Raw genomic sequence first — 57,671 nt, 5'->3', positions numbered from 1 at the left:
GGGCCGTCTCCCCCGCGACCGGGATGCTCGCCGCCCGCTCCCAGCTCAGGCCCGCCGGCTTGGGGACGAAGACCTCGGCCAGGGCGTACTCGGCGTAGGCGCCGGTCGTCGTCCAGCCGAACACCTCGTCACCGGCCTCGACCCCCGTCACACCCTCCCCCAGCGCGTCCACCGTGCCGGCGAACTCCAGGCCGGGCACGGCCGGGAAGGTGGTCGGGTAGAACGCCTCGACCCAGCCGTGACGCCGCTTGTGGTCAAGGGGGTTGACGCCGACCGCGGCCACCTTCACCCGCACCTGGCCGGCGCCGGGCTCGGGCACGGTCACCCCCGCCTCGTGGCGCAGAACCTCCGGGCCGCCGAACTCCTCGTACGTGATCGCTTCCATCTCGGCCTCCGTGGACCCTCGTCGAGCACTCGCTGCTTCCGATGGACCAAGCCTGCGCTCGACGACCCCGCCGCCCCGCCCTCCCAACGGCCAGTCCCGCCTGGCCGAAAGGACAGCCGTCCGGCCCGGCCCCCTCATTACCCTGAGTCCCATGGACGCGACCACGCTGACCACCGCGTACGAGATCATCCGGCAGCCGCTCGGGGAGATCCTGCCCCGTCTCTCGGCCGCCCTCGCGCCCCTGATCCCGCACCGGGGGGCCGCCGAACTCTCCACGCACTGCGCCCACTCGCCGTTCAAGACCGTCGGCGAGACGGAGCTGCTCGTCGCGGCCGAACTCACCACGATGCTGACCACCGGCGTCCCCGGAAACCCCTGGCAGGGACGGGCCACGATCGGCGGCACCGAGCGCGAGGTCGTCGCCGTCACCAGCGACGCGACCGCGCGCCGTTCCGTCCTCGTCCTCGTACGGGACGAGGGCTCCGCGCCCGTCGACGAGGACGGGCTCGCCGCGGCGCAGGCCCTCTGGGACCTGGTGACCAGCCACTTCGACCGGTTCGCGGTGGAGGCCATGCCCGGCGCGCTGGCCCGGTCGCGCGCGGCGGCCGACACCCGGGCCCGGGTGATCGCGGAGCTGTCGACCGCCCACGCGGCCGCCGTCTCCGGGGTGCTCGGGGTGCTGCGCAGCCGGGCCCTGGACGATGCCACGGCCCGGGCGACGGCCATCGACCTCGCGGCCTCCGTGCTGATCGAGATGCGAGCCGCGACCAGGCGGGACCGGGCCATCGCCGAGGAACCGGCCCCGCAGGCATTCGCCCGGCTCGCCGACGATCTGCGGCCGATGCTCCGGCACACCCCGGTACGGCTCGAACTCGGCCCGCCGGACTCCGCCCGCTCGCTCGCGGCGGACGTGGCGCACAGCGCGCGGGCCATCGTGCGGGCGCTGCTCCTGGTGATCCTGGAACAGGACTCGGTACGCCGGGTCCACGTCGGCTGGCAGCTGACCGAGCACGAGCTGCGGGCGACGGTGCGGGACGACGGCTCGGGCACGCTCGAACGCTGCGATCTCGGGGCGGGCAGCATCACCGACCGTCTGGAGGTGCTCGGCGGCCGCCTGGACATGGAAGCGGTCCAGGGCTGGGGGACGACCCTCACGGCCGTGATCCCCCTGGCCACTCCGGACGCCCCCGACGGTGCGGCGAACCCGCTCGCCGACCTCGGCGGCCGTGAGCTGGAGGTCCTCACCCATCTGGCGCTCGGCCACCGCAACCGGCAGATCGCGCAGGAGCTGCACATCAGCGAGTCCACGGTGAAGTTCCACGTCGCCAACATCCTGACGAAGCTGGGGGTCGGTTCGCGAGGAGAGGCCGCCGCGCTCTTCCACAAGGCGGCCTGACCGCAGGCGGCGCGGCTTCGCGCGGCGCGTGAGCGGGGCCGCTGTCAGTGGCGGGTGCCAGACTCGCACCCGTGAACGAGAGGTGGGCGGTGGACGCCGAGGCGGAGGGGGACGGGGCACGGCTCGTCCCCCTCGGCCCCGACGCGCTGCCCGCGGGACCCGTCCTCCACGAACCGGATCTCGTCGAGGCCGTCCGCTCCCGGCCCGGTGTCGCCCGGTGGGTGTGGCGGTCCACCACCGCCGTCCATCCCCGGCTCCTCGCCGCCGGGGTGCGCATCGAGCGCTGTTACGACATCGAGGTCGCCGAGGGCCTCCTCCTCGGCCACGAGGGGCGGCTCGGGGAGCCCCGGTCCGCGGCCGCCGCCCTCGCGCGGCTGCGGAACGCTCCCGTACCGCCCGATCCGCCCCAGCGCGCCGCCGAACCCGGCTCGCAGGACTCCCTCTTCGAGGCCAGGCCCAGCGCCACCGCCGTCCCCTTCGAGGACCTCCTCGCCGTCTACGCGGAGCAGCAGCGCCGCCACGGAGTGGCCGAGCACCCGGGCCGGATGCGGCTGCTCACCGCCGCCGAGTCCGCGGGCATGCTCGTGGCCGTCGAGATGAACCGGGCCGGGCTGCCCTGGCGCGCCGACGTGCACCGCGAGCTGCTGCACGAGCTGCTCGGCGAGCGGTACGCGGGCGGCGGGGAGCCCCGGCGCCTCGCCGAGCTCGCCGACGAGGTGTCCGCCGCCTTCGGCCGCCGCGTCCGCCCCGATCTGCCCGCCGACGTCGTCAAGGCCTTCGCCCAGGCCGGGATCCGGGTGCGGTCCACCCGTCGCTGGGAGCTGGAGGAGATCGACCACCCGGCGGTGGCCCCGCTCGTCGCGTACAAGAAGCTGTACCGGATCTGGACCGCCCACGGCTGGTCCTGGCTCCAGGACTGGGTGCGCGACGGCCGCTTCCGCCCCGAGTACCTCCCCGGGGGCACGGTCAGCGGCCGCTGGACGACCAACGGCGGCGGCGCCCTGCAGATCCCCAAGGTCATCCGGCGGGCCGTCGTGGCCGACGAGGGCTGGCGGCTCGTCGTGGCCGACGCCGACCAGATGGAGCCCCGGGTCCTGGCGGCCATCTCCCGCGATCCCGGTCTGATGGAGGTCGCCGGGCACCCCGACGACCTGTACACCCGGCTCTCGGACCGCGCGTTCTCCGGCGACCGCGACCACGCGAAGATCGCGCTGCTCGGCGCGATCTACGGGCAGACCAGTGGCGACGGCCTGAAGAACCTGGCCGCGCTCCGCCGCCGCTTCCCCCGCGCCGTGGCCTACGTGGACGACGCGGCCAAGGCCGGCGAGGACGGCCGGCTCGTGCGGACCTGGCTCGGCAGGACCAGCCCGCGGGCGGTCGGCGCCGGCGAGGCCGAGGAGGCGGGCATCCCCCAGGAGGGCGCGGACGAACCGGCTTCGGGGGAAGGCGAGTTCACGCCCGGATACGCCTCCGGAAACGCGCGGGCCCGCGGCCGGTTCACCCGTAACTTCGTCGTTCAGGGCAGCGCCGCCGACTGGGCGCTGCTGATGCTCGCCGCCCTGCGCCGTGCGCTCTCGGGGATGCGGGCCGAGCTGGTCTTCTTCCAGCACGACGAGGTGATCGTGCACTGCCCGGCGGAGGAGGCGGAGGCGGTCACGGCGGCGATCCGCGCGGCGGGGGACGAGGCAGGGCGGATCGCCTTCGGCGCGACGCCGGTGCGTTTTCCGTTCACGACGGCCACGGTGGAGCGGTACGCGGACGCCAAGTGACGGCCGCGGACGTGGTGCGTACGGGCACACGGGCCGGGCCCCCGCCGGGGCCCGGCCCCGCCCGCTCCCGAGGGCCCCGCGGCGCGCGCACGACGCGCCGCGGGGCGTCACCTCACGAGAACTTCAGCCACCGGTCGTCGAGGACGATCGCCTTGAGGCGGTCCGTCGTCAACGCGGGCTCGGCGCGCGTGGCGGCCTGGTGCTGTGCGCCGGTGTTGAACGCGGAGACCACGACCCGGAAGCCCGACGGCAGGATCATGTCGGCCGTCCACATGACGACACCCGCGCCGCCCTTCTCACCGGCCTCCTTCGTCACCTTCACCAGCCGTCCGTCGGGCAGCTTCGTGGCGCCGGCGAAGAGCTGGTCGGCGACGTCGCCCATGCCGTTCTGCACGTTGACCTGGACGAGGCTCTTGCCCTTGCCGTCGTCCACGACCACGTAGGCGAACTCGCCCTCGCCGCCCTGGGAGGTCACCTTGAGCCCCTTGGGGAGCAGCGCGCGCAGGGTCCCCCGCACGGCCTGGCCGTCCGGCTCCGGCGGCATCGCGTCCCCACCCGGCGTGGTGTCCGCGCCCGGCACGGTGTTCCCGCCCCGCGTGGCGTCCCGGCCGGGCGTGGTGGGCTTGGTGGTCACGGCCAGTTGCTTGAACAGCGGCCGCCATCCCTCGGCGGTGACCAGGGTCTTCAGCTGGGCGGGGCCGAAGGGCGGGTTCGCGCGGGTGACGGCGGAGCCCTTCTCCGTCGGGGCGTTGTACTCGCTCGCGTCGACGAGGAATCCGTCCCTGGTGAGCAGGACCGCCCGCCAGTTCTTGGTCTCCTCGCGCCGGTCCGGGTACTCGTACCCCTGGATGACCATCAGCCGGTCGCCGTTCGGCAGCTTCTCGCTGGTGCACCCGTCGTGCGGGACAAAGGTCTCGTCCGGGCACTCCACCTGCCCCGCGCCGCCCTCCTCGGTCCCGCCGGCCCGGTAGAGGCCGACGGAGACGGCCGACTCTCCCTTGCCGTCCTGGTAGACGCCGGAGACGTGTTCGCCCTTGGAGTCCTCGTCGGCGATGGTCCACGTTCCGGCGGGGGTGTTCGCCTTGAGGACGGCCGCCAGGTCCCTGACCCGGAGCGTGGGCGCGGGCCCCGGCCGCTCGGGGGTCGGCAGGGCCGTCCTGCTCGCCGTGGCGACCGAGGAGTCCTTGGCTCCCACGGCCCCCTGGGTCCGCGCTCCCGCGCCGAGCAGGTCTCCGCCGTAGATCCCGCCGACGCCCACCACGGCGAACGCCAGCACGCCGCCGGTCACCGCGGCCGCACGGCGGCGCATCAGCCGGCGCCGGCCGCGGGCCAGACCGCCGGCGACCAGCTCGCGGCCGTCCTCCGTGACGAATCCGTCGCCCGTGCGGCGAAGGGCCTGTCCGAGCTCCTCCGCGAAACCGTCGTGTCCCTCGTTCAGAGGCATGCCGAATCACCGTCTCCGGTCCATGAGTGAAAGAAAGAGTGGGAAGCGTGCGAGGTGCCGGGTCAGCGGGAGGCGAACTCGACGATGCTGCCGCCGAGCCGTTCCCGGAGCTTGGCGAGCGCCCTCGTCGAGCGGGTGCGGACCGCCGCGGAGCTCACATGGAGCACGTCGGCGGTCTCCTCGACGCTGCGGTCCTCCCAGTACCGCAGCACCACCACGGCCCGGTCCTTGGGCGCGAGGGCCGCGAGCGCGTCGAGCAGGGCGATCCGGAGGGCCGGGTCGTCGCCGTTCTCCGGAGCCCGGTCCGGCAGCTCCCCGAGCGGGCGCTCGGTCGCGGAGCGCCGGCGCCGGTGGCTGAGGAACGTGCGGACCAGGACGGTCTGCGCGTACCCCGCCGGGTTGCCGATCCGCTGGACACGCCCCCACAGGCTGTACATCCGGCCCAGGGTCTCCTGCACGAGGTCCTCGGCGAGATGGGTGTCGCCGCTGGTCAGCAGGCATGCCGAGCGGAAGAGATGGCCGGTCCTGGCGGTGGCGAACTCCAGGAACCCGTCCGCGTGGGCCTGTCTCATGCCCCTCCCCTCCGTCGCGGCGTCCTTACACCCCTTTGACGCGACGGGCCCGGGGAAATGTTTCACACGAGGTTCGACGAGTTCGCATGGAGCCAGATGTCCCAGATCGTCCAGAATTGGGTAACTGTGGAGTATGAACGGTTTTCTCGTGGATTCCGCAGGGGTCACGACGGCGGCCGGTGTCTGGCAGTCCGGGATGGCCCAGGTTCTCGGCGGCCTGGTCGTGGTCGCCGTACTGATCGGCGCCTTCTGGCTGGGGATGAGGGTCCGGGACAAGGAGTCCCCCACACCCAGGCCGGATGAGCAGCCGCACCGGCCGGAGGGCGGGCTTCCCGGCGAGACGTCCGAGTACCGCAAGCCGTCGGAGATGCCCCAGACCGACGGTGAGCACCGGCTCATGCCGTACGAGCTGAAGAGCGGCTCGGAGGAGTCACCCGACCCGCCGAGCGAGGAGAAGCGGAAGTGGGGCGGGATCTCCAGCGGCGGCTTCGGCAGCGGCGGCACGGGGCACGGCGACTGAGCGGTGTCCGAGCGAGCGGTGAGTGCCGTGGGCCACGAGCGGGCGGTGGCGTACCGGCTGCTGGGCTCGTCCGACGAGGCGGACGACGCCGTACGGGAGGCGCGGGGCGCGCAGGAGGCGCGGCGGCTCGGGGACACGACCGCCGAGGCCGCCACCGGCGCGCCCGGCACCGGCCCCGCCCTCGCCACCGCGCCCGACCCCGTCACGGCGGTCGCGCGTGTCTGCCTGGCGAGACTGCGGTCGCGCGCGGCACGGCAGGAGGCCCCCTGGGATCCGTGGTCGGCCGCCGAGTCCGGCCGGACCCCGGACCGGTCCGAAGAGGCGGCCCTGGAGACGCTGACGCCCGCCGAACGGGTGGCGTTCGTCCTGCACGACGTGTTCGCGGTGCCCGTCGACGAGATCGCCCCGGTCCTGGAGCGCACGCCCGCGGCCACGCGGCAGCTGGTGAGCCGGGCACGCACGCGCGTACGGGGTACGGAGGAGATGCCGGAGCCGGACCTGGCGCGCCAGCGGGAGGTGGTGGACGCGGTGCTCGCCGCCGCACGCGACGGCGACCTGCTCGCGCTGCGTGAGCTGCTCGATCCGGACGTGCTGCTGCGTGCGGACACCGCGGCGGTACGGTCCGGCGCGGCGACCGCCCACGGCCCCACGGCCGTCGCGGCCCGCCTCGCCGAGCGCGCCGGGTCGGCCCGCACGGCCCTGGTGGACGGCGCGGCGGGACTGGTGGCGGCCCAGGAGGACGGCCCGGGCGCGGTGATCGCCTTCACGGTCATCGAGGGCCGCGTCACGGCGGCCGACATCCTGATGGACGCGAACCACCTCGACCGCCTGTCCGTGGAGAGCCTCCCGGAGTGACGCACGGGGCCGGCCGGCCCCGCCCGGAGGGGCGAGGGGTCACCCCTCCCGTACACGTGGAAGCGGCGCCGGGCGGGCGCTCCCCGGCTCCTGCGCCTCCGCCGGAAGTGCCCGTCGGGTTCGGACGGGCGAGAGGAAGACCGGGAGGAAGGCGCAGGCGAGCAGGGAACCGCCCACCCACAGGGTGGCGTGGAGACCGACGAGTTCGCCCAGGAGGCCCGAGATCGCGGCGCCGATCGCGATGGCGCCGGTGAGCAGGAAGCGGAAGGTCGCGTTCATGCGGCCGAGCAGCGCGTCCGGGGTCATCCGCTGGCGCAGGCTCACCCCGAGGACGTTGTCCATTCCGGTCTTGAACATGGCGCACAGCCACCCCGCGCCCGCGATCCAGAGCCAGGGACCGTGCCCGACGAGCGGGACGAGGAGGCCGGCGGGGGCGAGGACGAGCCCGGCGAGACCGAGCGTACGGCCGAACCCGAGGCGGGCCGCCACGGCGCGTGCGCAGCGGGCGCCGAGCAGCAGGCCGACGCCGCCGGCCGCCCAGTAGAGGCCGAGGACACCGGCGGAGAGGCCGAGTTCACGGACGAAGAGGACCGGCATCATCGTGTTGAGGATCTGCGAGCCGAGGTTGGTGAGCGAGGCGGACAGGGCGAGCGCCCGCAGCTCCCTGTTCCCGAGGACGTGCCGTACGCCCGTGGCGATCTGGACCCGCAGCGGCTCCCGCGTCCGGCGGGGAGAGGCCGTGGGCGGGACCGTGGGCGGGGCCGCGGGAGCGGCCGTCTCCTTGAGCCACAGGAGCCGTACGGCGGAGGCCAGATGGCTGACCGCGGTGACCGCCACCGCGAGCGGCGCGGTGAGCAGCTGGACCAGGCCGCCGCCCGCGCCGCGTCCGGCCACGTTGGTGGCCGCCATCAGACTGACCATGGCGGCGTTGGCGGGGACCAGGCCGTCGCGGCCGACGAAGCGGGGCAGGATGCTCTGGCCCGTGACGTCGTAGAAGACGGTGGCGCAGCCGCTGAGCAGCACGACGGCGTACAACTGCGCGAGGGTCAGGGCGTCGCACCACCAGGCGACGGGCACGGAGGCCAGGAGCAGCCCGCGGACCGCGTCCGCCACGATGAGCATCCGGCGCTGCGGCAGCCGGTCCACCCACGCCCCCGCGGGCAGGCCGATGAGCAGGAAGGCGAGGGTGGAGAGGGTCGCGAGCACCCCGACCTCGCCGGGGCTCGCGTCCAGGGCCTCGACGGCGATCAGCGGAACGGCCACGTATCCGACGTTGGTGCCGAGTTGGCTGAGGACGGCCGCGGAGAAGAGCGTACGGAAGTCGGGGACGCGCCAGGGTGAGTCGGATCGCATGCCCTCGAACCTGCCGCACCCCGACGCATCAGCACAATCAAATTGTTCTACGGGAACGCTTAAGCGTTCCTACCCGGTGGCGGGTACGACCGCCGGACGGCCCGCGCGGGCCGCGATGTGCGCGGGCGGTTCGGCACCGGCCGGCAGGACCGGGTCGGCGACCGGCGCGCCGAAGGCGGTGACGACGGGCAGGACCCCGGCCCAGAGCCCCAGTTCGGCGTCGGGACCGTCACCGTCGTCCGGCGGACCGGAAGCGATCTTGACCGACGCCTCGGTGAGGTCGAGGGCGAGCAGCGAGGTCGCCGCCAGCTCCTTACGGCTGGGCTGCCGGGCGTACTCCCACTGCCCCGGCGCGCACTGCTCGGTGAGCGCCCGCAGCCCGAGCAGCTTCTCCGCGGGATCGGTCACCTCCCGCGGAACGCCGTAGACCATGGCGGACCGGTAGTTGACGCCGTGCTCGAAGACGGAGCGGGCGAGCACGAGTCCGTCGACGTGCGTCACGGTGACGCAGACGGTGGCACCGGGCGCCTGCACGAGACTCCGGCTCGCGACGGAACCGTGCACGTAGAGCCGGTCGCCCTCGGTGCCGTAGGCGGTGGGCACGACCATGGGCGTGCCGTCGACGACGACCCCGAGATGACAGAGGAACCCGGCGGCGAGCACGGCGTCCAGATCCTCCCGCCGATGACTCCCCTTGTGCCGCATCCGCCGCAATCGTGTGCGCTCACTGGGAACGAACTCGTCCGGAGCGGGTATCTGTTCGACGACGGTGTTCATGAATGTCCTCTTCGTTGGGCGCGTACAGGCGGATGCCTCGAAGGTGTTCTACGTCCCCGAACTCCGCACCGCCACCGACGCCCGCCTGCCGGAACGGCGACCTCGCGGTTGTCACGGCGCACGGTGCCGCGACCGTGGTAAAACCAACGAACGGTGTTCACTCGGATATGTCGGGGGAAACGTGGGCAGCGCTCCTGAACTGACGGAAGCTCAACGCATCGCTGTCGACAAGGCGATGGAGGACTGGTTACCCGAGGCGAAGCGCGTCTACAGGGGTATGCCCCAGGGCCGCGACGAGGCCCGTCTCCTCGAGGTCGACATCAGCGGTACGACGGGCCCCGACTTCGAGCCCGGCTCCTACGTCGTACGGGTCGGACCGGCCGACGACGGTCTCGTCCAGCGCAACGAGCTCGCCGCCCACAACAAACTTCGGGACGCCGCACCCGAGTTCGCCGAGAACCACATTCCCCGCCTGCTGAGGATCAGGACCGTCGAGGCCGACGACGGCTCCAGACCTCTGGTGGTCTCCCTGCAGCAGTTGGCGGGAGGCGGTACCCACCGCTACGTCTCACCCCGCGGCCCTTCCACAGCCCTGCAACTGACGGCGGAGCGGCTGTCCCACGAGCTGTTGACCGCCTGGGCGCTCCCGCACGAGATGCGCGAACAGACGCCCCACGAGCTGCTCGTCGACCTGGCCGGGGGTGCACCCCGCGCCACCGAATGCCTCGACGGCGCCGAGGCGTTCTTCCCCGACGGCAGACATGAGGTGACCGGGGGACAGACCTTCGTCGACCCCCGCAAGGTCCTCGGTCCGGGCCGGGGCGAGCAGGTGCCGCTCATGTACGGCTTCTGCCACGGGGACCTCCACACGGGCAACCTGCTGGTGCCCTCCAGCGAGCTGGCCGGTGTCGACTCCGGGTACTGGATCGTCGACCTCGACCGGACACGCCACGGCGCGGTCGGCTTCGACCTCGCCTATCTCGAGGTCAGCGTCCTGGTCAATCTCCTCCCCGACCTCGACCCCGTCGTCCTGAGCCGGTGCCTGACCAGCGCCGAGGGAATCTCCCCCCGCCAGATCCCGGACGGCACCGACTGGCTGATGGCCTTCCTGGAGTCCTCGCGCCGGGGCATCCGGCAGTGGACCTCCGCCCAGCAGGGGCGGATGGACCACTTGGAGCGCCAGTTCATGCTGGTCCGGATGGTCACGGGACTGCTCTGGGCCAGACGGTTCGAGCCGGGGAGTCCCAAGGCACGGCTCTGTCTCGCGTACGCCGGGTGCTACGCCTTCCACTACGACAGTGTCTACGGCATCGACGGCTCGGACCCGGCGGTGGAAGCGTCGGCCGGGCAGCGGAGCGAACCGGCCGGTCCGGACGAGCAGAGGCGGACGGAGGCGGAGGAGACGCTCTGGCAGTCGCTGTGGGACGCGACATCGGGATTCGCGTCCCACGCGGGCCGGTACGTGCTGATCGCCGAACGGATGCCGGCCGTCGACACCGTGGCCGCTCTCGGCCGGATCCCCTGGTCCGTGGTCCTGGATCTGGACCCCAGGTCGGACGACGACGGACTGCAGCATCGCGCGAAACCGGTCCTCGACGCCCAGCGCGCCGTGCATCTGTTCACCCAGAACCAGCCGCAGGTCGACTACGGCCGCGGCACCGCCTGGATGCTGGCGGTCGGCTCGGTCCTGCTCAACGAGCCCCCCGAGGATCTGCGCAACTGGGGCTACCGGCGCCTGAGCGCCATCAGGCGGCTGGCCGCGTCCTTCCGGGAGTCGGTGGGCGACACCCCGGTCTTCGTCGTCGTTCTCGAAGGGAACGGCGACGGCTCCGAAGGCGGACTCGAGCGGGACCGGCTGCTGCGGACGCTCGAAGCCGTGGACGAGATGCTGCAGGGCCGGGGCACGTTCCTGCACATCGGGCAGTCCCCCCTCGCCACTCGTGTCGAGGCGACGCGTGTACCGCTGCCGTTGCCCGCCTTCCTCGACCGGCTGAGCGACACGCTGGGTCAGGAGCCCGAGCAGACCGACTTCACCCTGCCGTCGCTCGAGCAGAAGACGGCCGCGATCTCGCCCGACACCATGCAGCGGCTCCGCGAACACCTCGTGGTGCTGCACGACGGGATCGAGCTGACCGAGCCGGCCACACCGGTCCCTTACAACGACGAGTTCTGGCGTGGTGGCCTCATCCGCTGGTCCGACCTCGACGCCGACCGCGACGTCCCCCGTACCGTCGCGAACGACCTGATGGCGGCGCTGCGCGACAGCCTGGAGAACCACCACATCCGTACGGTTCTCCTCCGCCACCTGCCGGGAGCCGGAGGCACCACGGTCGCGCTGCGCGCCGCGTGGGACCTGCACCACGAGTACCCCGTGGCCGTTCTGCCCCACGGCATCGCCGTCGACCGCTCCCGCGTCGCGCTCATCGCCGCCCGGATCGACCTGTTGTACAGCCGGACGCAGATGCCCGTTCTTCTCGTGGCCGAATCCGGCGATCTCAGCGAGTCCGACCGCGAGATGCTCTACCAGGAGCTGAGCAAGCGGGGCGCCAGGGTCACCATGCTCTACGTCCGGCGTGTGGTGGCGGACGGAGAGAGCGACGCCCTGCAGGTCACCGAGTTGCTGGACGCCACGGAGACCCGGGAGTTCGAGCGGCGCTACAAGCAGCTCGTCGTCGATCCCTCCCGGCTCTCCGAGCTGCGCAAGCTGTCACAGCAGCAGTACGAGCAGTACCGCACCCCGTTCTTCTACGGCCTGGTCACCTTCGAGCGGAACTTCACCAAGCTCTCCGACTACGTGAAGACGCACCTGGAGAACGTCCGGGGGCAGGCCGCGAAGGTGATGACGTACCTCGCGATCGTCACGATCTTCTCGAACTCGGGCCTCCAGCGGGACACCGTCCAGAAACTGATGCGCCTGGCGCCGGGCACGACCCTGCTGGAGCTCTCCGACGTGCTGGGCCCTGAAGCCGCGCGCCTGGTCACCGTGCGCGCCGGCCGGGTGCGGCTCCAGCACCAGCTGATCGCCGAACAGGCGCTCGTCGAGATCCTCATGGACGAGAACTGGGACGCCCATCTCAAGGATCAGTCGATCGACTTCATCGAGGCGCTCGCCTTCAACACCGACACCTCCTCGAAGCCGATCCGGCTGCTCCTGAAGCAGCTGTTCGTGGACCGCCAGGGCGGCACCGTGGACGGAGTGGAGGACCGGGGCCAGTTCGCGCCGCTCATCGACCGTCTGGACGACTACTCGGCACACGCGGTGCTGCGTTCGCTCACCGAGCGCGTCCCCGACGATCCGCACTACTGGACCCACTTGGGACGCCACCAGATCTACCGGCTGAACGAGGGGTACGCCAAGGCGGAGGAGTACGTCTCCCGCGCGGTGGCCCTGGACGAGAACGACTTCATCCACCACCACGCGCTCGGCCTGACCCGCAAGAAGATCCTCAAGGAGGAGCTGAACGAGGCACGGTCGCACGGCCTGGCCGCCGTGATGAGCGTGGTCGAGGCCCACTACGAGCGCACCGTCGAGTGCTTCGTCACCTCGCGCCGGATCAACAAGGAGAACCGCTACGCCTACATCACCCACGTCCAGTCGATCATCGACGTCGCCCGGGCCATGAAGGCGGCGGCGCGGGTGAAGTCGATCACGGACCTGCCGGCGTCGGCCGGCGAGTGGGTGAAACTGAAGGTCGCCGAGGCGAGGGACCTGCTGCGCGACGCGACCCGTGCCTACGCGACCCTGGACGGGCACAGCACGTACATCGCGAGCTGCCACGCGGCCATCAGGAGTCTGCACGGCGACCTGAACGCCGCTGTCGAGACCTGGGAACTGGCCGTCGCGGGGCGGCAGTCGAACACGGCGGTCCGACGGGCTCTCGCCCACGCGTACCACCTGAGGAGCGAGGCCGACGGGACTCCCCTGAGCCATGCCGAACTGAGGCGCGTGGTGCAGCTGGCCCGGCAGAACCTGTCCCGCCACGACTGCCGGGAGGAGGACTACCGGCTGTGGTTCGAGGCGTACAGGAAGCTGCCCGAGTTCGACATCACGGAGAGCCTTTCCGAGCTCCAGCTGTGGCTGGACCGCTTCCCCTCCTGGCGCGCCCACTACTACCGGTACTGCCTCCTGTTCCACCAGTGGTTCAGCGGGAACAGCAATCAGACCGAGCAGTTCCGGTACGCGCAGCAGCAGAGCAGCCAACTGGTGCTCGGCCGGTCCACCTGGTCGCCCTTATGGCTGGCGAAGGGCCCGGAGTGGTACCCGGTGATCTCGGACACCGACCTCGGCGAGTGGGACCGCAAGCGGACGTTCTGGAAGAACCCCGAACCGCTGCAGCGGGTCAACGGCGTGCTGGACGGTGTGTACTCGCAGTTGAAGGGCACCATCATGCTCGCCGGACGCGTCTCCGCGGACTTCCGCCCCCAGCGGGGTGGCTTCCTCGACGGCGAGGAGAACACGGAGGTCAACTTCTATCTGGGGATGAGTTCGAGCGGGCTGCGGGCCTACGAGGTGGAGCGGGGTCACCATCCGGAGGGCGTGACCGCGCGCCAGCTGCTGTGGACGGCTCTGGCGGCGGCGCCGGCCGAGGGCGGGACGGCCGGCCCGGAGGCGGACACGGCACGAGTCGGAGCAGGGGCGGGCGGGGCCGCGGATCGGCCCGTGCTCTCCACCGAGGAGATCCTGGCGCATGCCGCCGAAATCAGCGACGAGCAGAAGCTGAACTTCTGCCTGTCACTGCTCCGGGCCTGGGACGAAGTGGAGCGGACGGCGAGTCTGTCCGATCTGGTCGACCGCGTCCGAGCCAGGTACCGCTACGACGGCGCCGATGTCGAAGCCCTCCTGGAACAGTCCGGCCAGGTGCAGTACTTCGGCGACGAGGACGACCCCGAGATCCGGCTCCTCGGCTCTCCCCTCCCGAAACCGGCCGGGCAGGCCCCCCGGTCCGCGCAGTCGCGGCGGTCCGTGAAGGAACCGGCCGAGTGGCTCCCGAGCCCGCGCCCGAGCCACAAGGTGCTGGGCCAAGTCCTCACCGTCAACGAGGAGAGCCGCACCGCCGTGGTCGTCCACGCGGACAACCAGTACGCCACGCTGCGTCTCGACGACGTTCTGAGCCCGCCCCAGGAGGTCCCCCGTACCCGCCAGCTCCTCTGGATGAAGGCGGAGCCTAGCGGCAAGGGCGGTGGCAGCACCGCGCGGGAGGTGGAGCTGCTCCCGCCGAGCGCCACGGTCGTGGACGACGAACTCATCCCCGCCGACCGTCTGTGGGACCGGGTCGAGAGTGATCTGCGGGACGAGATGGACGCCCAGGTGGCGCGAGGCTCCTCCCCCGTCCCCGAAGCCACCCTGGCCGAGTGGCTGGAAGCCCGGTTCAACGGGTGCCAGTCCCTGGCCGAACGCCTGGGCCTCGCCGATCTGTCCCTGCTGTGGGGCGGGCTGGACTGGCTGCACCGCGAGGGCACGGGCCGGAGGGCGACGCTGGCCCCCACGGCCGAGCCCGTGTTCGGCCGGGTGAACCTCCCTCGCCAGGAGGGCGAGGTGTCCGGGAAGAAGCCCGAGGTGCCCGCGCCCGCGCCCGCGGCCCCGCCGACGCCGCGGCCCCCGTCCACGCCCCTGCCCACGTTCGGCGAGGCCCTGTCCGCCGTGGTGGACCAACTGCGGCTGCGGAACGGGTCGGAGGATCCGACGTGGTCCGAGGTCCGGTCGGCGCTCAACGCTTCTCTCGGCGCGAACTTCGCCACCGTGGTCGGTCCCGAGGGCGGCCGGTCGCTGCGCAAGAAGCTTCTCCAGGAGCCCGGGTGGGAACTGGTGGGCAAGCCTCCCCATCCCTCCCGCGTACGGAGAACGGCAGCTGTGCCCGCGGCACGCACCGCCCCGGACATCGCGGCGGACATCGCCGACGTGCTGCGCGAGCTGGCCGCCCAGGACCGGAAGCCCATGCTCACCGAGCTCGGCAGCCGTCTCAGGTCCCGCTGGGGCCTGGAGGCCTACAAGGGGATCACCGCCAGGCAACCCCTGACGGGCCTGGTCAGGCAACACGGCTGGGAGCTCGCGGAGATCAAGCCCGGCGTCCACTGCATCCGCCGGCCCGACGAGCCCGCCGATCCCGGCGGAAGCCAGGACGGAAGCCAAACCGGAACCCGAACCGGAAGCCAAACCGGAAGCCAGGACGGAAGCCAGGACGGAGGCGATGAGCGATGACCGAAGCGGAGCGTGCGAGAACGGCGGACCTCCTGGACTGTCTGGCCGCGCAATGGGGATCCGCCCCCGTCACGGCGCGGGAGCTGGGCCGCCGGGCCGGGCTCGAACCCCCGGAGGCCGACACCTCGGTCGCCGCCGTGCTCGCCCTGGTCGGCGTGTTCGGCGTCGTGCGCGCGGAGGCCGCACCGGACGGCACCCCGGCCACCGCGGTCGTCAGTCCTCAGGCCGCGTACTTCCTGCGCTCACTCGCCGCCTACGTGCGCAGCGGTCGCGAGATGCTCGACAACTGGGAGCGGGCAGGCACGGTGGCCGGCCCGTACACCGACCATCAGGTGCTCGCCGGACCGCAGTTCCTCTATCTGGCGGAGAACCGTCGCCTGTCCCTCGATCCCGCGGCCGTGCCGCTGCGGGAGGTGGACGTCGTCCAGGTCGTCGTCAAGGCGCGACGTCGCGGCAAGGGTGAACAGGCCCACTACCTCCTGCAGTACGACGAGCGGGCCCGCCAGTACCAACTGCCGGGCGGTCACGTCCGGGCCACCGACGCCGACCACCGGGCGGCCGCGATCAGAGAACTCGAAGAGGAGCTGGCGGGCTACCAGTACGCCCCGGACCGGGACACCCTCGTCGACCTCGGCACGGTCGAGGCGGTCCAGCCGTCCCGCACGTTCGGGGCCGTGAGTGCGTACCGTGTCACGTTCTTCCAGCTGAAGACGGAAGCGGAACGCCTCCTCCTGGGCCCGGGATCCCGCTGGTCGAAGAAGGACGACATCCTCGACCCGGACTTCCGCATCGGCCACGCGAGTCTCAACGTGACCGCCCTCGTGCGGCTCGACACCACCCTCCCGGGAGGCCTGCAGGGTCTCCCCCCGAGCTTTCCCGGCCCCCTTCACCGCACTCTGACCGAGGTGGTCCGGGACCGCCCGTGGGAGGTGGCGGGCCTGGCCGTGGGCGTGATCGGCCTCGCCCTGTCCCTCATCCCGCTGCTCCAGTGAGCCCGTCCGGCAGCGTGCTCGGCGAACCACAAAACCCCAGGTCGGATGAGATCCGACCTGGGGTTTCCGTGGAGCCGCCTTCGGGATTCGAACCCGAGACCTACGCATTACGAGTGCGTTGCTCTGGCCAACTGAGCTAAGGCGGCATGCTGTGCGTTCCCATGGTGGGTGCAGCAGCGACGCCAAGTCTACACAGTTTCCCGGGGTGCTCCTGACCACCCTTCGCGTGGTCCAGGACACCCCTCACGTGCAGCGCTTGCCGTCCTTCGGGACCGTGCCCTCCAGGAGGTAGGTGTTGATCGCCGAGTCGATGCAGTCGCTGCCGCGGCCGTACGCCGTGTGGCCGTCGCCCTCGTACGTCAGGAGCGAGCCGGAGGCGAGCTGGGCCGCGAGGGACCGGGCCCACTTGTAGGGGGTCGCCGGGTCCCGGGTGGTGCCGACGACGACGATCGGGGCGGCGCCGTCGGCCGTGATGCGGTGCGGGCGGCCGGTCGGGGGGACGGGCCAGTAGGCGCAGTTCAGGGCGGCCCAGGCGAGGCCCTTGCCGAAGACGGGGGACGCCTTCTCGAAGGACGGGACCGCCTTCTCGACGTCCGCCGGGCCGGTGAAGGCCGGCGGGAGGTCGAGGCAGTTCACGGCCGCGTTGGCGTACATCAGGTTCGCGTACGTGCCGTCCGGCTCGCGTTCGTAGTAGCTGTCGGCCAGGGCGAGCAGGCTCGCGCCCTCGCCGCCCATCGCGCTCGTCAGCGCCTCGCGCAGCTGCGGCCAGGCCCCCTCGTCGTACATCGCCGCGATCACCCCGGTCGTCGCCAGGGATTCGCCGAGCTTCCGGCTCTCGCCGGTCGGCACGGGGTTGGTGTCCAGGGAGCGGAAGAAGCCCTTCAGCGCGTCCGAGGCCGCGTCGACGGAGCCCGTGCCGAGCGGGCAGTCCGGCTTCTCGACGCAGTCGGCGGCGAAGGCCCGGAAGGCGGTCTCGAAGCCGGCGGTCTGGTCGCGGTTGAGGTCGACCGCGGGCAGCGAGGGGTCCATCGCGCCGTCGAGGACCAGGCGGCCCACCCTGCCGGGGAACAGTTCGGCGTAGGTCGCGCCGAGGAAGGTGCCGTACGAGGCGCCGACGTAGCTCAGCTTCGCGTCGCCGAGAACGGCCCGCAGGATGTCCATGTCCCGCGCCGTCTCGACCGTGGAGACATGGGGCAGGACCGGGCCCGAGAGCTTCTGGCAGCCCGTCGCGAAGCCCCGGAACGACGTGGTCAGGGCCGTGGTCTCGGCCGCCTCGTCCGGCGTCTGGTCGATCTGGGTGTACGTGTCCATCTGGGGCCCCGTCAGGCACTCGACGGGCTCGCTGCGGGCCACTCCGCGGGGGTCGACCGCGACCATGTCGTACCGCGCCCGGACCGGGGCGGGGTAGCCGATGCCGGCGTACGCCTGGAGGTAGCCGACGGCGGAGCCGCCGGGGCCGCCGGGGTTGACCAGGAGGGAGCCGAGCCGCTTGCCCGGGCCGCTAGCCGCGACCCGCGAGACGGCCAGCTTCACCTCGCCGGCCGTCGGCTTCGCATAGTCGAGCGGGGCGCGGAGCGTCGCGCACTGGAACTTCGGCACACCGCAGTCGCGCCAGGCGAGCTTCTGTCCGTAGAAGCTCGCCAGGGCCGGGTCCGGTGTGGTGGGCGCGGCGGGCGGCGCTGCCGCCGAAGGGCCCGAAGGCGCGGCGGCGTCGCTGCCGCCCGTGCAGCCGGAGAGGATCAGCCCGGCGGCCGCGAGGGCCGTGGCGGACGTACGGAGCAAACGCCTGGAGTCCATGTCCGGAGGGTATCCGTACGGGTACGGACCGTGTCCAATCAGTCGCGCAGGGCCATGGTCATCGCCTCCACCGCCAGCAGCGGGGCGACGTTCCGGTCCAGCGCCTCGCGGCAGGCGAGCACCGCCTCGATCCGGCGCAGGGTCCGCTCGGGTGCGGTGTCCTGGGCGATCCGCTCCACCGCGTCCCGCACGTCCTCGTTGGCGATCGGGGTCCGCGTGCGCAGCTGCAGGGTGAGCACGTCACGGTAGAAGCCGGTGAGGTCGGTGAGCGCCAGGTCCAGGCTGTCGCGCTGCGTACGGGTCTTGCGCCGCTTCTGCCGCTCCTCCAGCTCCTTCATCGCACCGGCCGTGCCGCGCGGCATCCGCGAGCCCTGGCCGCCGCCGAGCGCGGCCTTCAGCTCCTCGGTCTCCTTGACGTCCATCTCCTCGGCGACCTGCTTGGCGTCCTCGCCCGCCGCGTCGACGAGCTCCTGGGCCGCCTTGAGGCAGCCGCCGATGTCCCCGACGCGCTGGGGCAGCTTGAGGACGACGGCCCGGCGGGCGCGGGCGCGCTCGTCGGTGGCCAGCCGGCGGGCGCGGTCGATGTGGCCCTGGGTGGCGCGGGCGGCGGCCGCCGCGATCCGGGGGTCGATGCCGTCGCGGCGTACGAGCACGTCGGCGACCGCGTCGACGGCGGGCGTACGCAGGGTCAGGTGGCGGCAGCGGGAGCGGATGGTCGGCAGCACGTCCTCCAGGGAGGGCGCGCAGAGCAGCCAGACCGTGCGCGGCGCGGGCTCCTCGACGGCCTTCAGGAGCACGTTGCCCGCGCCCTCGGTGAGCCGGTCGGCGTCTTCGAGGACGATCACCTGCCAGCGGCCGTTGGCCGGTGAGAGCTGGGCGCGCCGGACGAGGTCGCGGGTCTCCTTCACACCGATGGAGAGCAGGTCCGTGCGGACGACCTCCACGTCGGCGTGCGTCCCGACGAGTGCAGTGTGGCAGCCGTCGCAGAACCCGCATCCCGGTGCCCCGCCCAGCGCCCGGTCCGGGCTCACGCACTGCAGCGCGGCGGCGAAGGCCCGCGCCGCGGTCGCCCGCCCCGAGCCCGGGGGGCCGGTGAAGAGCCAGGCGTGGGTCATCTTGGACGCCTCGGGCTCGGGCTCCCCGGCGGCGTGGGCGGTCACGAGGGCGTCGGCGTCCCGCGCGGCGGCGGCGAGCTGCTCCTCGACGCGCGCCTGTCCGACCAGGTCGTCCCATACGGCCATGTGCCCTCCTCAGGTACGCCCTCCATTGTGGGGCACCCCTCTGACACCACCGGCCGCACGAAGCGAGGAACACGACGGGGCCGGGGCGGTCAGCCCCGGCCCCTCGCCCCCCGCCCCGCGTCAGCGGCGTCGGCGGCGGTCGTCGTCCTCGTCGTCGTGCGGGCCGAGCAGCTCGTCCGCCAGGGTCGGGAGGTCGTCGAGCGGGGTCTCCTCCGCCCAGTCGGAGCGGCGGCGCGGCCGGCCCTGGTCGTCGACCTGGGGCAGCTCGCGCGTCTGCTCGTTGGATCCGGCGGCCTGCTCGTCGCGGAAGATGCCGGGCGGAACGCGGTCGACCGGGTCCTTGGCCCGTACGGGAGGCAGCACGGCCGTCTCGTCGGCGCCCCGCACCGGCGGCAGCACCGCCGTCTCGTCGGCCTCGCGGACCTGCGGCAGGACCGAGGTCTCCGCCTCGGGCCGGACCTTCTCCGTCCCGGGCCGGACCTTCTCCGCCTCGGGCCGGACGGTCTCCGGGTCCACGATCGGGGTCGGGACGGTGACCTCGTTCGGCGAGACGCGGGGCACCGCCTGCGTCACGTCGTTCGGCTGCACCACGGGGGTCTCGACGGTCACCTCATTGGCCGACGCCTCCGCCGCGCGGGCGGCCTTCGCGGCCTTGGCGGCAGCGGCCTCGGCCGCCTTCCGTGCCTCGGCGGCCTCGGCGGCGCGCTTCGCCTCCGCCGCCCGCTGTGCCTCGGCGGCCTTCCGCGTCTCCTCGGCACGGGCCGCCTCCGCGGCCTTCCGCGTCTCCTCGGCGCGCGCGGCCTCGGCGGCCGCCTTCTCCGCGGCCTCGGCCGCCGCCTTGCGCGCGGCCTCCTCCGCCGCCTTGGCCGCCGCGGCCTCGGCCAGGCGCCGGGCCTCCTCCGCACGCAGCAGGGCCTCCTCGGCCTTGCGCTGCTTCTCCAGGCGGCGCTCCTCCGCCTCCGCGCGCAGCCGGGCCTCTTCCTCGGCCTGCTTGCGGCGGCGTTCCTCCTCCTCGCGGCGGGTCTTCTCCTCGGCCTCGCGCCGCTTGCGCTCCTCCTCGGCGGCCAGCCGGGCCTCCTCGGCGCGCAGACGCGCCTCCTCGGCCTGGCGCTCCGCCTCGCGGCGACGCGCCTCTTCCTCCTCCTGGCGCCTGCGCTCCTCCTCCTCGGCACGGAGCCGGGCGAGCTGCTCCTGGCGCTCGCGCTCCAGCCGCTCCTCCTCCGCCTTGCGCGCGGCCTCTTCCTCGGCGCGGCGCCTGGCCTCCTCCTCGGCCTTCCGACGCGCCTCCTCCTGGGCCTTCACCTCGGCCTCGGAGAGCGGCAGCATCCGGTCGAGCCGGTGACGGACGACGGTGGTGACGGCCTCCGGCTCCTGGCCGGCGTCGACGACGAGGTAGCGGCCGGGGTCACCGGCGGCCAGGGCGAGGAAACCGGCCCGCACGCGCGCGTGGAACTCGGGCGGCTCGGACTCCAGACGGTCCGGCGCCTCGGTGAACCGTTCCCGCGCGGTCTCCGGCGAGACGTCGAGCAGCACGGTCAGATGCGGGACCAGTCCGCCGGTCGCCCAGCGGTTGATCCGGGCGATCTCGGTCGGCGACAGGTCCCGCCCGGCGCCCTGGTAGGCCACGGACGAGTCGATGTACCGGTCGGAGATCACCACCGCGCCCCGCTCCAGGGCGGGCTTCACGAGGGAGTCGACGTGCTCGGCGCGGTCGGCGGCGTACAGCAGCGCCTCGGCGCGGTTCGAGAGCCCGGCGCTGGAGACGTCGAGCAGGATCGAGCGGAGCCGCTTGCCGATCGGGGTGGCGCCCGGTTCGCGGGTGACGACGACCTCGTGGCCCTTGGCGCGGATCCAGTCCGCGAGCGCCTCGGCCTGGGTGGACTTGCCGGCGCCGTCGCCGCCCTCCAGGGCGATGAAGAAGCCGGTCGGGGCGGGCGACTGGACGGGGTCGGCGCCGCGCAGCGCGTCGCGCAGGTCGCGGCGGAGCGGTACGCCGGCGCGGTCGTCGGTCTTGGCCAGCACGAGGGCCGCGACGGGCAGCAGCAGCGCGCCGACCAGCATCAGGGTGAACGCGGCCCCGCCGTGGGCGAAGACGAAGCTGCCGGAGGCGAGCCGGTGCGGCCCGATGGCGGCGGCGAGCAGCGGCGCGGCGAGCGCGCCGACGGCCATGGCGACCCGGGCGACGGCCTGCAGGTGCTCGGTGACGCGGGGGCGCCGGGCGTCCTCGGTCTCCTGCTCGACGAGGGTGTGGCCGGTGTTGGCGGCGACACCGGCCGCGTAGCCGGCGAGGACGGCGAGGAGCAGCACCGTGGCCGTGTCCGGCACGAGGCCCATCGCGAGCAGCGCGACGCCGGTGAGGGCGATCGCGAGGGCGAGGAGCCGGCGACGGGAGAGGGCGCTGAGCACGGAGCCCGCCGTCCGGATGCCGACGGCCGTGGCGCCGCTCAGCGCCAGGACGAGCAGGGCGAAGGTGACGGGGCCGCCGCCGAGGTCGTACGCGTGCAGGACGGAGACCGCCGCAGCGGCGGCGACGGCTCCGGCGACCGTCGCGCAGGCGAGGACGAGCAGTCCGACCGCGCCCGTGCGGCCCTTCTCGGCCGTGGGACGGCGCAGGCCCTCCAGCGGCGAGCGCGGCCTCGGAGTCTGCCCGCCGGGCAGCTCGATGAAGTAGAGGACGGAGACGGAGGCGGCGAAGAGGCCGGCGGCGACGTACGAACCGAGCGCGGCCTGATGCAGCGTGAACCACTCGATGCCCGTGCCGAGCAGGTTGCTGAGCAGCGTGGCGACGAGGAGCACGGCGGCCGCCGCCGGTACGGCCAGGAAGCCGGTGCGCAGCGAGAGCCGGCGCAGCGCGTCGAGGTGGTCCGGCAGGGGGCGTACGGCGGCGCCCTCCAGCGGCGGCGCGGGCAGCAGTGCGGGGGCCGCGCCCTCGCGGGCCACGGTCCACAGCCGCTCGGCGGCGCCGGTGACGAAGACGGTGCCGAGCAGGAAGCCGAGCGCCTTGTCCGGCACCCAGTCGATCCACAGGGGAGCGATCACGAGCAGCGCGATCCGCAGACCGTCGGCGCCGATCATCGTCCAGCGGCGGTCGAGTACGCCCGAGGGCCCGGTCAGCGTGGTGAGCGGGCCGAGCAGGACGGCCCCGAACAGCACCGAGGCCAGCAGCCGGGCGCCGATCACCGCCGCGACGGCGAGCGCCGCGCCCCGGTATCCGCCTCCGAAGGCGCCCTCGGAGACGGCGGCCTGGAGTCCGAGGAGCACCAGGACGAGCACGGCGAGCGCGTCACCGGTCCCACCGACGAACTGAGCGCTCCACAGTCTCCGGAGGGGCTGATGGCGCAAAAGCGCCCGTACGGCGCGCTCCCGGGAGTCTGCGACAAGCGCGACGTCGGAGTCTGGCTGCTCTGCTCGCGTCATCCGTCCACCCTATCCGGACCCCCTGACTCCCCGTGGCCTGCACCCGAACAAACGTCGGGGGCCCGGGAAACGTGTAAGGGACGGGTGTCCAAGGACCCCGCCCCTCACACCTGCGTACGTACGCCTACTCCGGCTTGGACGCGGCCGACTTGGACGCCGCCGTCTTCGCGGCGGTGGTCTTCTTCGCCGCCGCGGACTTCGCCGTCGTCGTCTTCTTCGCGGCCGTCTTCTTGGCCGCCGTCTTCTTGGCCGGCGTGGCCTTCTTCGCGGCCGTCTTCTTCGCGGGCGCCTTCTTGGCCGCCTTCTTCGCCGGCCCCTTGGCACGCTTCTCGGCGAGCAGTTCGAAGCCGCGCTCGGGCGTGATCTCCTCGACGCTGTCGCCGGTCCGCAGGGTCGCGTTGGTCTCGCCGTCGGTCACGTACGGGCCGAAGCGGCCGTCCTTGACGACGACGGGCTTCTCGCTGACCGGGTCGACGCCCAGCTCCTTCAGCGGCGGCTTGGCGGCCGCCCGGCCACGCTGCTTGGGCTGCGCGTAGATCGCGAGCGCCTCCTCCAGCGTGATCGTGAAGAGCTGCTCCTCCTCGGTCAGCGACCGCGAGTCCGTGCCCTTCTTCAGGTACGGGCCGTAGCGGCCGTTCTGCGCCGTGATCTCCACGCCCTCGGCGTCCGCGCCGACCACGCGCGGCAGGGACATCAGCTTGAGCGCGTCCTCCAGCGTGACGGTGTCCAGCGCCATGGACTTGAAGAGCGAGGCGGTCCGCGGCTTCACCGCGTTCTTGCCGGTCTTCGGGGTGTCCTCGGGCAGGATCTCGGTGACGTACGGGCCGTACCGGCCGTCCTTCGCGACGATCTGGTTGCCGCTGACCGGGTCCACGCCCAGCTCGAAGTCGCCGCTCGGCTTGGCCAGCAGCTCCTCGGCGTACGCGACCGTCAGCTCGTCGGGGGCGAGGTCCTCGGGCACGTCGGCCCGCTGGTGGCCCTCGGCGTCCTTCTCACCGCGCTCGACGTACGGGCCGTACCGCCCGACGCGCAGCATGATGCCCTCGCCGACCGGGAAGGAGGAGATCTCCCGGGCGTCGATCGCGCCGAGGTCGGTCACCAGCTCCTTCAGCCCGCCGAGGTGGTCGCCGTCGCCGTTGCCCGCGTCGGCCGCGCCGCCCTCCGCGGAGTCGCCGCCCTCGCCGAAGTAGAAACGCTTCAGCCACGGCACGGCCTGGGCCTCGCCCCGCGCGATGCGGTCGAGGTCGTCCTCCATCTTGGCGGTGAAGGAGTAGTCGACGAGCCGGCCGAAGTGCTTCTCCAGCAGGTTGACGACGGCGAAGCTCAGGAACGACGGGACGAGCGCCGTCCCCTTCTTGAAGACGTAACCGCGGTCCAGGATCGTGCCGATGATCGACGCGTACGTCGAGGGGCGGCCGATCTCGCGCTCTTCCAGCTCCTTGACCAGCGAGGCCTCGGTGTAGCGGGCCGGGGGCTTGGTCGCGTGGCCGTCGGCGGTGATCTCCTCGGCGGAGAGCGCGTCGCCCTGGGCGACCTGCGGCAGCCGGCGCTCACGGTCGTCCAGCTCGGCGTTGGGGTCGTCGGCCCCTTCGACGTACGCCTTCATGAAGCCGTGGAAGGTGATCGTCTTGCCGGAGGCGCTGAACTCGGCGTCCCGGCCGTCCGCGGAGCGGCCGCCGATCTTCACCGTGACCGAGTTTCCGGTCGCGTCCTTCATCTGGGAGGCGACGGTCCGCTTCCAGATCAGCTCGTACAGCCGGAACTGGTCGCCGGTCAGGCCGGTCTCCGCCGGGGTGCGGAAACGATCACCCGAAGGGCGAATCGCCTCGTGCGCCTCCTGCGCGTTCTTGACCTTGCCCGCGTAGACACGCGGCTTCTCCGGCAGGTAGTCGGCGCCGTACAGCTGCGTGACCTGCGCCCGGGCCGCCGAGACGGCGGTGTCGGACAGGATCGTCGAGTCCGTACGCATGTACGTGATGAAGCCGTTCTCGTACAGCTTCTGGGCGACCTGCATGGTCGCCTTCGCGCCGAAGCCCAGCTTCCGGCTCGCCTCCTGCTGGAGGGTGGTCGTACGGAACGGGGCGTACGGGGAGCGGCGGTACGGCTTCGACTCGACCGACCGGACGCTGAACGAGGTGTCGGCGAGCGAGGCGGCGAGCGCCCGCGCCTTCTCCTCGTCGAGGTGGAGGATGTTCGCGGTCTTCAGCTGCCCGTCGGCGCCGAAGTCACGGCCCTGCGCGACCCGCTTGCCGTCGACCGTGTTCAGCCGGGCGACCAGCGACGACGGGTCGGAGGGGTCGCCGGCGCGGCCGGTGGAGAAGGTGCCGGTGAGGTCCCAGTACTCGGCGGAGCGGAAGGCGATGCGCTCGCGCTCGCGCTCGACGACGAGACGGGTGGCGACGGACTGGACGCGGCCCGCGGACAGGCCGCGCATGACCTTCTTCCACAGGACCGGCGAGACCTCGTAGCCGTAGAGGCGGTCGAGGATGCGGCGGGTCTCCTGGGCGTCCACCATCCGCTTGTTCAGCTCGCGCGGGTTGCGCACGGCCTCCTGGATCGCGTCCTTGGTGATCTCGTGGAAGACCATCCGGTGGACCGGGACCTTGGGCTTCAGAACTTCCAGGAGGTGCCACGCGATGGCCTCGCCCTCGCGGTCCTCATCGGTGGCGAGGAAGAGTTCGTCGACCCCGGCCAGCTGCTCCTTGAGCTTCCTGACCTGGGCCTTCTTGTCCGCGTTGACGACGTAGATGGGCTGGAAGTCGTGCTCGACGTCGACGCCGAGGCGGCGCACCTCGCCGGTGTACTTCTCCGGCACCTCGGCGGCGCCGCTGGGGAGGTCTCGGATGTGCCCGACGCTCGCCTCGACGACGTAGCCGGGGCCGAGGTAGCCCTTGATCGTCTTCGCCTTGGCAGGCGACTCGACGATGACGAGTCGGCGGCCGCCCTGTGCGGTCTCGCTGGTCGGGGACAACTTCGCTCTTCTCTCCGGTCGACGCTCGGTGGCACGTACGGCGCTGGCACTCCGCATGGCACGCACGGCGGCGGCACGCACGGTGACGCTGCCGCCGCTGCGGAGTGTGACGGTACAACCCGCCCCCGTGTCAAACGGCAAAAGCCCGCAACGGCCACTCGAACGGTAACCCGACTCCTGGCATTCCTGCCGCCCGGACTCCCGGTCCGGTGGGGCGGGCTCAAGCGGAACCTCGTCGTCACACGCGTCCGAAGCACCACACTCCGAGCAGCAGGAAGACCAGTCCGAAGATCGTCGTCAGCGTGGCGGCTGTCCTGGTCCCGACCCCCTGCGCGACGGGTTCGCCGTGGGCCACGCGTACCCCCGTCCACAGCAGCAGTGCGGCTCCGAACAGCGCGAACGCCGTTCCGGCGAAGATCGCAGGCCCGCTCTCCATGCCCGTACCCCGTTCCGTTCCCGGGCCCCCGTGGCCCCTGGAAGCCGAGGCTGGCACCTCCCGGCGTCGCGGGTACGAATTCCCGGTGAACGACGCGGACGGTCCCGCACGGGTTCACGAATATGGCCGGTAGTGCTCTCCCGGTGACGCGGCGCGTTCGCCACGTCACCTCGGGATGTCGGTCACATCGGGGCGTCGGTCACACCGGGGGTGTCGCGGCGTCGGTCACACCGGGGACGAGGGGAGCAGGAAGCCCTCCTCCACGAGCAGCCGGATGGCCTGAGGCGTGCGGTCCCGCAGCAGCACGGGGTCCTCGCCCATCAGCTGGCCGATCGCGTCCAGGATCCGTCCCGCGCTGAGCGTCCCGTCGCAGACGCCCGCGAAACCGGCCCCCACGTGGTCCACCTTCGTGGCGCGCCGCATGCCGCGGTTCTGCCGCAGCACCACGTGCTCCGGGTCCTCGGCGCCCGGCAGCCCGACCTGCTCCTGGACGACCTCGGGGGCGAGCGTGAAGTGGTCGGCGAGCAGGGCCGCGTCGTCGCGCGTCCGCAGATAGTCCTGCCGCTCGAAGTGGGCGCGCACGGTGTCGCCGAGCGGCTGCTCGACCGGGTGCGGCCACTCCTCGACCACGATCGACGGCTCGACCGCGCCGGAGGCGACGGCCGCGCTCCTGCGCAGGGTGATCCAGCCGAAGCCGACCGCCTTGGTCTTACGGGCCTCGAACTCGTCCAGCCACGCCTCGTACCGCTCCGCGTAGGCCTCCGGGTCGGCGCGGTGGTCGCCGCTGTCCCGGAGCCACAGCTCGGCGTACTGGGTGACGTCCTGCACCTCGCGCTGCACGATCCAGGCGTCGCAGCCGCGCGGCACCCAGGACCGCAGCCGGTCCTGCCACTCCTCGCCCTCGACGTGCTGCCAGTTGGCGAGGAACTGGGCGTACCCGCCGTCGTTGAGCCGCTCCCCGGCCTCCCGTACGAGCGTGCGGCACAGGTCGTCGCCGCCCATCCCGCCGTCGCGGTAGGTGAGCCGGGCGCCCGGGGAGATGACGAACGGCGGGTTGGAGACGATCAGGTCGTACGTGTCGCCGTCGACCGGCTCGAAGAGCGAGCCCTGGAGCAGCTCGGCCTCGCGGGCCCCGGAGAGCGCGAGGGTGAGCCGGGTGAAGTCCAGGGCGCGCGGGTTCAGGTCGGTGGCGGTGACCAGCGTGGCGTGCTGGGCGGCGTGCAGGGCCTGGATGCCGGAGCCGGTGCCGAGGTCGAGCGCGGAGGACACCGGCGTTCGGACGGTGATGCCGGCCAGCGTGGTGGAGGCGCCGCCGACGCCCAGGACGACCCCCTCCTCCTTGCTGCCGATGCCGCCGGCCCCGCCGACGGCGCAGCCCAGGTCGGAGACGATGAACCAGTCCTGCCCGTCGGGGCCGCCGTACGGCCTGATGTCGACGGAGGCGCCGACCTCCTCGTCGCCGCCTTCGCCCGGCCGGACCAGCCAGCCGTCCTCCAGGCACTCCTCCAGCGGCAGCGCGGCGGCGGCGCGGGCACGGGAGACGGGGCGCTGCAGCAGGAAGAGCCGTACGAGGGTCTCCAGCGGGGAGTCCCCCCGGGTGGCCCGCAGCGCGGGCACGGTCTCGCTGCGGGCGAGCGCCGCGTAGGCGGGGGCGCCGAGCCGTTCGAGCAGGCCGTCGGCGGTGAAGTCGGCGGCGAGCAGGGCTTCGCGGAGCCGGGCGGCGTGCGCGGGCACGGGGAGGCGGGAGGTCAGGCTGGTCGTACTCACCCCACCATTGTGGCGGCCGCCGCGGACATTGCCTCGTCAGCCCCGCCCGTACCGCCGGACCCGGGGGTCGAAGTCCCCGGCCGGCAAGGGCGCGTGGCATGCGAAGGGCCCCGGGCGGTCGTGCGCGCCCGGGGCCCGTCGTACGGCTCGTTGCCTGCCGCCTGCTACTGCCCGCTGCTCTTGCTCGGGGAACTCGACGGCTTGGCGGACGCCTTGCCCGACGGCGTGGAGCCCGCCGGCGGGGAGGCCGGGCCGCTCGGGGCGGCCGACGGGGTCGCGCGCTGGCAGCCAGGCTGCTTCGCCATCGCCGTGCCCAGCTCGCCGGACTGCAGCTTCGCCAGCGCGTCCTGGTCCATCTTCTCGATCTTCTTCAGGCCGTCGGCGACGTCCTGGAGACCGTCGGCGAACTTCTGCTGGTTGAGCGGGTCGAGCGCGTCGACCTGCTTCTTCAGCCCCTCGTACGCCACGGCCGTGGCGTTGAGCTCCTTGACCGCGTCCTGCTGGAGCGTCTCGCCGTTCTCGACGGGCGGCGCCCCGGCGTCCTGGACGGACTTGGCGAGCGCCCGGTCGGCGTCGGCGATGTCCTGGAAGGCCTTGGAGTCGGCGGCCTGGATGTCGGCCGGCTTGCCGTCCGCAGCCGTCGAGATGATGAGCTGCTGAGCGTTGGCCCGCTTCTGGATCTGGGGCTGTGCCTGGTCGCAGACCGTCTTGGCCCAGTCGTTCACCTTGTCGCCGTCGTCGCTGCAGCCGGACAGCGTGAGCACCAGGACAGCGGCGCCGGACAGCGCGACAGCAAGCTTCTTGTTCACCGGTTCGGTCCCTTCCAAGACTCTCGGCCCCGGAACATACACGCCGAACGGGCGACATCCACCTTTCGTGGGACGGATTCATCCCCGATTGCAGTCGATTGCACCAAGCGAGACACGCCTCACGCCGCCGTGAACGACGGGTGGGCAGCACGTCAACACGTGCTGCCCACCCGCCCTCTGATCTGGTGTTACGAAATCACCGGCGCGTCCGGCGAGGCGGCCGTCCGCCGCGCGGCGTTGCCTTCGTCACCCGTGCCGTCGCTCGTGTCGTCCCCGACGACCACGGAGCGCCGCTTGGAGACGTAGACCGCGCCGACGATGACGAGGATCGCGAGGATCGCGACCAGCGTCCGCAGCCCGCCGCTCGCGTCGTCGCCGTAGCTGAACTGCACCACGGCGGGCGCGATGAGCAGGGCGACCAGGTTCATCACCTTGAGCAGCGGGTTGATGGCCGGGCCCGCGGTGTCCTTGAACGGGTCGCCGACGGTGTCGCCGATGACGGTCGCGGCATGCGCCTCGCTGCCCTTGCCACCGTGGTGGCCGTCCTCGACGAGCTTCTTGGCGTTGTCCCAGGCACCTCCGGAGTTGGCGAGGAAGACCGCCATCAGCGTGCCGGTGGCGATGGCGCCGGCGAGGTACGAGCCGAGCGCGCCGACGCCGAGGGCGAATCCGACCGCGATGGGGGCCATCACGGCGAGCAGCCCGGGCGTGGCGAGTTCGCGCAGCGCGTCCTTGGTGCAGATGTCGACCACGCGCCCGTACTCGGGCGTCTCGGTGTAGTTCATGATCCCGGGGTGCTCGCGGAACTGCCGCCGCACCTCGTAGACCACCGCCCCCGCCGAACGCGACACGGCGTTGATCGCGAGACCCGAGAAGAGGAAGACGACCGCCGCGCCGAGGACCATCCCGAAGAGGTTGTTGGGCTGCGAGATGTCCATGGAGAGGGTCATCCCGGTGGCCTGGGCCCCGACGTCGGCGACCGCGGTGGCGATCGCGTCGCGGTACGAGCCGAAGAGCGCCGCCGCCGCCAGGACGGCGGTCGCGATGGCGATGCCCTTGGTGATGGCCTTGGTGGTGTTGCCGACGGCGTCGAGGTCGGTGAGGACCTGCGCGCCCGCGCCCTGGACGTCGCCGGACATCTCGGCGATGCCCTGGGCGTTGTCGGAGACCGGGCCGAAGGTGTCCATGGCGACGATGACGCCGACGGTGGTGAGCAGTCCGGTGCCGGCCAGGGCGACCGCGAAGAGCGCCAGCATGATCGACGTGCCGCCGAGCAGGAACGCCCCGTAGACGGAGAGGCCGATGAGCAGGGCGGTGTAGACGGCGGATTCCAGGCCGATGGAGATGCCGGCGAGGACGACGGTGGCGGGGCCGGTGAGCGAGGACTTGCCGATGTCCTTGACCGGGCGCCGGGTCGTCTCGGTGAAGTAGCCGGTGAGCTGCTGGATCAGGGCGGCCAGGACGATGCCGATGGCGACGGCCACCAGGGCGAGGATCCGCGGGTCTCCGGGGTGGTCGTGGATCCCCGGCTCGGTCACGCCGTCGAGGTCGGCGTAGGAGGACGGCAGGTAGGCGAAGACGGCGATGGCGACGAGAGCCAGGGAGATCACCGCGGAGATGAAGAATCCGCGGTTGATGGCGGACATTCCGCTGCGGTCGGCGCGCCGCGGGGCGACCGCGAAGATGCCGATCATCGCGGTGACCACGCCGATCGCCGGGACGATCAGGGGAAAGGCGAGGCCGAGGTCGCCGAAGGCCGCCTTGCCCAGGATGAGCGCGGCGACGAGCGTGACGGCGTACGACTCGAAGAGGTCGGCGGCCATGCCGGCGCAGTCGCCGACGTTGTCGCCCACGTTGTCGGCGATGGTCGCGGCGTTGCGCGGGTCGTCCTCGGGGATGCCCTGCTCGACCTTGCCGACGAGGTCGGCGCCGACGTCGGCCGCCTTGGTGAAGATTCCGCCGCCGACACGCATGAACATGGCGATGAGCGCCGCTCCGAGGCCGAAGCCCTCCAGGACCTTGGGCGCGTCGGCCGCGTAGACGAGGACGACGCAGGCGGCACCGAGCAGGCCGAGGCCCACGGTGAACATGCCGACCACTCCGCCCGTACGGAAAGCGATCTTCATCGCCTTGTGGGCGACGGCCGTCAGATCCTTTTCCGGTTCTCCGGGTGCCGGTGTCGCTTCTCGGGCGGCAGCCGCGACTCGTACATTCGCTCGTACGGCCAGCCGCATGCCGATGTATCCGGTCGCCGCCGAGAAAAGCGCACCCACCAGGAAGAACAGAGAGCGCCCGGCGCGCTGCGACCAGTTGTCGGCGGGCAGCAGCAGCAACAGGAAGAACACGACGACGGCGAAGATCGCGAGCGTGCGCAGCTGCCGTGCGAGATAGGCGTTGGCGCCTTCCTGCACGGCGGCGGCGATCTTCTTCATCGAGTCGGTGCCCTCACCGGCGGCGAGCACCTGGCGTACCAGCAGCTGGGCGACGAGCAGGGCCGCGAGCGCGACGGCCGCGATGACGATCACAATCGTACGGTTCTCGTCCGTGAGTACCGCTGCGGCGAGAGAAGTGGGGTGTCCGGCCAGTTCTGGGTTGAAGAGCCCCGCCATTCGTCCTCCTTGACGTTGCGAGCTCAAGATGTGGACGGATTGTAGGGAGCAGAACCTGATCAAAACAGGGCGCCGCAATCGGAATTCCCCATTGCCTTGATCTTCCCACCGAAAGCGGTAATGGGCCCAAAGCATTTACGCATGATCGATGATCTAGAGAAATGAAAAGAGGCCCTGCTCGGCAGGGCCTCTTCTCATGATCTCGGATGACCGGTTTCGGTCAGGGGAGCGCGATCGCCGGCGTCGTCGGCCAGCTCATCCTGAGGACCCCGCCCTCCTCGCCCGCTCGCACCTCGACGTCGTCCACGAGCCCGCGGATCACGGCGAGACCCATCTCGTCCTCGCCGTCGGCATCGTCGAACTCCTCGACGGGAGCCTCGTCCCGCGCACCGGGCACACCGGCGGCATCGGCCGCCGCCACGCCCGCGCCCGGGACCTCGTCGCCGACCTCGATGGAGAACGTCTTCTCCTCCTCGGTCAGCACGACCTTCACGGGGGTGGTGACCCCGTTGCTCCGGTGGAGTCCGACGGCACGGGAACACGCCTCGCCGACGGCGAGTCTGACCTCGTCGAGAACCGCCTCGTCGACCCCGGCCCGGCGCGCCACCGCGGCCGCCACGAGGCGGGCCGTGCGGACGTGCTCGGGCTGGGCGCTGAAGCGGAGTTCAACGGTGGCCATACGGTCCCCCTAGGAACGTCTGGGCGGGCAACTCGGAGGACCGGGCGTGTCGGCCCGGTTCTCCCCTGCATCTTCCGACGCCGGCCGACCGTCAGTCGGTGGCGTTGACGGCCTCGTCGACCGTGGTGTGGATGGGGAACACCTTGGTCAGACCAGTGATCCGGAAGATCTTGAGAATGCGCTCCTGGTTGCAGACCAGGCGCAACGAGCCCTCGTGCGCGCGCACGCGCTTCAGGCCGCCCACCAGCACGCCGAGGCCGGTCGAGTCGAGGAAGTCCACGCCCTCCATGTCGACGACCAGGTGGTAGCTGCCGTCGTTCACCAACTCGACCAACTGCTCGCGCAGCTTGGGCGCGGTATACACATCAATCTCGCCACCGACCTCGACGACCGTACGGTCGCCACTCGGTCCGGACACATTGCGAGTCGACAGGGACAGGTCCACGGATCCTCCAGCACCTTGCTATCGAGCGGTCGCCCCTCAAGTCTCCCCGGCGGAGTCGGGGGACGGATCGCCAGCCGCGATGGCATTCAATCACTTACCAGCAGCCATGCACGACGGCTTGGGAGCATTGTCCGTCACGCCAGTGACACACTCGGTGCCGATGGCCAAGAATCACCGCCCCAGTCGTCCGGCCGGGGAGACGGGCAACCGCCCCTCTCCCGGCATGGTCCTCGACCGGCTCTCCTCGGGCGAGAGCCGGGCCGCGCGCATCACTCATACGGAGCACTTGCCCGCCCGGGAGGGCCGGCATGCAGTCTGGCCGCATCGCATCCGAACAGAAGTGATCAGCGCGATCCAGGCGGCAGGCATCGAGCACCCCTGGACCCACCAGGCGGAAGCCGCCGAGCGCGCCCTGGACGGCGAATCCGTGGTGATCGCGACGGGCACCGCCTCGGGCAAGTCGCTGGCCTATCTCGCCCCCGTCCTGACCACGCTCCTGGACGGCTCCGAGGCCGCGAACGGCCGAGGGGCCACCGCGCTGTACCTGGCGCCCACGAAGGCCCTCGCGGCCGACCAGCGCCGTGCGGTCCGTGAGCTGGCGGCCCCGCTCGGCAACCGGATCCGGCCCGCCGTCTACGACGGCGACACGCCGGTCGAGGAGCGCGAGTGGGTCCGCCAGTACGCGAACTACGTGCTGACCAACCCCGACATGCTGCACCGGGGCATCCTCCCGTCCCACCCCAGGTGGTCCTCCTTCCTGCGCTCCCTGCGCTATGTCGTGATCGACGAGTGCCACACCTACCGGGGCGTCTTCGGCTCGCATGTCGCCCAGGTGCTGCGCCGCCTTCGGCGTGTCTGCGCCCGGTACGGCGCGGACCCCGTCTTCCTGCTCGCCTCCGCCACCTCCGCCGAGCCCGCCCTGGCCGCGGGCCGGCTGACCGGCCTGCCGGTCTCGGAGGTCTCCGACGACGCCTCCCCGCGCGGCGAGCTGGTCTTCGCCCTCTGGGAGCCGCCGCTCACCGAGCTCCACGGCGAGCAGGGCGCTCCGGTGCGCCGGACGGCCACCGCGGAGACCGCCGACCTGCTGACCGACCTGACCGTCCAGGGCGTCCGCTCGGTCGCCTTCGTCCGCTCCCGGCGCGGCGCCGAGCTGATCTCGGTGATCGCCCAGGAACGGCTGGCCGAGGTCGACCGCTCCCTGGCCCGCCGGGTCGCCGCCTACCGGGGCGGCTACCTGCCCGAGGAGCGCCGGGCCCTGGAGCGCGCCCTGCACTCGGGCGAGCTCCTCGGCCTGGCCGCCACCACGGCCCTGGAGCTGGGCGTGGACGTCTCCGGCCTGGACGCCGTGGTGATCGCCGGGTATCCGGGCACCCGGGCCTCCCTGTGGCAGCAGGCGGGCCGCGCCGGCCGCTCGGGCGAGGGTGCCCTCGCGATCCTCGTCGCCCGCGACGACCCGCTGGACACCTTCCTCGTCCACCACCCCGAGGCGCTGTTCCGGCAGCCGGTCGAGTCGACCGTCCTGGACCCCGACAACCCCTACGTCCTCGCCCCCCATCTGTGTGCCGCGGCGGCCGAGCTGCCCCTGACCGACGCCGACCTGGCCCTCTTCGGCCCGGCCGTCCCCGGCCTGCTCACCCAGCTGGAGGACGCCGGACTGCTCCGGAAGCGCTCCACCGGCTGGTACTGGACCCGGCGTGAGCGGGCCGCCGACCTGACCGACATCCGGGGCGGGGGCGGGAGCCCCGTCCAGATCGTGGAGGCCGCCACCGGCCGCCTCCTCGGCACGGTCGACGAGGCCGCCTCGCACACCGCCGTCCACGAGGGCGCCGTCCACCTCCACCAGGGCCGTACGTACCTGGTGAAGACCCTCGACCTGAAGGACTCCGTGGCCCTGGTCGAGGAGGCCGCCCCGCCGTACTCCACCACCGCCCGGGACACCACCGCCATCTCCGTCCTCGAAACCGACACCGAGATCCCCTGGGGCGCCGGCCGCCTCTGCTACGGCTCCGTCGAGGTCACCAACCAGGTCGTCTCCTTCCTGCGCCGCCGTCTGATCACCGGCGAGGTGCTCGGTGAGACCAAGCTCGACCTGCCGCCCCGCACCCTGCGCACCCGGGCCGTGTGGTGGACGGTCACCGAGGACCAGCTGGACGCCGCCAGGATCAACCCGGAGATCCTCGGCGGGGCCCTGCACGCCGCCGAACACGCCTCCATCGGCATGCTGCCGCTCTTCGCCACCTGCGACCGCTGGGACATCGGCGGCGTGTCCGTGCCGCTCCACCCCGACACCCTGCTGCCCACCGTCTTCGTCTACGACGGCCATCCGGGTGGCGCGGGCTTCGCCGAGCGGGCCTTCCACACGGCCCGCGCCTGGCTGACGGCGACCCGAGAGGCGATCGCCTCCTGCGAGTGCGAGGCGGGCTGCCCGTCCTGCATCCAGTCCCCCAAGTGCGGCAACGGCAACGACCCGCTGCACAAGCGCGGCGCCGTACGCCTGCTCACGGAACTGCTGCGGGAAGCCCCGGCAGAGCCTGCGGAGGCCCCGCCCGCGCCCTGACCGCCGGGGCGTAGGGCCCAAGGCGCACCGCCGCCGTCACGTCCGCGACGTCGCCCCGCACCGAGCAGCGCACCACCGAGGCGCCCTGGGCCCCGGCCACCCGGACCGCCGCCGCGCACGCGGCCTCCTCGCCCCACAGGGCCCTGTCGGCGGCGGCGAGCGCCGCCAGGTCCGCGGCCCCTCCCGCCCGGTGCCGGGCCGCCACGGCCTGTCCCAGCGCCAGGACCGCCCCGAACACCACGCACAGGACACAGGCCGCGAAGGCCGTCCAGACCGTCGCCATCCCCCGGTCGCCCCGCACCGAGGCCGACGGCCCGCCCGTCCCCGCCCGACTCACGGCGGCGTCACCCCCACCGTGTCCTCGGCGAGCGCCGCCGCCCCGGCGCGCAGCGTGAGCCCCATCCCGCCGGGCCCGGGAGCCGGCGCCTCCACCGTCACCCGCCACAGCTCGTCCGACCGGGTGACCGAGACCCGAGCCCCCTCGGGCGCGGCGGCCCGGGCGGCGGCCTCGGCGCCGGCCACCGGCTCCGCCCTCGCCACCGCCCGCGCGCCCGCCCGCGCCGCGTCCACGCACTGGATCTGCGCGGCCGCGGCGCCGAGCGCCCAGACCAGGGCCATGGTGAACACCACCAGCGCGGGGAGGGCCATCGCGGCCTCCACGGTCACGGCACCCCGGTCGTCAGAACGGCGCATCGAGCGCCTTGCCGATCACGGACTCCAGCGCGCCGGAGACCGATCCGCTGGTCACGATCTTGTACAGCACGGTCGCGAAGCCCGCCGCCGCGATGGTGCCCATCGCGTACTCCGACGTGGTCATTCCCGCATCGCTCCGGGCCGCCCGCCGGGCCCGCCACCACTCGCTCACCCTCTTCATGCCAACCCCCATGTGTTGTCGCCGTGTTCGTCTCGGCTCGTTCTCGGTTCGTTCTCGGTCCGTGTTCGTCCGCGTCGTCGCCGTTCACGCCGTGCGGTCAGCTGCGGAGCAGCCCGGTCGCCAGGCCGATCACCACCGGGGCCACTCCCACCGCCAGGAAGGCGGGCAGGAAACAGAGCCCCACGGGGGCGGTGATCAGCACCTGGGCCCGCTGCGCCCGGGCCGACGCCTTCCTGGCGCGGTCCGCCCGCAGGTCGCCCGCGTGTCGGGAGACGGCCTCGGCGGCGGGCGCCCCGGAGGAACCGGCCCGCTCAAGACAGCGGGCCAGGCCCTCCGCACCCGGAATCGCGCCGAACCTCCGCCACACGTCGGCCGGTTCGCCGCCCATGCGCAGCTCGGCCGCGGTCCGGGTCAGCCGTTCGCCGACCGGTCCGCCCAGCGACCGCCCGACCGCCTCGGCGGCCTCACCGGGCCCGGCTCCGGCGGACGCGCAGGCCGCCAGCAGATCGGCTGCGAGCGGCAGTTGACGTGCCGCCTCCTCCTCGCCCCCGGCCGCCGGAGCGCGCCGTGTGCTCCACCGCCAGGCGCCCCAGCCCGCCGCGATGCCCGCGAGGACTCCGGCCGCCCCTCCGATCAGCGCCCAGCCACCGGCAGCCGCCGCAAGGGGCACGGCCCACGTCCGGAGCCAGGGCGGAAGGCCGCCTCCCCGCCGTCGCTCACCCAGCACCCGGGTCCCCACCAGGTTCATGAGCCGCTTCCGGATCCGCCGTTCACGCCGCCGGTCGGTCACCGTCCAGACCGCGCAGGCGGCGAGGGCGACGACCGCCACCGCCACCCCCGGCCTGTGGACGAACTCCCCCGGGAGACCCGCCACCCCGGTCACACCCGCTCCCCTCCTCGGACGATGCGCGCGGCCCACCACAGGCCTGCCGTCTCCAGAGCCGTGCCGACGGTCAGACACCCGAGCCCCACCGGCGTGTGGAACAGCACGTACAGCGGGCGGGCGCCCAGCGCCGTACCGAGCAGGATCCCCACCGCGGGCAGCACAGCCAGGACGGCCACCGTCGCCCAGGCCCCGGCCAGTTGGGCCCGCAGTCGCTCCCGCTGGTCGCGGTGTTCCCGCAACGCCGCCTCCAGCCGGTCGAGGCCCGCGGCCAGTCCCGCTCCGCCGTCGACGGCGACCTGCCAGCAGGCCGCGAGACCGGCCAGCCCGTCCGCGCCGTCCTGCCGCGCCGCGCTCCGCAACGCCTGCGCCACATCCCCGCCGAACCGGGCGGCGGCGACCACCTCGGCTTCCTCCTCCGGCCCGAGCGCCTCCGTCGCTCCGAGTCCGAAGAGCAGCGCCCGCGCGGGCTGTCGGCCGGCTCTCAACTCGGCCGCGACCGCGCCGCAGAGGGCCACCACCGCGTCCGACCGGGCCTCCCGCTCCCTGCGGAGGTCCCTCGCCCGCAGTCGCCGTCCTGCCAGGGGCACCGCGAGCGCCCCCGCGGCCAGCGGCAGTGGTGACTGCCCGAGGACGGCGAGCACCGCCGCCACCGGCAGACAGAGCCAGGCCCGCCGGCCACGCACGACTCCCCGCCAGCGCTCGCGGACCGCCCGCCACGACGGACCCGCCCACCCCGGCACCCCCGCACCGCCCAGCGCCCCGACGCCCGCGAGAACCACCCGCGCCCGGCGAAGGCCTCGCTCCCGCTCGGCCAGCCGCCAGGCCGCGGCTCCCGCGCAGAGCACCGCCGCGCCCTGGGCCAGCGCCCACTGCCCGCCCCTCACGACCCGCCCCCGATCAGCGACCGCAGCCGCTCCCAGCCGCGTTCGCGCTCGAACCCGGCCGCTCCCCGGCGCAGCGCGGGCACGGTCACCACCAGCCCCTCCCGGTTCCGCTCCAGGACATGGATCTCGGCGATCCGCCTGCGGCCGGTCCGGTCCCTGACCAGATGCAGTACGGCCGAGAGGCCGGCCCCCAACTGGCTGTGCAGCGCGGCCCGGTCGAGACCGGCAGCCGTCCCGAGGGCTTCGAGGCGGGCCGGCACGTCCGCCGCCGTGTTGGCATGGACCGTTCCCGAGCCTCCTTCGTGGCCCGTGTTGAGGGCTGCCAGGAGGTCGACGGCCTCCGCGCCCCGCACCTCGCCGACCACCAGCCGGTCGGGCCGCATCCGCAGGGCCTGGCGGACCAGGTCCCGCAGGGTCACCAGGCCCGCGCCCTCCTGGTTCGCAGGCCGGGCCTCCAGGCGCACCACGTGCGGATGGTCGGGCCTCAGCTCGGCCGAGTCCTCGGCGAGGACGATCCGCTCACGCTCACCGACGAGTCCGAGCAGCGTGGACAGGAGTGTCGTCTTTCCCGAACCCGTGCCACCGGAGATCAGATACGAGACCCGGGCCTCGATCAGGGCACGCAGGATCCGCTCCCCGCCGGGAGGGACGGTGCCCGCCTCGGTCAACTCGCCCAGGGAGAAGGCCCGCGGGCGCACCACCCGCAGCGACAGGCAGGTCGAACCGACCGCCACCGGCGGCAGGACGGCGTGCATCCGGGTCCCGTCCGGGAGCCGGGCGTCCACCCAGGGCCGGGCGTCGTCCAGACGGCGGCCGGCGACCGCCGCGAGCCGCTGCGCCAGCCGGCGCACGGCCGGAGCGTCCGCGAAGCGGACCGGGGTGAGTTCGAGACCGGCGCCTCGGTCGACCCAGACCCGGTCGGGGGCCGAGACCAGCACATCGGTGACGGCGGGGTCGGCCAGCAGTGGTTCCAGCGGGCCGCTCCCGATCAGCTCGCAGCGCAACGCCTCGGCCGCGCCCAGCACTTCCGTGTCGCCCAGCAGCCGCCCCTGGGCCCGCAGCGCCGCCGCGACCCGCGCGGGCGTGGGCTCGGCCCCGCTCTCGGCGAGCCGCTGCCGTACCGCCTCCAGGAGGGCCGCGCCGCCCTGGGCCGGCCCGGCCGCGGTCACGAGGCCACCTCCGCGGTCAGGGCACGCTCCCAGAACGCCGTGCAGAACCGGCCGAGCGGTCCGCGCGGCTCGTCGCCCGGCGGCGCCCCGCTGTCGAGCGCGGCCAGGAGGCCGGGGTCGTGCGGTAGTTCTCCGGCGAGCGGCAGCCCGAGGGTGTCCGCGATCCATCGGTCGTCGAGACCCGGCGCGTAGGGCCCGCGCACCACGGCCCGCAGGTCGCGCAGCACCGCGCCGGCAAGTGTGGCGACCCGGTGGGCGGCCGCGACGGCCCGCAGTTCGCCGGGGACGACGAGGAGCCCGAGGTCCAGCTGTGCCAGGGCCTCGCCGACCGCCGCGTCGACCCGGCGGGGCAGGTCCACGACGACGATGCCCCCGCGCCTGCGCGCCGCCGCGAGCACGGAGCGCATGGCCTCGGCCGGCACGAGGACCGAGTCCCCACGGTCCCAGCTCAGCACGCGCAGCCCGCGCACCGACGGCAGCGACTCCTCCAGTGCGCCGCCTGCGACCCGGCCCTTGGAGGCGACGAAGTCGGGCCACCGCCTGCCCTCGGCACGCTCCCCGCCGAGCAGGACGTCGAGCCCGCCGCCGAGCGGGTCGCCGTCCACAAGCAGGGTGCGCCGTCCGGTCCTGGCTCCCGCCAGTGCGAGGGCGCAGGCCAGGGTGGACGCCCCGGCGCCGCCGCGTCCGCCGATGACGCCGACGGTCAGCGCCTGCTGTCCCGCGCCTTCGGCGGCGTCGGCGATCCGGTCGACGAGCCAGCCTTCGGCGTCGGGCAGCCGCAGGACGCAGTCGGCGCCGAGGTCGACGGCGTGCCGCCACACGTCCGGGTCGGGGCCCGCGAGGGAATCGGTGAGCCCGCCGTGGTCCCGCCCGACGAGGATCACCCCCGGCCTGCGCGTCGCGCCGCGGCAGCGGGCCGCGGCGTCGTCGCCGACCAGAACGAGCGGCGCCTCGGCCCAGCTCGCGCGATGCTCCGGCACGGTGTGGTGCACCTCGGGCTCCGCCCCCGCCGCGGCGCAGAGCCGCAGCAGGTCGTCGAGGAGCGCGAGGTCCTCGGTCACGATCAGCGGCCCGCTCCCTCGTCCGGCACCGCCGGCCGCTCCTCCCCGCCCGTCTCCGGCCGGGGCGGAGCGGGGAGTCCGCGCACCCCCCGATGTCCTCGCCGTTCCGAATGTCATGGTTCCCGCCACAGCACACGCCCCCTGTCCCGGCGATCCCCGCCCACGCCGGTCGCGCAGCCGAGATCACCGATTCCTTCCACCCGCGGAGTTCGCGGTCGGAATCACCGTGGCGCCATCCCGGAAATCTTGTGGATCTTGCTCGAAAACTGTGGATAACTCGGCCGTTGTGAATATCCCTGTGCCCCATACCGGCGATACCCGGAGAGCATCCCGACCGCTACTCTGAGTGACGAAACGAGGGCGTCACGCCGTCGCGGCCGAACGGCCGACGAGAGGGGGAGACATGAGGGTCCGCGGGACGAAAACGCGTCCGGACATGCGACGACCCCCGCCGGGGGGGAGAGCGGGGGTCGTCTCTCCGGCCGACTCGGGGGGGAGGAGCCGGACCGGGTTAGCACGGTCGCGAACGATCCGTGACTTCCATGGTGTACCCGAGAGCCTTCTCAGGCAAACCCACACGCCCCAGCGTACGCCGAATGGCGGGCACCTATGCTCGGCTCGTGGAAAACCACTCGATGCCGCGCACAGCCGCCTTCTTTGACCTGGACAAGACGGTCATTGCGAAGTCCTCGACGCTGACCTTCAGCAAGTCCTTCTACCAAGGCGGACTGATCAACCGCCGCGCCGTCCTGCGGACGGCGTACATCCAGTTCGTGTTCCTCGTGGGCGGTGCCGACCACGACCAGATGGAGCGGATGCGCGAATATCTTTCCGCGCTCTGCAAAGGATGGAACGTCTCGCAGGTCAAGGAGTTGGTCGCCGAGACCCTGCACGAGCTGATCGACCCGATCATCTACGACGAGGCGGCCTCCCTCATCGAGGAGCACCATGCCGCCGGCCGTGACGTCGTGATCGTCTCGACGTCGGGAGCCGAGGTCGTGGAGCCGATCGGCGAGATGCTCGGCGCCGACCGGGTCGTCGCGACCCGGATGGTCGTCGGCGACGACGGCTGCTTCACCGGCGAGGTGGAGTACTACGCCTATGGGCCCACCAAGGCGGAGGCGGTGCGGGAGCTCGCGGAGTCGGAGGGCTACGACCTCTCGCGCTGTTACGCGTACAGCGACTCGGCGACCGACGTGCCGATGCTGGAGTCCGTCGGCCACCCCTACGCGGTCAACCCCGACCGCGCGCTGCGCCGCGAGGCCACCGCCCGGGACTGGCCGATCCTGCTCTTCGAGAAGCCGGTCCGCCTCAAGCAGCGGCTGCCGGGGTTCCGGATGCCGCCGCGACCCGCGCTCCTGGCCGTCGCCGCCGTGGGCGCGGCAGCCGCGACCGCCGGACTGGTCTGGTACGCCAATCGTCGGCGCAACTCCGCTCTTGCCGATCGCTTTGCCCGGATTTGAGGCGAAAGTAAAGAAGTGGAGCCAGGACTTTCGCTTCCCATCCGACAGGAGTAGAAAGGAATCAGGCCCGCGAGACCTAGGACATCCGAGAGGATCACCTGTTGAGCAAGAAGGCCCCACGGACCACGCACAGAAACTGAGCACCCACGCGACGTCGACCCGTCGATTACGGGCCAGCCGCACCAGGCGATGGGCAAAGTTCCCCGCTTGATGGGCACATATCGAGGACGCTTGGTAACTCGGCAGACGTGCCAGCGGCGGTACCAGGACTGGTACCGCCGCAACCCTGTTCAAGGGGCCTTCACGCCCGTCACGCCCGCCCGTCACGCCCCCCAGGGGCCGCGCCCTCAGGCAGCGCCGCGCTGGAGCGCCTCACAGACGGCGGTCGACTCGCGCACACCCAGCTCCACGGCCCGGCCGCAGTGGGCGATCCACGCCGCCATGCCCTCCGGAGTCCCCGAGAGATAGCCCTCGAAGGCGGCGACGTACGCCGCCCGGCCCTGCTCCGCATGGCCGACCTCGGCCGGGCAGATCGACTTGGGGTCCAGACCGCTGCCGATCAGCACGATCCGCTCGGCGGCGCGGGCGATCAGCCCGTTGTACGAGGTGAACGGACGGAGCGCCAGCAGTTCGCCGTGGACCACGGCCGCCGTCACGAGCGCCGGGGCCGAACCTCCCGCGATGATCAGCTCCGAGAGCCCGTCGAGCCGTCCCGCGACTTCCGCCGGGTCCGGCAGCGGCGCCTCGATCAGCGGCTCGTCGACCGGCTCGCCGGCCTGCCGGGGCCTGCCGACCGAGTCGCCGGCCTCGCCCGCCTCACCCCGCGCCGCGGCGAGCGCCGCGTCGCCGACCGCCACCAGATGCAGCCGGGCGAGCACCCGCAGCGGCGACTGGCGCCAGATGGAGAGCAGTTGGCCGGCCTCGGCGCCCAGCCGCAGGGCCGCGCCCACGGTCCGCGCCTCGGCGTCGCCGCCGAAGTCGGTGCGCCGGCGGACCTCCTCCAGGGCCCAGTCGGCGCCGGATAGCGCGGCCGAGCCGCGCGCCCCGCGCAGGGCGGCCTCGGAGGTGATCTCGTTGCTGCGGCGCCGCATCACGCGGTGGCCGTAGACCCGGTCGACGGCCTTGCGTACGGAGTCCACCGAGTCGGCGACGCCCGGCAGGGAGCCGAGGGCGGCCAGGGGGTCAGAGGCGTTCGTACTCATAGGTAGCGAGGCTACGCGCCCACGGCGCCCACCCCACGTTGGAGTGGTCTTCTTCACGGACCTCGACCACTGGGCGCGATCGTGGCGCTACGCTTCGTGAACATGAAGATCGCTTTCGTAGGGAAGGGCGGCAGCGGGAAGACCACGCTGTCCTCGCTCTTCATCCGCCATCTCGCCGCCAACGAAGCCCCCGTCCTCGCGGTGGACGCCGACATCAACCAGCATCTCGGGGCCGCGCTCGGGCTCGACGAGATCGAGGCGGCGAGGCTGCCCGCGATGGGCGCGCATCTGCCACTGATCAAGGAGTACCTGCGCGGCTCGAACCCGCGGATCGCCTCCGCCGCCTCGATGATCAAGACGACTCCGCCCGGCGAGGGCTCGCAGCTGCTCCGGGTCCGCGAGGACAACCCCGTCTACGAGGCGTGCGCACGGACCGTGCGCCTCGACGACGGCGACATCCGGCTGATGGCGACGGGCCCGTTCACGGAGTCGGACCTCGGGGTGGCCTGCTACCACTCCAAGGTGGGGGCCGTGGAGCTGTGCCTGAACCACCTGGCCGACGGGGCGGACGAGTACGTGGTCGTCGACATGACGGCGGGCTCGGACTCCTTCGCCTCGGGGATGTTCACCCGCTTCGACGTGACGTTCCTGGTCGCCGAGCCGACTCGTAAGGGTGTCTCGGTCTACCGCCAGTACAAGGAGTACGCGCGGGACTTCGGCGTCGTCCTGAAGGTCATCGGCAACAAGGTGCAGGGCCAGGACGACATGGACTTCCTGACCGACGAAGTGGGCGACGACCTGCTGGTGACGGTGGGCCATTCGGACTGGGTCCGGGGCATGGAGAAGGGCCGTCCGGCCCGCTTCGAGCTGCTCGAGGTGGACAACCGGATGGCGCTCCAGGCGCTCCAGAACGCGGCGGACGACTCGTACGCGCACCGCGACTGGGAGCGGTACACGCGCCAGATGGTCCACTTCCACCTGAGGAACGCGGAGAGCTGGGGCAACGCCAAGACCGGGGTCGACCTGGCGGCGCAGATCGACCCCGGCTTCGTCCTCGGCGAGGCCCTGCCGGTGCCCCAGCCCAGCTGACGGCGACGCCCCGGCGGACGGCGACGCCCCGGCGGACGGCGCGACGACAACCCGCCGCAGGCGCCCGTCAGTCCCGCGCGGCGGCGGGCTTCTTCACGGCCGACTGGGGCTGCGTGAGGGGCTGCGGGGCGGCCAGGAAGGTCGTCCAGCCGCCCTTCGGGGCCTCGCCGACCTTCAGGGTCCGCATCTTCGCGACCACCGTCGGGTCCTGGGCGTCCAGCCAGTCCGCGAGCTGCCGGAAGGACACGCACTTCACGTCCTTCTGCACGCAGACCGTGGCGATGGTCTCCTCGACGGCGCGCATGTACGTGCCGCCGTTCCAGGACTCGAAGTGGTTGCCGATGATCACCGGCGCCCGGTTGCCGTGGTACGAGCGGTTGAAGGCCTGCACCAGGCCGTCACGCATCTGGTCGCCCCAGTACTCGTGCATGTTCGGGTCGCCCTGCGTCTTGCCACCCGACTGGTTGACCATGAAGTTGTAGTCCATGGAGAGCGTCTGGAACTGGCGGCCGGGCACCGGCACCAGATGCATCGACAGGTCCCACAGACCGTGTTCCTTCTCGGGCCAGATCTGGTCGTTGACGCCGCTGGTGTCGTAGCGGAAGCCCAGCTCGGACGCGGCCTTCACGAAGTTCTCGCGGCCCTCCAGGCACGGCGTGCGGGCGCCGACCAGCTCCTTGTCGTAGTCGAAGGGGAGCGGCTCCTCGGCGGCGAGGCCGGCGTTCGTCTTCCAGTTCTTCACGAAGGACTTGGCCTGGCGGATCTCGCTCTTCCAGTCCTCGACCGACCACCTGCCGACACCGCTCTCCGGCCCGCAGAAGTGGCCGTTGAAGTGCGTGCCGACCTCGTTGCCCTCCTGCCAGGCGCCGCGCAGCTCCCGGACGGTGGCACGGATGCCCTCGGTGTCGTTGAAGCCGATGTCCGAGCTGCCGGCGTTGTGCTGCGGCGGGTCGTAGAGCTTCCGCTTCTCCTCGGGAAGCAGGTACACGCCGCTGAGGAAGTACGTCATCGTCGCGTCGTACTTCTGGCCGACCTTGCGGAAGTGGGAGAAGAGCTTCTGACTGTCCTCCCCCGCTCCGTCCCAGGAGAACACCACGAACTGCGGGGGCTTCTCACCCGGCTTCAGCTTCTGCCAGACCGGCTGGCGGGGCTGGGCGCCGGTGAAGGCGGTGGAGCCGTCGCCGATCAGGCGCACCGCGTTCGGCGGGGCCGCGACGGGCTTCTTCGCCCCCTCGGCGCCCTGGGGCCTGGGCGGCTTCCCGGACTCCGAGCATCCTGCGAGCCCGGTGATCAGGGCGACGGCGAGGGCACTGGCGGCAAGTGCCCTTCTGCGGACAGTGGTCCTTCTCCCGGCGGCTGACATGCGCCCACCTCTCCTCGGATTCCGTACGGCTGCGAGCGGCGTCAACCTCGCACCACGGACGCCGGAATGATGAAACGACAAGCGGAACGGGCCGCCCCTGTCACCCCAACCGGTGAAACATTGCCCTGTTTGCCCCGAAAATAATGCCGCAGTCTTTACTCTCCATTACGATCCATTTACCGAGCGTTGATATTCGCTCGGCCATCCCGCCACTGCACGCCGTGACCCAGCCGCGCCCGCGCTGCCCCGGAGGAGACGGGAAACATGGCCCTCTGTCCCCCGCCCGACCGCACCACGAACCGGCCCGACACCCAGCGGCCCCACAGCCCGCCGGACGCCCCCGGTCGCCGCCGCCTCCCCATCGCGGCCGCCGACCTGTCGGCCTCGATCTCCGTATTCCTGATCGCACTGCCCCTCTCCCTGGGCATCGCGCTCGCCACCGGAGCGCCGCTCCAGGCCGGACTGGTCGCCGCCGCCGTCGGCGGCCTCGTCGCCGGCCGCATCGGCGGCGCGCCACTCCAGGTCAGCGGCCCCGCCGCCGGCCTCACCGTGGTCACCGCCGAGCTGATCCAGCTCTACGGCTGGCGCACCACCTGCGCCATCACCGTCCTCGCCGGCCTCGCCCAGCTCGGCCTCGCCGCGCTGCGGGTGGCCCGCTCCGCGCTCGCGGTCTCCCCCGCGATCGTGCACGGCATGCTCGCCGGCATCGGCGTGACCATCGCCGTCGCCCAGCTCCACATCGTGCTCGGCGGCACGCCGCAGATGTCCACCCTGGACAACGTCCTCGGACTGCCCGCCCAATTGGCCGCCCACCATCCGGCCGCACTCTCCATCAGCGCCCTCACCGTCGCCGTCCTGCTGATCTGGCCCCGGCTGCCCGGGCGCGCGGGACGGTTCGTACGGAAGCTCCCGGGGGCGCTCGTCGCCGTGGCCGCGGCGACGGCGCTCGCCGCGTTCGCGGGGCTCGCCGTCCCCCGCGTCGATCTGCCCTCCTGGAGCAGCCACGCCCTGCCCGGACTGCCGGAGGGACCGGTGCTCGGCATCGCGGCCGGCGTCCTCACCATCACGCTCGTCACCAGCGTGCAGTCGCTGCTCTCCGCCGTCGCCGTCGACAAGCTCGTGGCGGCCCGCGCCGACAACGGAGGCAGCGGCGGCCAGGGGCCCACCGTGCCCCGCTCACGTCTCGACCGCGAACTCGCGGGCCAGGGGGCGGCCAACGTCGTCTCCGGCGCGCTCGGCGGGCTGCCGGTGGCCGGCGTCGCGGTGCGCAGCGTCGCCAATGTCTCCGCGGGCGCCGTCAGCCGCAACTCCACGATGCTGCACGGACTGTGGATCGTGCTGGCGGCACTCCTCTTCGTCCCGGTGCTCGACCTGATCCCGCTGCCCGCGCTCGCCGCCCTCGTGATGGTGGTCGGCATCCAGATGGTGAGCATCACCCACATCCGCACCGTCACACGGCACCGCGAGATCCTCGTCTACGCGGTGACGCTGAGCGGTGTCGTGCTGGTCGGCATCCTCGAGGGCGTCGCGCTCGGGATCGCGGTGGCCGTCGCCGTCGCGATGCACCGCCTCGCCAAGACCCGCATCACCCGCGCGGAGCGCGACGGCCGCCACCTGGTCCGCGTCCGCGGACAGTTGACCTTCCTCGCCGTACCCCGGCTCAGCCGGGCCCTGCACCAACTTCCCCCGGGAGCTCATGTGGTCGTCGAGTTGGACGGGTCCTTCATGGACCACGCGGCGTACGAGACGTTGCGCGACTGGCAGGCAAGCTGTCTCCGGCACGGCGGCGAGGTGGAGATCACCGGCCCCGCAGGCGCCCGGATCACCGAACCGGACTCCGCGTCCCACGCCTGCTGCCGCCCCTGGACCGCCTGGCGCAACCACCATTGCGGCGAGGCCCACGCCGCCGACGAGACCCGTCGGCCGACCGGCCATCAGCTGGCGAGCGGCATCGGCAAGTTCCAGCGCAACACGGCGCCTCTCGTACGGGACGAACTCGCGCGCCTCGCCCGCGAGGGCCAGCGCCCCTCGCAGCTCTTCCTCACCTGCGCCGACTCCCGGCTGGTCACGAGCATGATCACCTCCAGCGGGCCCGGCGACCTCTTCACCGTACGGAACGTGGGCAATCTCGTTCCGCTGCCCGGAGAGGAGAGCGGGGACGACTCGGTCGCCGCGGCGATCGAGTACGCGGTGGAGGTCCTGCGCGTCCAGTCGATCACCGTCTGCGGACACTCCGGCTGCGGTGCGATGCAGGCCCTGCTGAACAGCACACCCGGAGCGGACGCCCCGCAGAGCCCGCTGCGGCGCTGGCTGCGCCACGGCCGGCCCAGCCTGGAGCGGATGGGCAGCCGCCGACACACCTGGGCCCGGATCTCGGGCCGGCTGCCGGCCGACGCGGTCGAGCAGCTCTGCCTGACCAACGTGGTCCAGCAGCTGGAGCACCTGCGGGCGTACGAGTCGGTGGCGCGGCGCCTCGCCGAGGGCACGCTGACGCTCCACGGGATGTACTTCCACGTCGGCGAGGCGCAGGCGTATCTGCTGGCCGGCCCGGACGAGCAGCATCGCTACGACGATGTCTTCGACCTGGTCCCGCCGTCCATCGTGTCGGCCGACGACCGGGCCGACGCGACCGGGAGCCGCGGCGGGCCGGCCGGCGCGCGAACCGGCGCACCCGTCGATGTGCTGTCCGGCGCACTCTCGGGTTCGCTCGCCGACGCCCTGGCCGCCCCGTCCACCGCTCCGTCCACCGCTCCGTCCACCGCCCCGCCGGCAGCCCCGTCCGCAGCTCCGTCGGCCGACGCGCCCGCCGAGGGCGGCAGCCGGATCGCGACAGCCGGGGACCGCCTCGCGCCGACGATGATCAAGAATCGGACGCGGGCGCGCGCGTCCTGAACCTTCCCTCCCTCACGTCCGTGAGACTGGGTGGCCCCTTCTTCCCACCGCTCGGGAAGGAGGGGCCACCGCACGCCCGCCACCTCATAGGTCTAAACCAATTTCCTGGAGACTCTTGTCACCCGGGCATCTGACTGATGAGCTATGACGCGGGACACATAGGCACATAGGACGCCCTGGGAAAGGGAGATGTCGTGAGCAACGAAAGCCTGGCCAACCTCTTGAAGGAAGAGCGGCGGTTCGCGCCGCCGGCCGAGCTGGCCGCGCACGCCAACGTGACGGCGGAGGCGTACGAGCAGGCCGCGGAGGACAGGCTTGGCTTCTGGGCCGAGCAGGCGAAGCGGCTCACCTGGGCCACCGCGCCGACGGAGACCCTCGACTGGTCGAACCCGCCGTTCGCCAAGTGGTTCGCCGACGGCACGCTCAACGTGGCGTACAACTGCGTCGACCGCCACGTCGAGGCGGGCAACGGCGACCGGGTCGCGATCCACTTCGAGGGCGAGCCGGGCGACAGCCGGGCCATCACCTACGCCGAGCTCAAGGACGAGGTCTCCAAGGCGGCCAACGCCCTGACCGAGCTGGGCGTCACCAAGGGCGACCGGGTCGCGATCTACCTCCCGATGATCCCCGAGGCCGTCGTCTCGATGCTGGCCTGCGCCCGCATCGGCGCCGCGCACTCCGTGGTCTTCGGCGGCTTCTCCGCCGACGCCATCGCCACCCGCGTCGAGGACGCCGACGCCAAGCTCGTCATCACCGCCGACGGCGGCTACCGCCGCGGCAAGCCGAGCGCCCTCAAGCCCGCCGTGGACGAGGCCCTCACCCGCACCGACAAGGTGGGCAACGTCCTCGTCGTCCGTCGCACCGGCCAGGACGTGGAGTGGACCGAGGGCCGCGACGTCTGGTGGCACGACGTCGTCGCCCGCCAGTCCGCCGAGCACACCCCCGAGGCGTTCGAGGCCGAGCACCCGCTCTTCATCCTCTACACCTCCGGCACGACGGGTAAGCCCAAGGGCATCCTGCACACCTCCGGCGGCTACCTCACCCAGGCGGCGTACACCCACCACGCCGTCTTCGACCTCAAGCCGGAGACCGACGTCTACTGGTGCACCGCCGACATCGGCTGGGTGACCGGGCACTCGTACATCACGTACGGTCCGCTGGCCAACGGCGCGACGCAGGTCATGTACGAGGGCACCCCGGACACCCCGCACCAGGGCCGCTTCTGGGAGATCATCCAGAAGTACGGCGTCACGATCCTCTACACGGCGCCCACAGCGATCCGTACGTTCATGAAGTGGGGCGACGACATCCCCGCGAAGTTCGATCTGTCGAGCCTGCGCGTGCTGGGCTCGGTCGGCGAGCCCATCAACCCCGAGGCCTGGGTCTGGTACCGCGAGCACATCGGCGCCGGCAGGACCCCGATCGTGGACACCTGGTGGCAGACCGAGACCGGCGCGATGATGATCTCCCCGCTGCCGGGCGTCACCGAGACCAAGCCGGGCTCGGCCCAGCGCCCGCTGCCCGGCATCTCCGCCACCGTCGTCGACGACGACGCGAACGAGGTCCCGAACGGAGGCGGCGGCTATCTGGTCCTCACCGAGCCGTGGCCGTCGATGCTGCGCACCATCTGGGGTGACGACCAGCGCTTCCTCGACACGTACTGGTCCCGCTTCGAGGGCAAGTACTTCGCCGGCGACGGGGCGAAGAAGGACGAGGACGGCGACATCTGGCTGCTCGGCCGGGTCGACGACGTCATGCTCGTCTCGGGTCACAACATCTCCACCACCGAGGTCGAGTCGGCGCTCGTCTCGCACCCGTCCGTCGCCGAGGCGGCGGTGGTCGGCGCCGCCGACGAGACGACCGGCCAGGCGATCGTCGCGTTCGTGATCCTGCGCGGTTCGGCGAGCGAGGACGAGGGGCTCGTCGCGGAGCTGCGCAACCACGTCGGCACGACGCTCGGCCCGATCGCCAAGCCGAAGCGGATCCTGCCGGTGGCGGAGCTGCCCAAGACCCGTTCCGGCAAGATCATGCGGCGACTGCTGCGCGACGTGGCGGAGAACCGGGAGCTCGGCGACGTGACGACGCTGACCGACTCCTCCGTCATGGACCTCATCCAGACGAAGCTCCCGAGCGCGTCCAGCGAGGACTGAGCCACAAGCCGCCCACGCCTCAGGCCTTGGCCACGGGCCTTGGCCACGGGCCTTGTCCTGCGGCCGCCGGCCACCTCGCCGCACACCGCCCGTCCCGGGTCTCCCGGGGCGGGCGGTCGCGTGTGCACCCCGGTCTCCACAACGGGCCGGAGGGCGGTTCTGTCCCTAAAGTGAAGATCGCCGGACACAGCCCTCGCTCGTTAGGTAAAGTAAAGATCGCGTCAGAGACGCGACAGAAACACCTAGGTGCGCCGGGAAGTCTGGTCGGCATGTGCTTTGTGCTGCCCAACCGACCGGAGGTCGCCGCCCGTGCCCGCGCCCGCACCCACCCCCACCGGCCGCAAGTTCCTCGGCCGCCTCTCCTGGCCCGAGCGGCGGTACGTCGCCGAGGCGCTGCGCGCCGAGACCGTCGGTGGCGTGCTCCTCCTCCTGGCCGCGGTCACCGCGCTGATCTGGGCGAACTCCCCCGTCAGTGCGAGCTACGAGACGGTGTCCGACTTCCACATCGGCCCCGCCGCCCTCGGCCTGGACCTCTCGATCCAGCACTGGGCGGCCGACGGCCTCCTCGCGGTCTTCTTCTTCGTCGCGGGCATCGAGCTCAAGCGTGAGCTGGTCGCGGGCGAGCTGCGCGATCCCAAGGCCGCCGCCCTCCCCGTCGTCGCCGCCCTCTGCGGCATGGCCGTACCGGCCCTCGTCTACGCCCTGACGAACCTCGTCGGCGACGGCTCGATGGACGGCTGGGCCGTGCCCACCGCCACGGACATCGCCTTCGCGCTCGCGGTCCTCGCCGTGATCGGCACCTCGCTGCCGTCCGCGCTCCGCGCGTTCCTGCTCACGCTCGCCGTCGTCGACGACCTCTTCGCGATCCTGATCATCGCGGTCTTCTTCACAAGCGACCTCGACTTCGCCGCCCTCGGCGGCGCGTTCGCCGGTCTCGCCGTCTTCTGGCTGCTGCTGCGCAAGGACGTGCGCGGCTGGTACGTCTACGTCCCGCTCGCCCTGGTCATCTGGGGCCTGATGTACAACAGCGGCGTGCACGCCACGATCGCCGGTGTCGCCATGGGCCTGATGCTGCGCTGCACCAGGCGGGAAGGCGAGGAGCAGTCCCCCGGCGAGCACATCGAGCACCTGGTCAGGCCGCTCTCCGCCGGTCTGGCCGTGCCCCTGTTCGCACTGTTCTCGGCGGGCGTGAACATCAGCGGGAAGTCCTTCGTGGACGTCTTCACCAACCCGGTCACACTCGGTGTGGTCCTCGGCCTCGTCGTCGGCAAGGCCGTCGGCATCTTCGGCGGCACCTGGCTCGCCGCCCGCTTCACCAAGGCGGAGCTCAACAGCGACCTGTCCTGGCCCGACGTCTTCGCCGTCGCCTCCCTCGCCGGCATCGGCTTCACCGTCTCCCTCCTCATCGGCGAGCTCGCCTTCGAGGGCGACGACGAACTGACCACACAGGTCAAGGCGGCCGTCCTCATCGGTTCGCTCACCGCCGCCGTGCTCGCGACGGTCCTGCTCAAGCTGCGGGTACGGAAGTACCAGGCCCTGCTGGCCGACGAGGAGCGCGACGAGGACCAGGACGGCATCCCCGACATCTATGAGGAGGACGATCCGGGGTACCACCTGAGGATGGCCGCGATCTACGAGAGGAAGGCCGCGGAGCACCGCGAGCGCGCCCGACTGGCGGGGGCATCGAGCGATGACGGCGACAGTCCGGCATGATCTGAGGTCGGACCTGAGAAGAGAAGAGGGAGCAGCGATGAGCGACCCGGTCAACGGAGCCGAGCGCAGCCTCGGTCAGCTGGTCGCCTCGGCGACCGCCGAGATGTCCGCGCTGGTGCACGACGAGATCGCCCTGGCGAAGGCCGAGATCCGCCAGGACGTCAAGCGGGGCGCCATCGGCGGCGCGGCCGGCACGGCCGCCGCCACGGTGCTCCTCTTCTCGCTGCCCATGCTGAGCTTCGCGCTGGCCTACGGCATCAACACCTGGACCGGTGGCCACAACGGCGAGGGCGGCTGGAACCTCGCCTGGTGCTTCCTGCTCTCCTTCGCGGCGAACGTGCTGCTCGCAGGGCTGCTCGGGCTGCTCGCGTACGCCAAGTTCAAGAAGGTCAAGCCGCCGGAGAAGTCCATCAACTCGGCCAAGCAGACGGCCGCGATCCTGCAGAACGCCAAGCCGCACCCCCGCCCCGAACGGGCGGCTCTGCCGGCCACGGTCCAGGAGAAGGTCGCCGCTGTGGGACGCTCGTCCACATGACCGTCCCTGAGAGCAGCAACGGCAGCGGCCCCGTCGGCAGCCCCGTACGGATCGACGGGCCCTGGACCCACCGCGATGTGGCCGCCAACGGCGCGCGCTTCCACATCGCGGAGATGGGCGACGGGCCGCTCGTCCTGCTGCTGCACGGCTTCCCGCAGTTCTGGTGGACCTGGCGCCACCAGCTGCCTGCTCTCGCCGACGCCGGCTTCCGGGCCGTGGCGATGGATCTGCGCGGCGTGGGCGGCAGCGACCGTACGCCGCGGGGTTACGACCCCGCCAACCTGGCACTCGACATCACCGGCGTCGTCCGCTCCCTGGGCGAACCGGACGCGGCCCTCGTCGGCCACGGACTGGGCGGCTACCTCGCCTGGACCGCGGCCGTCATGCGGCCGAAGCTGGTGCGCCGCCTCGCGGTCTCCTCGATGCCGCACCCGCGCCGCTGGCGCTCGGCGATGCTCTCCGACTTCTCCCAGTCGCGCGCCGGCTCGTACGTATGGGGGTTCCAGCGTCCCTGGCTGCCGGAGCGTCAACTCGTCGCGGACGAGGCGGCCCTGGTCGGCCGGCTGATCGAGGACTGGTCGGGCCCGGGGCTGCCGGACGAGGAGGCGCTCGCCGTGTACCGGCGGGCGATGTGCATCCCGTCGACGGCGCACTGCTCGATCGAGCCGTACCGCTGGATGGTGCGGTCCATGGCGCGGCCCGACGGCATCCAGTTCAACCGGCGTATGAAGCGCCCTGTGCGGGTACCGACACTGCACCTGCACGGTTCGCTGGACCCGGCGATGCGGACGCGGAGCGCGGCCGGTTCGGGCGAGTACGTGGAGGCGCCGTACCGCTGGCGGCTCTTCGACGGTCTCGGGCACTTCCCTCACGAGGAGGACCCGAAGGCGTTCTCCACGGAGCTCATCAACTGGCTGAAGGACCCCGAGCCGGATCGGTGACGTACGGCCGTTCGACGAACGGCCATGTGCCCGGCGCATACTCCAATTGGCGGGCCCCCGGGCGGTTACCGACCTTGGGCCACGGGCAGACGTCGGGGTATGGGCTGGACGCACGACTACGGTGACACGGCACGCAACCGCCGCTCGGCCGCTGGGCCGGGCTCACACGAGAGGAGCGGCCCGCAGGAACAGGGTCGCTCACATCCGGGGCAGGACATCGGCATTCCGCGCATCCTGCGCCGCCGGGCCCGCTGGGTCTCGGCCCGGCTCAGGCACACCCGGGACTGACCGCACCCCGGACCGCATCCCCGGGCCACGCGCCCGGGCCGGAGACGTCCAACCGCCGCGGCGCACAGCGGCGCAGCCGCCTACAGCGCGCAACCCTGGCTGTCGACCTGCTGTGTCGCCGCGCGGCCCTGGACGATGTCGTCCCGGATCTCGTCGACCGTCAGCGCGTAGCCGGTGTTCCTGTCGTCGAGCGAGCGGGCGAAGATCACGCCGGACACCTTGCCGTCCTCGGTGAGCAGCGGGCCGCCGGAGTTGCCCTGACGGACCGTCGCGTACAGGGAGTAGACGTCCCTGCGCACCTCGCCGCGGTGGTAGATGTCCGGGCCGTTCGCGCTGATACGGCCCCGGACGCGCGCCGAGCGGACGTCGTACGAGCCGTTCTCGGGGAAGCCCGCGACGATCGCGCTGTCGCCGCTGCGGGCGTCCTCCTCGGTGAACTGCAGCGGCCGGACGTCCAGGTCGGGCACGTCCAGGACGGCGATGTCGCGCTGCCAGTCGTAGAGGACGACCTTCGCGTCGTACAGCTTGCCCTCGCCGCCGATCTGGACGGTCGGCTCGTCGACGCCGCCGACGACATGGGCGTTGGTCATGACGCGGCGGTCGGCGAAGACGAAGCCGGTGCCTTCGAGCACCTTGCCGCAACTGGGGGCCGTGCCCACGACCTTGACGATCGAGCGCTGGGCCTCGGCGGCGACCGGGCTTCCGGCGAGCGCCGGGTCCGGCGGCCTGACTTCGGTGATGGGCTCGTTGGCGAACGGGCTGAAGACCTGGGGGAAGCCGTTCTGCGCCAGCGTCGAGGTGAAGTTCGTGAACCAGGTGGACGCCTGATCGGGCATCACCTGCTCGACACCGAGCAGCACCTTGGAGCTGCGGACCTCCTTGCCGAGCGTGGGCATCGAGGTCCCGGCGAGGGCCGAGCCGAGCAGCCAGGCCACGAGGAGCATCGCGACCACGTTGACCAGCGCGCCGCCGGTGGCGTCCAGGGCTCGCGCAGGTGACCACGTGATGTGCCGGCGCAGCTTGTTCCCGAGGTGGGTGGTGAAGGCCTGGCCGACGGAGGCGCAGACGATCACGACGACCACGAAGACGACCGTCGCCGTGGTGGAGACCTCGGAGTGGTTCGTCAGCCAGTCCCAGACGACCGGGAGCAGGAGGACGGCGACGAGGCCGCCGCCCAGGAAGCCGATGACCGACAGGATGCCGACCACGAAGCCCTGGCGGTAACCGATGATCGCGAACCACACGGCGGCGAGCAGCAACAGGATGTCCAGCACGTTCACCGTCAATAGCCTCGCAGATTCGTCTTCGGTCGCCCCGGGCTCCGGGGGGTTCAGCCTGTCATGAGCGCCAGTCGAGCGGGACCTGCTTGGCCCGGTCCCACGGCTGCTCCCAGCCGGCGTAGTGGAGGAGCCGGTCGATCACTCCGGCCGTAAAACCCCAGACCAGAGCGGATGCGACGAGGAACCCAGGGCCCTTGTGGCCACTGGGGTGGACGGTGGTCGCGCGGTTGGCGGGGTCCGTGAGATCCGCCACGGGGACGGTGAAGACCCGGGCGGTCTCGGCGGGGTCGACGACCCCGACCGGGCTGGGGGTGTGCCACCAGCCGAGGACGGGAGTCACCACGAAGCTGCTGACCGGGATGTAGAGCTGGGGCAGGACGCCGAAGAGCTGGACGCCGGAGGGATCGAGTCCGGTCTCCTCCTCGGCCTCGCGCAGGGCGGCACGCAGCAGGCCTCCGCCGGCCGGGTCGCCGTCCTCCGGGTCCAGGGCGCCGCCGGGGAAGGAGAGCTGTCCGGCGTGGGAGCGCAGCGAACCGGAGCGCTCCATGAGGAGCAGCTCGGGGCCGCGCTCGCCCTCACCGAAGAGGATGAGAACGGCGGACTGGCGCCCGGCGCCGTTCGCGGGCGGCAGGAAGCGGCTGAGCTGCTCGGGCGCGACGGTGCGCGCCGCCCGGTCGACGGGGGCGAGCCACTCGGGCAGGCCGTCCCGTCTCAGCAGGCCGCCGGTCCCCACGCCGTGGGTCGTCTCCCCGGTCTCTTCTTCCGTGCGCGTCATAGGCACCCCCGATGATTCACAACGCGATACGTGCGTGGGTTCGTTCCCCCGGGCTGCGCCTCATTCGGCCCCCGGGGCCACACCGGGAGCGGGGGCGGCCGGACGGCCGGGGTAGTCCGGGGGCGGGTTGAGGCGCTGGCCCGGGAAGCCGCCCTTCTCGTACTTCAGGAGCTTCGCCGCCTTCTCCGGGTCGGTCTCGCCCTCCCCGTACGCGGGGCAGAGCGGGGCGATCGGGCAGGCGCCGCAGGCGGGCTTGCGGGCGTGGCAGATCCGGCGGCCGTGGAAGATCACGCGGTGCGAGAGCATCGTCCACTCGCTCCTGGGGAAGATCTCGGCGACCTCGGCCTCGATCTTCACCGGGTCGTCGCTCTCGGTCCACTTCCAGCGGCGGGCGAGACGCATGAAGTGGGTGTCGACGGTGATGCCGGGTACGCCGTAGGCGTTGCCGAGGACGACGAAGGCGGTCTTGCGGCCCACGCCGGGCAGCTTGACCAGGTCGTCGAGGCGGCCGGGGACCTCGCCGCCGAAGTCGTCCCTGAGGGCCGCGGCGAGGCCCATGATCGACTTGGTCTTGGCGCGGAAGAAGCCGGTGGGCCGGATCAGCTCCTCGACCTCCTCGGGGACGGCGGCTGCCAGGTCCTCGGGCGTCGGGTACTTCGCGAACAGCGCGGGGGTGGTCTGGTTGACCCGCAGGTCGGTCGTCTGGGCGGAGAGGACCGTGGCGACGAGGAGCTCGAAGGGGTTCCGGAAGTCCAGTTCGGGATGGGCGTACGGAAAGACCTCGGCCAGCTCGCGGTTGATCTTCCGGGCGCGGCGGACCATCGCGAGCCGGGACTCCGGCTTCGCGGCCTTCGGAGCGGTCCTGGGGGCGGCCTTCGCCCCGGCCTTCGCCGTGGACGGCTTCGCGGCCTTCGCCACGGAGGCCTTCGCGGCCTTCACGGCGGACGACTTCTCGGCCTTCGCCGCGGACTGCTTCGCGGGCTTCGCCGCCGACGGTTTCGCGGGCCGCTTTGCAGGCTTCTTGGCGGCCTTCACAGGGTCTTTCGTGGCATTTGTCCGCTTCGGCGCACCCTGTTCGCCCACAGCGGAATTACCCTTGGCCGACACTCTTCCAGCCCCCTTGGCCTGCGCTCTCACCGGCGAGTTGGACACCCGGCCAGCCTAAGCGCCACCACCGACATCCGCCCTGGGCATGGCCGATCACGACCCAATCGGGCCCCTGACGTACGGACGGGCGGTTCGGTACGTCAAACTTGTTGTGATTGATCGCACTGTTTTGTGCGTCCGGCATCATGGGATCAAGGTCCCCTGAGCAGGTCGACATAGGAGAGAACTCGTGGACGACGTTCTGCGGCGCGCCCCGCTCTTCGCGGCGCTCGATGACGAGCAGGCCGCGGAGCTGCGCGCCTCGATGAGTGAAGCGACGCTCGCCCGTGGCGACGCGCTCTTCCACGAGGGAGACCCCGGCGACCGCCTGTACGTGGTCACCGAGGGCAAGGTGAAGCTCCACCGCACGTCCCCCGACGGCCGCGAGAACATGCTCGCCGTCCTCGGCCCCGGCGAGCTGATCGGCGAGCTGTCCCTCTTCGACCCGGGCCCGCGCACCGCCACCGCGACCGCGCTGACCGAGGTCAAGCTGCTCGGCCTCGGCCACGGCGACCTCCAGCCCTGGCTGAACGCCCGCCCCGAGGTGGCCACCGCCCTGCTGCGCGCGGTCGCCCGCCGGCTCCGCAAGACCAACGACCAGATGTCCGACCTGGTCTTCTCCGACGTGCCGGGCCGTGTCGCCCGCGCGCTCCTCGACCTGTCGCGCCGCTTCGGCGTGCAGTCCGAGGAAGGCATCCACGTCGTCCACGACCTCACCCAGGAGGAGCTGGCCCAGCTGGTCGGCGCCTCCCGCGAGACGGTGAACAAGGCCCTCGCGGACTTCGCCCAGCGCGGCTGGCTCCGCCTGGAGGCCCGCGCCGTGATCCTGCTGGACGTCGAGCGCCTCGCGAAGCGTTCGCGCTAGGCCCCCGGCACGTACGTACGAGAGCGGCCGCCCGGTCATGGACCGGGCGGGCGCGCCACCAAAGAACGGGGGGACGAACACAAACAAAACCACCCCAAACACGGG

43 protein-coding genes and 1 tRNA gene (1 of these 44 running past the window's edge) are annotated in these 57,671 nt (G+C 72.3%); 16 read left to right on the top strand and 28 right to left on the bottom strand.

Features of this window, described 5'->3' with window-relative positions:
* A protein-coding gene (locus ACFVGW_RS31190; RefSeq protein WP_385854292.1) for an NADP-dependent oxidoreductase crosses the window boundary here: on the bottom strand, positions 1-385 show its 5' portion. The gene continues 533 nt to the left of window position 1, outside the view; 385 of the gene's 918 nt are visible here — the first part of the coding sequence; the start codon lies at positions 383-385; its stop codon lies beyond the left edge, outside the window.
* 151 nt (positions 386-536) lie between these two features.
* Between ACFVGW_RS31190 and ACFVGW_RS31185 the strand changes: the two genes are divergently transcribed.
* Positions 537-1,781: a LuxR C-terminal-related transcriptional regulator gene (locus tag ACFVGW_RS31185; RefSeq protein ID WP_385854291.1), complete on the top strand. Its 1,245-nt coding sequence runs from the start codon at positions 537-539 to the stop codon at positions 1,779-1,781.
* Positions 1,782-1,852: 71 nt separating this feature from the next.
* Entirely contained in the window at positions 1,853-3,550 is a 1,698-nt protein-coding gene (locus tag ACFVGW_RS31180) for a bifunctional 3'-5' exonuclease/DNA polymerase (protein ID WP_385854290.1), read from the top strand.
* Between the two features lie 112 nt (positions 3,551-3,662).
* On the opposite strand, the gene ACFVGW_RS31175 is transcribed toward ACFVGW_RS31180, so the two are convergent.
* A complete protein-coding gene (locus ACFVGW_RS31175; protein WP_385854289.1) occupies positions 3,663-4,994 on the bottom strand; it encodes a hypothetical protein in 1,332 nt (443 codons plus the stop codon).
* Between the two features lie 62 nt (positions 4,995-5,056).
* Positions 5,057-5,566: a SigE family RNA polymerase sigma factor gene (locus ACFVGW_RS31170; protein ID WP_385854288.1), complete on the bottom strand. Its 510-nt coding sequence runs from the start codon at positions 5,564-5,566 to the stop codon at positions 5,057-5,059.
* Positions 5,567-5,699: 133 nt separating this feature from the next.
* Between ACFVGW_RS31170 and ACFVGW_RS31165 the strand changes: the two genes are divergently transcribed.
* Positions 5,700-6,086 (top strand): DUF6479 family protein, encoded by a 387-nt coding sequence (locus tag ACFVGW_RS31165; RefSeq protein ID WP_385854287.1) that lies wholly within the window; start codon positions 5,700-5,702, stop codon positions 6,084-6,086.
* 3 nt (positions 6,087-6,089) lie between these two features.
* Positions 6,090-6,941 carry a sigma factor-like helix-turn-helix DNA-binding protein gene (locus tag ACFVGW_RS31160; protein WP_385854286.1) on the top strand — a complete coding sequence of 284 codons (852 nt, stop codon included), beginning with the start codon at positions 6,090-6,092 and terminating at the stop codon, positions 6,939-6,941.
* A 39-nt stretch (positions 6,942-6,980) separates the two neighbouring features.
* Here the strand turns inward: ACFVGW_RS31160 and ACFVGW_RS31155 are convergent, their stop codons facing one another.
* Positions 6,981-8,294 carry an MFS transporter gene (locus ACFVGW_RS31155; RefSeq protein ID WP_385854285.1) on the bottom strand — a complete coding sequence of 438 codons (1,314 nt, stop codon included), beginning with the start codon at positions 8,292-8,294 and terminating at the stop codon, positions 6,981-6,983.
* Positions 8,295-8,363: 69 nt separating this feature from the next.
* A complete protein-coding gene (locus ACFVGW_RS31150) occupies positions 8,364-9,071 on the bottom strand; it encodes a pyridoxamine 5'-phosphate oxidase family protein (protein ID WP_385854284.1) in 708 nt (235 codons plus the stop codon).
* A gap of 181 nt (positions 9,072-9,252) precedes the next feature.
* Between ACFVGW_RS31150 and ACFVGW_RS31145 the strand changes: the two genes are divergently transcribed.
* Together ACFVGW_RS31145 and ACFVGW_RS31140 are read left to right on the top strand one after the other, a co-directional pair.
* A complete protein-coding gene (locus ACFVGW_RS31145; RefSeq protein WP_385854283.1) occupies positions 9,253-15,270 on the top strand; it encodes a hypothetical protein in 6,018 nt (2,005 codons plus the stop codon).
* Positions 15,267-16,262: an NUDIX domain-containing protein gene (locus ACFVGW_RS31140; protein ID WP_385854282.1), complete on the top strand. Its 996-nt coding sequence runs from the start codon at positions 15,267-15,269 to the stop codon at positions 16,260-16,262. The genes ACFVGW_RS31145 and ACFVGW_RS31140 overlap by 4 nt, the downstream gene beginning before the upstream one ends.
* 69 nt (positions 16,263-16,331) lie before the next feature.
* Here ACFVGW_RS31140 and ACFVGW_RS31135 read toward each other — a convergent pair.
* The 11 genes from ACFVGW_RS31135 to ACFVGW_RS31085 form a co-directional block, all read right to left on the bottom strand.
* Positions 16,332-16,408 (bottom strand) — tRNA-Thr (locus tag ACFVGW_RS31135).
* A 97-nt stretch (positions 16,409-16,505) separates the two neighbouring features.
* Positions 16,506-18,059, bottom strand: a complete 1,554-nt coding sequence (locus tag ACFVGW_RS31130) for an alpha/beta hydrolase (RefSeq protein ID WP_385854281.1) — start codon at positions 18,057-18,059, stop codon at positions 16,506-16,508.
* A gap of 38 nt (positions 18,060-18,097) precedes the next feature.
* Positions 18,098-19,300, bottom strand: a complete 1,203-nt coding sequence (locus ACFVGW_RS31125; protein ID WP_385854280.1) for a DNA polymerase III subunit delta' — start codon at positions 19,298-19,300, stop codon at positions 18,098-18,100.
* Between the two features lie 120 nt (positions 19,301-19,420).
* Positions 19,421-22,717 carry a dTMP kinase gene (gene tmk / locus ACFVGW_RS31120; protein WP_385854279.1) on the bottom strand — a complete coding sequence of 1,099 codons (3,297 nt, stop codon included), beginning with the start codon at positions 22,715-22,717 and terminating at the stop codon, positions 19,421-19,423.
* Positions 22,718-22,841: 124 nt separating this feature from the next.
* Complete coding sequence (gene topA / locus ACFVGW_RS31115; RefSeq protein ID WP_385854278.1) at positions 22,842-25,688, bottom strand: type I DNA topoisomerase; 2,847 nt, start codon at positions 25,686-25,688, stop codon at positions 22,842-22,844.
* Positions 25,689-25,926: 238 nt separating this feature from the next.
* A complete protein-coding gene (locus tag ACFVGW_RS31110; RefSeq protein WP_352187703.1) occupies positions 25,927-26,124 on the bottom strand; it encodes a hypothetical protein in 198 nt (65 codons plus the stop codon).
* Between the two features lie 225 nt (positions 26,125-26,349).
* A complete protein-coding gene (locus tag ACFVGW_RS31105) occupies positions 26,350-27,891 on the bottom strand; it encodes a methyltransferase (RefSeq protein WP_385854277.1) in 1,542 nt (513 codons plus the stop codon).
* A gap of 164 nt (positions 27,892-28,055) precedes the next feature.
* Positions 28,056-28,700, bottom strand: a complete 645-nt coding sequence (locus ACFVGW_RS31100) for a small secreted protein (protein WP_385854276.1) — start codon at positions 28,698-28,700, stop codon at positions 28,056-28,058.
* A gap of 188 nt (positions 28,701-28,888) precedes the next feature.
* Positions 28,889-31,309 carry a sodium-translocating pyrophosphatase gene (locus ACFVGW_RS31095; RefSeq protein WP_385854275.1) on the bottom strand — a complete coding sequence of 807 codons (2,421 nt, stop codon included), beginning with the start codon at positions 31,307-31,309 and terminating at the stop codon, positions 28,889-28,891.
* 220 nt (positions 31,310-31,529) lie between these two features.
* A complete protein-coding gene (locus tag ACFVGW_RS31090) occupies positions 31,530-31,988 on the bottom strand; it encodes an ATP-binding protein (protein ID WP_352187699.1) in 459 nt (152 codons plus the stop codon).
* Between the two features lie 91 nt (positions 31,989-32,079).
* A complete protein-coding gene (locus ACFVGW_RS31085; protein WP_137988538.1) occupies positions 32,080-32,433 on the bottom strand; it encodes an STAS domain-containing protein in 354 nt (117 codons plus the stop codon).
* Between the two features lie 79 nt (positions 32,434-32,512).
* On the opposite strand from ACFVGW_RS31085, the gene ACFVGW_RS31080 reads away from it, so the two are divergent.
* Positions 32,513-34,990: a DEAD/DEAH box helicase gene (locus ACFVGW_RS31080; RefSeq protein WP_385854274.1), complete on the top strand. Its 2,478-nt coding sequence runs from the start codon at positions 32,513-32,515 to the stop codon at positions 34,988-34,990.
* Here ACFVGW_RS31080 and ACFVGW_RS31075 read toward each other — a convergent pair.
* From ACFVGW_RS31075 to ssd, 7 genes are all read right to left on the bottom strand, one after another.
* Positions 34,932-35,327 (bottom strand): Rv3654c family TadE-like protein, encoded by a 396-nt coding sequence (locus ACFVGW_RS31075; RefSeq protein WP_385854273.1) that lies wholly within the window; start codon positions 35,325-35,327, stop codon positions 34,932-34,934. The two genes, ACFVGW_RS31080 and ACFVGW_RS31075, sit on opposite strands and share 59 nt — an antisense overlap.
* Positions 35,324-35,683, bottom strand: a complete 360-nt coding sequence (locus ACFVGW_RS31070) for a TadE family type IV pilus minor pilin (protein WP_383222329.1) — start codon at positions 35,681-35,683, stop codon at positions 35,324-35,326. Before ACFVGW_RS31070 ends, ACFVGW_RS31075 begins: the two co-directional genes overlap by 4 nt.
* Positions 35,670-35,876, bottom strand: a complete 207-nt coding sequence (locus tag ACFVGW_RS31065) for a DUF4244 domain-containing protein (protein WP_385854272.1) — start codon at positions 35,874-35,876, stop codon at positions 35,670-35,672. Before ACFVGW_RS31065 ends, ACFVGW_RS31070 begins: the two co-directional genes overlap by 14 nt.
* An 85-nt stretch (positions 35,877-35,961) precedes the next feature.
* Positions 35,962-36,738, bottom strand: coding sequence for a type II secretion system F family protein (locus ACFVGW_RS31060; protein WP_385854355.1), 777 nt, complete (start codon positions 36,736-36,738; stop codon positions 35,962-35,964).
* 5 nt (positions 36,739-36,743) lie between these two features.
* Positions 36,744-37,634, bottom strand: coding sequence for a type II secretion system F family protein (locus ACFVGW_RS31055; RefSeq protein ID WP_385854271.1), 891 nt, complete (start codon positions 37,632-37,634; stop codon positions 36,744-36,746).
* Positions 37,631-38,803, bottom strand: a complete 1,173-nt coding sequence (locus ACFVGW_RS31050; protein WP_385854270.1) for a TadA family conjugal transfer-associated ATPase — start codon at positions 38,801-38,803, stop codon at positions 37,631-37,633. Before ACFVGW_RS31050 ends, ACFVGW_RS31055 begins: the two co-directional genes overlap by 4 nt.
* Positions 38,800-39,981, bottom strand: a complete 1,182-nt coding sequence (ssd, locus tag ACFVGW_RS31045; RefSeq protein WP_385854269.1) for a septum site-determining protein Ssd — start codon at positions 39,979-39,981, stop codon at positions 38,800-38,802. Before ssd ends, ACFVGW_RS31050 begins: the two co-directional genes overlap by 4 nt.
* A 479-nt stretch (positions 39,982-40,460) precedes the next feature.
* On the opposite strand from ssd, the gene ACFVGW_RS31040 reads away from it, so the two are divergent.
* The gene (locus ACFVGW_RS31040) at positions 40,461-41,327 is read left to right on the top strand and encodes an HAD-IB family hydrolase (RefSeq protein WP_352187692.1); all 867 of its coding nucleotides are present in this window, start codon (positions 40,461-40,463) and stop codon (positions 41,325-41,327) included.
* Between the two features lie 347 nt (positions 41,328-41,674).
* Here ACFVGW_RS31040 and ACFVGW_RS31035 read toward each other — a convergent pair whose 3' ends face one another.
* A complete protein-coding gene (locus ACFVGW_RS31035) occupies positions 41,675-42,529 on the bottom strand; it encodes an oxidoreductase (protein WP_383289238.1) in 855 nt (284 codons plus the stop codon).
* 102 nt (positions 42,530-42,631) lie between these two features.
* On the opposite strand from ACFVGW_RS31035, the gene ACFVGW_RS31030 reads away from it, so the two are divergent.
* Entirely contained in the window at positions 42,632-43,618 is a 987-nt protein-coding gene (locus tag ACFVGW_RS31030) for an ATP-binding protein (RefSeq protein ID WP_385854268.1), read from the top strand.
* Between the two features lie 67 nt (positions 43,619-43,685).
* Here ACFVGW_RS31030 and ACFVGW_RS31025 read toward each other — a convergent pair whose 3' ends face one another.
* On the bottom strand, positions 43,686-44,981 hold the full coding sequence (locus tag ACFVGW_RS31025; protein WP_385854267.1) for a hypothetical protein: 1,296 nt from the start codon (positions 44,979-44,981) through the stop codon (positions 43,686-43,688).
* A gap of 264 nt (positions 44,982-45,245) precedes the next feature.
* On the opposite strand from ACFVGW_RS31025, the gene ACFVGW_RS31020 reads away from it, so the two are divergent.
* From ACFVGW_RS31020 to ACFVGW_RS30995, 6 genes are all read left to right on the top strand, one after another.
* A complete protein-coding gene (locus ACFVGW_RS31020; protein ID WP_385854266.1) occupies positions 45,246-47,873 on the top strand; it encodes a bifunctional SulP family inorganic anion transporter/carbonic anhydrase in 2,628 nt (875 codons plus the stop codon).
* 194 nt (positions 47,874-48,067) lie between these two features.
* Complete coding sequence (acs, locus tag ACFVGW_RS31015; RefSeq protein ID WP_385854265.1) at positions 48,068-50,023, top strand: acetate--CoA ligase; 1,956 nt, start codon at positions 48,068-48,070, stop codon at positions 50,021-50,023.
* Between the two features lie 309 nt (positions 50,024-50,332).
* Positions 50,333-51,736, top strand: coding sequence for a Na+/H+ antiporter NhaA (nhaA, locus tag ACFVGW_RS31010; RefSeq protein ID WP_385854264.1), 1,404 nt, complete (start codon positions 50,333-50,335; stop codon positions 51,734-51,736).
* A gap of 37 nt (positions 51,737-51,773) precedes the next feature.
* On the top strand, positions 51,774-52,271 hold the full coding sequence (locus ACFVGW_RS31005) for a phage holin family protein (protein WP_352187685.1): 498 nt from the start codon (positions 51,774-51,776) through the stop codon (positions 52,269-52,271).
* Positions 52,268-53,212, top strand: a complete 945-nt coding sequence (locus tag ACFVGW_RS31000) for an alpha/beta fold hydrolase (protein ID WP_383222356.1) — start codon at positions 52,268-52,270, stop codon at positions 53,210-53,212. Before ACFVGW_RS31005 ends, ACFVGW_RS31000 begins: the two co-directional genes overlap by 4 nt.
* 99 nt (positions 53,213-53,311) lie before the next feature.
* The gene (locus ACFVGW_RS30995; RefSeq protein ID WP_352187683.1) at positions 53,312-53,500 is read left to right on the top strand and encodes a hypothetical protein; all 189 of its coding nucleotides are present in this window, start codon (positions 53,312-53,314) and stop codon (positions 53,498-53,500) included.
* Between the two features lie 80 nt (positions 53,501-53,580).
* Here ACFVGW_RS30995 and ACFVGW_RS30990 read toward each other — a convergent pair whose 3' ends face one another.
* The 3 genes from ACFVGW_RS30990 to nth are packed head-to-tail and all read right to left on the bottom strand — an operon-like array spanning position 53,581 to position 56,707.
* Complete coding sequence (locus tag ACFVGW_RS30990) at positions 53,581-54,780, bottom strand: MarP family serine protease (RefSeq protein ID WP_352187682.1); 1,200 nt, start codon at positions 54,778-54,780, stop codon at positions 53,581-53,583.
* A gap of 58 nt (positions 54,781-54,838) precedes the next feature.
* Complete coding sequence (locus tag ACFVGW_RS30985) at positions 54,839-55,555, bottom strand: NUDIX hydrolase (protein ID WP_385854263.1); 717 nt, start codon at positions 55,553-55,555, stop codon at positions 54,839-54,841.
* A 60-nt stretch (positions 55,556-55,615) separates the two neighbouring features.
* Positions 55,616-56,707 carry an endonuclease III gene (nth, locus tag ACFVGW_RS30980; protein ID WP_385854262.1) on the bottom strand — a complete coding sequence of 364 codons (1,092 nt, stop codon included), beginning with the start codon at positions 56,705-56,707 and terminating at the stop codon, positions 55,616-55,618.
* 184 nt (positions 56,708-56,891) lie between these two features.
* Between nth and ACFVGW_RS30975 the strand changes: the two genes are divergently transcribed.
* Positions 56,892-57,566 (top strand): Crp/Fnr family transcriptional regulator, encoded by a 675-nt coding sequence (locus tag ACFVGW_RS30975; RefSeq protein ID WP_015034542.1) that lies wholly within the window; start codon positions 56,892-56,894, stop codon positions 57,564-57,566.
* The last annotated feature ends 105 nt before the right edge of the window (positions 57,567-57,671 follow it).

Source organism: Streptomyces sp. NPDC127129 (assembly GCF_042671585.1).
In the GTDB taxonomy this organism is placed as follows: domain Bacteria; phylum Actinomycetota; class Actinomycetes; order Streptomycetales; family Streptomycetaceae; genus Streptomyces.
This window is presented reverse-complemented; position numbering and strand designations above follow the sequence as displayed.

Excerpts from the sequence above, each read along its gene's own strand:
- ACFVGW_RS31185 (WP_385854291.1), top strand. The coding sequence starts at position 537 with ATGGACGCGACCACGCTGACCACCGCGTACGAGATCATCCGGCAGCCG.
- ACFVGW_RS31175 (WP_385854289.1), bottom strand. The coding sequence starts at position 4,994 with ATGCCTCTGAACGAGGGACACGACGGTTTCGCGGAGGAGCTCGGACAG.
- ACFVGW_RS31170 (WP_385854288.1), bottom strand. The coding sequence starts at position 5,566 with ATGAGACAGGCCCACGCGGACGGGTTCCTGGAGTTCGCCACCGCCAGG.
- ACFVGW_RS31165 (WP_385854287.1), top strand. The coding sequence starts at position 5,700 with ATGAACGGTTTTCTCGTGGATTCCGCAGGGGTCACGACGGCGGCCGGT.
- ACFVGW_RS31155 (WP_385854285.1), bottom strand. The coding sequence starts at position 8,294 with ATGCGATCCGACTCACCCTGGCGCGTCCCCGACTTCCGTACGCTCTTC.
- ACFVGW_RS31150 (WP_385854284.1), bottom strand. The coding sequence starts at position 9,071 with ATGAACACCGTCGTCGAACAGATACCCGCTCCGGACGAGTTCGTTCCC.
- ACFVGW_RS31140 (WP_385854282.1), top strand. The coding sequence starts at position 15,267 with ATGACCGAAGCGGAGCGTGCGAGAACGGCGGACCTCCTGGACTGTCTG.
- ACFVGW_RS31130 (WP_385854281.1), bottom strand. The coding sequence starts at position 18,059 with ATGGACTCCAGGCGTTTGCTCCGTACGTCCGCCACGGCCCTCGCGGCC.
- ACFVGW_RS31125 (WP_385854280.1), bottom strand. The coding sequence starts at position 19,300 with ATGGCCGTATGGGACGACCTGGTCGGACAGGCGCGCGTCGAGGAGCAG.
- tmk (WP_385854279.1), bottom strand. The coding sequence starts at position 22,717 with ATGACGCGAGCAGAGCAGCCAGACTCCGACGTCGCGCTTGTCGCAGAC.
- ACFVGW_RS31110 (WP_352187703.1), bottom strand. The coding sequence starts at position 26,124 with ATGGAGAGCGGGCCTGCGATCTTCGCCGGAACGGCGTTCGCGCTGTTC.
- ACFVGW_RS31095 (WP_385854275.1), bottom strand. The coding sequence starts at position 31,309 with ATGGCGGGGCTCTTCAACCCAGAACTGGCCGGACACCCCACTTCTCTC.
- ACFVGW_RS31090 (WP_352187699.1), bottom strand. The coding sequence starts at position 31,988 with ATGGCCACCGTTGAACTCCGCTTCAGCGCCCAGCCCGAGCACGTCCGC.
- ACFVGW_RS31080 (WP_385854274.1), top strand. The coding sequence starts at position 32,513 with ATGGCATTCAATCACTTACCAGCAGCCATGCACGACGGCTTGGGAGCA.
- ACFVGW_RS31070 (WP_383222329.1), bottom strand. The coding sequence starts at position 35,683 with ATGCGCCGTTCTGACGACCGGGGTGCCGTGACCGTGGAGGCCGCGATG.
- ACFVGW_RS31065 (WP_385854272.1), bottom strand. The coding sequence starts at position 35,876 with ATGGGGGTTGGCATGAAGAGGGTGAGCGAGTGGTGGCGGGCCCGGCGG.
- ssd (WP_385854269.1), bottom strand. The coding sequence starts at position 39,981 with ATGACATTCGGAACGGCGAGGACATCGGGGGGTGCGCGGACTCCCCGC.
- ACFVGW_RS31040 (WP_352187692.1), top strand. The coding sequence starts at position 40,461 with ATGGCGGGCACCTATGCTCGGCTCGTGGAAAACCACTCGATGCCGCGC.
- ACFVGW_RS31035 (WP_383289238.1), bottom strand. The coding sequence starts at position 42,529 with ATGAGTACGAACGCCTCTGACCCCCTGGCCGCCCTCGGCTCCCTGCCG.
- ACFVGW_RS31030 (WP_385854268.1), top strand. The coding sequence starts at position 42,632 with ATGAAGATCGCTTTCGTAGGGAAGGGCGGCAGCGGGAAGACCACGCTG.
- ACFVGW_RS31025 (WP_385854267.1), bottom strand. The coding sequence starts at position 44,981 with ATGTCAGCCGCCGGGAGAAGGACCACTGTCCGCAGAAGGGCACTTGCC.
- ACFVGW_RS31020 (WP_385854266.1), top strand. The coding sequence starts at position 45,246 with ATGGCCCTCTGTCCCCCGCCCGACCGCACCACGAACCGGCCCGACACC.
- ACFVGW_RS31005 (WP_352187685.1), top strand. The coding sequence starts at position 51,774 with ATGAGCGACCCGGTCAACGGAGCCGAGCGCAGCCTCGGTCAGCTGGTC.
- ACFVGW_RS31000 (WP_383222356.1), top strand. The coding sequence starts at position 52,268 with ATGACCGTCCCTGAGAGCAGCAACGGCAGCGGCCCCGTCGGCAGCCCC.
- ACFVGW_RS30995 (WP_352187683.1), top strand. The coding sequence starts at position 53,312 with ATGGGCTGGACGCACGACTACGGTGACACGGCACGCAACCGCCGCTCG.
- ACFVGW_RS30985 (WP_385854263.1), bottom strand. The coding sequence starts at position 55,555 with ATGACGCGCACGGAAGAAGAGACCGGGGAGACGACCCACGGCGTGGGG.